Source organism: Anaerosporobacter mobilis DSM 15930 (genome assembly GCF_900142955.1).
GTDB lineage: Bacteria > Bacillota > Clostridia > Lachnospirales > Lachnospiraceae > Anaerosporobacter > Anaerosporobacter mobilis.
In genome coordinates this window covers 115,343-158,717 of record NZ_FRCP01000020.1, presented here as the reverse complement: position 1 = coordinate 158,717, position 43,375 = coordinate 115,343, and the positions used below count along the sequence as shown (strand labels likewise).

33 protein-coding genes and 1 rRNA gene (1 of these 34 only partly in view) are annotated in these 43,375 nt (G+C 34.4%); 6 read left to right on the top strand and 28 right to left on the bottom strand.

The window, feature by feature from the left end; translation table 11 throughout:
- The 4 genes from BUB90_RS18680 to BUB90_RS18665 form a co-directional block, all read right to left on the bottom strand.
- Positions 1 to 73, bottom strand: a 16S ribosomal RNA gene (locus BUB90_RS18680); the annotation flags it as partial.
- Positions 74 to 607: 534 nt separating this feature from the next.
- Positions 608 to 1,315 carry a CvpA family protein gene (locus BUB90_RS18675; RefSeq protein WP_139241809.1) on the bottom strand — a complete coding sequence of 236 codons (708 nt, stop codon included), beginning with the start codon at positions 1,313 to 1,315 and terminating at the stop codon, positions 608 to 610.
- Complete coding sequence (locus tag BUB90_RS18670) at positions 1,315 to 2,499, bottom strand: DUF5711 family protein (RefSeq protein WP_139241808.1); 1,185 nt, start codon at positions 2,497 to 2,499, stop codon at positions 1,315 to 1,317. Before BUB90_RS18670 ends, BUB90_RS18675 begins: the two co-directional genes overlap by 1 nt.
- A gap of 265 nt (positions 2,500 to 2,764) precedes the next feature.
- Positions 2,765 to 4,105, bottom strand: a complete 1,341-nt coding sequence (locus tag BUB90_RS18665; protein ID WP_073290214.1) for a LysM peptidoglycan-binding domain-containing protein — start codon at positions 4,103 to 4,105, stop codon at positions 2,765 to 2,767.
- A 390-nt stretch (positions 4,106 to 4,495) separates the two neighbouring features.
- On the opposite strand from BUB90_RS18665, the gene yyaC reads away from it, so the two are divergent.
- Entirely contained in the window at positions 4,496 to 5,065 is a 570-nt protein-coding gene (gene yyaC, locus BUB90_RS18660) for a spore protease YyaC (RefSeq protein ID WP_242952574.1), read from the top strand.
- A 58-nt stretch (positions 5,066 to 5,123) separates the two neighbouring features.
- Here the strand turns inward: yyaC and BUB90_RS18655 are convergent, their stop codons facing one another.
- Positions 5,124 to 6,341 (bottom strand): AAA family ATPase, encoded by a 1,218-nt coding sequence (locus BUB90_RS18655; protein WP_073290209.1) that lies wholly within the window; start codon positions 6,339 to 6,341, stop codon positions 5,124 to 5,126.
- A 219-nt stretch (positions 6,342 to 6,560) separates the two neighbouring features.
- On the opposite strand from BUB90_RS18655, the gene BUB90_RS18650 reads away from it, so the two are divergent.
- The 3 genes from BUB90_RS18650 to BUB90_RS18640 all read left to right on the top strand — a co-directional run bounded on the left by BUB90_RS18650 (position 6,561) and on the right by BUB90_RS18640 (position 10,692).
- A complete protein-coding gene (locus tag BUB90_RS18650) occupies positions 6,561 to 6,929 on the top strand; it encodes a zinc ribbon domain-containing protein (RefSeq protein WP_073290207.1) in 369 nt (122 codons plus the stop codon).
- 166 nt (positions 6,930 to 7,095) lie between these two features.
- Positions 7,096 to 8,565, top strand: a complete 1,470-nt coding sequence (gene gltX / locus BUB90_RS18645) for a glutamate--tRNA ligase (RefSeq protein WP_073290205.1) — start codon at positions 7,096 to 7,098, stop codon at positions 8,563 to 8,565.
- A 123-nt stretch (positions 8,566 to 8,688) separates the two neighbouring features.
- A complete protein-coding gene (locus tag BUB90_RS18640) occupies positions 8,689 to 10,692 on the top strand; it encodes an ATP-dependent helicase (RefSeq protein ID WP_073290203.1) in 2,004 nt (667 codons plus the stop codon).
- A 154-nt stretch (positions 10,693 to 10,846) separates the two neighbouring features.
- On the opposite strand, the gene BUB90_RS18635 is transcribed toward BUB90_RS18640, so the two are convergent.
- From BUB90_RS18635 to BUB90_RS18575, 13 genes are all read right to left on the bottom strand, one after another.
- Positions 10,847 to 11,545, bottom strand: a complete 699-nt coding sequence (locus tag BUB90_RS18635; RefSeq protein ID WP_073290200.1) for a PdaC/SigV domain-containing protein — start codon at positions 11,543 to 11,545, stop codon at positions 10,847 to 10,849.
- Between the two features lie 206 nt (positions 11,546 to 11,751).
- Complete coding sequence (locus BUB90_RS18630; RefSeq protein ID WP_170865532.1) at positions 11,752 to 13,485, bottom strand: DUF6382 domain-containing protein; 1,734 nt, start codon at positions 13,483 to 13,485, stop codon at positions 11,752 to 11,754.
- On the bottom strand, positions 13,485 to 14,096 hold the full coding sequence (locus tag BUB90_RS18625; protein WP_073290196.1) for a TadE/TadG family type IV pilus assembly protein: 612 nt from the start codon (positions 14,094 to 14,096) through the stop codon (positions 13,485 to 13,487). The genes BUB90_RS18630 and BUB90_RS18625 overlap by 1 nt, the downstream gene beginning before the upstream one ends.
- Positions 14,089 to 14,514 carry a prepilin peptidase gene (locus BUB90_RS18620; protein ID WP_073290194.1) on the bottom strand — a complete coding sequence of 142 codons (426 nt, stop codon included), beginning with the start codon at positions 14,512 to 14,514 and terminating at the stop codon, positions 14,089 to 14,091. The genes BUB90_RS18625 and BUB90_RS18620 overlap by 8 nt, the downstream gene beginning before the upstream one ends.
- Before the next feature lie 75 nt (positions 14,515 to 14,589).
- The gene (locus tag BUB90_RS18615; protein WP_073290192.1) at positions 14,590 to 15,462 is read right to left on the bottom strand and encodes a TadE family protein; all 873 of its coding nucleotides are present in this window, start codon (positions 15,460 to 15,462) and stop codon (positions 14,590 to 14,592) included.
- A gap of 376 nt (positions 15,463 to 15,838) precedes the next feature.
- A complete protein-coding gene (locus BUB90_RS18610; protein ID WP_139241806.1) occupies positions 15,839 to 18,421 on the bottom strand; it encodes a DUF5702 domain-containing protein in 2,583 nt (860 codons plus the stop codon).
- The gene (locus tag BUB90_RS18605; RefSeq protein ID WP_073290187.1) at positions 18,387 to 18,569 is read right to left on the bottom strand and encodes a Flp1 family type IVb pilin; all 183 of its coding nucleotides are present in this window, start codon (positions 18,567 to 18,569) and stop codon (positions 18,387 to 18,389) included. Before BUB90_RS18605 ends, BUB90_RS18610 begins: the two co-directional genes overlap by 35 nt.
- Positions 18,570 to 18,587: 18 nt before the next feature.
- Positions 18,588 to 20,084 (bottom strand): hypothetical protein, encoded by a 1,497-nt coding sequence (locus tag BUB90_RS18600; protein WP_073290184.1) that lies wholly within the window; start codon positions 20,082 to 20,084, stop codon positions 18,588 to 18,590.
- Positions 20,085 to 20,126: 42 nt separating this feature from the next.
- On the bottom strand, positions 20,127 to 20,891 hold the full coding sequence (locus BUB90_RS18595; RefSeq protein ID WP_084139370.1) for a type II secretion system F family protein: 765 nt from the start codon (positions 20,889 to 20,891) through the stop codon (positions 20,127 to 20,129).
- Positions 20,888 to 22,114: a CpaF family protein gene (locus tag BUB90_RS18590; protein WP_073290234.1), complete on the bottom strand. Its 1,227-nt coding sequence runs from the start codon at positions 22,112 to 22,114 to the stop codon at positions 20,888 to 20,890. The genes BUB90_RS18595 and BUB90_RS18590 overlap by 4 nt, the downstream gene beginning before the upstream one ends.
- 185 nt (positions 22,115 to 22,299) lie before the next feature.
- Entirely contained in the window at positions 22,300 to 23,175 is an 876-nt protein-coding gene (locus BUB90_RS18585) for a P-loop NTPase family protein (RefSeq protein ID WP_073290182.1), read from the bottom strand.
- Between the two features lie 92 nt (positions 23,176 to 23,267).
- The gene (locus tag BUB90_RS18580; RefSeq protein ID WP_073290181.1) at positions 23,268 to 23,837 is read right to left on the bottom strand and encodes an A24 family peptidase; all 570 of its coding nucleotides are present in this window, start codon (positions 23,835 to 23,837) and stop codon (positions 23,268 to 23,270) included.
- Positions 23,838 to 24,030: 193 nt separating this feature from the next.
- Positions 24,031 to 24,306, bottom strand: a complete 276-nt coding sequence (locus BUB90_RS18575) for a pro-sigmaK processing inhibitor BofA family protein (RefSeq protein WP_139241805.1) — start codon at positions 24,304 to 24,306, stop codon at positions 24,031 to 24,033.
- Between the two features lie 157 nt (positions 24,307 to 24,463).
- Here BUB90_RS18575 and BUB90_RS18570 point away from each other — a divergent pair, with 157 nt between their 5' ends.
- Entirely contained in the window at positions 24,464 to 24,694 is a 231-nt protein-coding gene (locus BUB90_RS18570) for a YaaL family protein (RefSeq protein WP_073290177.1), read from the top strand.
- A gap of 108 nt (positions 24,695 to 24,802) precedes the next feature.
- On the opposite strand, the gene BUB90_RS18565 is transcribed toward BUB90_RS18570, so the two are convergent.
- The 6 genes from BUB90_RS18565 to malQ all read right to left on the bottom strand — a co-directional run bounded on the left by BUB90_RS18565 (position 24,803) and on the right by malQ (position 34,531).
- Positions 24,803 to 26,566 (bottom strand): alpha-amylase family glycosyl hydrolase, encoded by a 1,764-nt coding sequence (locus tag BUB90_RS18565; RefSeq protein ID WP_073290175.1) that lies wholly within the window; start codon positions 26,564 to 26,566, stop codon positions 24,803 to 24,805.
- Between the two features lie 100 nt (positions 26,567 to 26,666).
- Entirely contained in the window at positions 26,667 to 27,530 is an 864-nt protein-coding gene (locus BUB90_RS18560) for a sugar ABC transporter permease (protein ID WP_073290173.1), read from the bottom strand.
- Complete coding sequence (locus BUB90_RS18555) at positions 27,530 to 28,906, bottom strand: carbohydrate ABC transporter permease (protein WP_073290171.1); 1,377 nt, start codon at positions 28,904 to 28,906, stop codon at positions 27,530 to 27,532. The genes BUB90_RS18560 and BUB90_RS18555 overlap by 1 nt, the downstream gene beginning before the upstream one ends.
- Before the next feature lie 166 nt (positions 28,907 to 29,072).
- The gene (locus BUB90_RS18550; protein ID WP_073290169.1) at positions 29,073 to 30,410 is read right to left on the bottom strand and encodes an extracellular solute-binding protein; all 1,338 of its coding nucleotides are present in this window, start codon (positions 30,408 to 30,410) and stop codon (positions 29,073 to 29,075) included.
- A gap of 205 nt (positions 30,411 to 30,615) precedes the next feature.
- On the bottom strand, positions 30,616 to 32,955 hold the full coding sequence (locus tag BUB90_RS18545; RefSeq protein WP_073290166.1) for a glycogen/starch/alpha-glucan phosphorylase: 2,340 nt from the start codon (positions 32,953 to 32,955) through the stop codon (positions 30,616 to 30,618).
- 76 nt (positions 32,956 to 33,031) lie between these two features.
- Positions 33,032 to 34,531: a 4-alpha-glucanotransferase gene (gene malQ / locus BUB90_RS18540; RefSeq protein WP_073290159.1), complete on the bottom strand. Its 1,500-nt coding sequence runs from the start codon at positions 34,529 to 34,531 to the stop codon at positions 33,032 to 33,034.
- A 676-nt stretch (positions 34,532 to 35,207) separates the two neighbouring features.
- Here malQ and BUB90_RS18535 point away from each other — a divergent pair.
- Positions 35,208 to 36,251 (top strand): LacI family DNA-binding transcriptional regulator, encoded by a 1,044-nt coding sequence (locus BUB90_RS18535; protein ID WP_073290157.1) that lies wholly within the window; start codon positions 35,208 to 35,210, stop codon positions 36,249 to 36,251.
- 151 nt (positions 36,252 to 36,402) lie between these two features.
- Here the strand turns inward: BUB90_RS18535 and BUB90_RS18530 are convergent, their stop codons facing one another.
- From BUB90_RS18530 to glgB, 4 genes are all read right to left on the bottom strand, one after another.
- Positions 36,403 to 36,882 (bottom strand): flagellar export chaperone FliS, encoded by a 480-nt coding sequence (locus BUB90_RS18530; protein ID WP_073290155.1) that lies wholly within the window; start codon positions 36,880 to 36,882, stop codon positions 36,403 to 36,405.
- Positions 36,883 to 37,127: 245 nt separating this feature from the next.
- The gene (locus BUB90_RS24150; RefSeq protein ID WP_073290153.1) at positions 37,128 to 38,729 is read right to left on the bottom strand and encodes a flagellin N-terminal helical domain-containing protein; all 1,602 of its coding nucleotides are present in this window, start codon (positions 38,727 to 38,729) and stop codon (positions 37,128 to 37,130) included.
- Between the two features lie 157 nt (positions 38,730 to 38,886).
- Complete coding sequence (locus tag BUB90_RS18520) at positions 38,887 to 42,267, bottom strand: DUF6240 domain-containing protein (protein WP_073290150.1); 3,381 nt, start codon at positions 42,265 to 42,267, stop codon at positions 38,887 to 38,889.
- Between the two features lie 463 nt (positions 42,268 to 42,730).
- Positions 42,731 to 43,375, bottom strand: the final stretch of a protein-coding gene (gene glgB, locus BUB90_RS18515; RefSeq protein ID WP_073290148.1) for a 1,4-alpha-glucan branching protein GlgB. 1,572 nt of this gene lie beyond the right edge of the window; 645 of the gene's 2,217 nt are visible here — the last part of the coding sequence; its start codon lies off the right edge, out of view; the stop codon is at positions 42,731 to 42,733.

Here is a 43,375-nt window from a genome sequence, read left to right as displayed (position 1 = left end):
TGCTTCGTTCGACTTGCATGTGTTAAGCACGCCGCCAGCGTTCATCCTGAGCCAGGATCAAACTCTCAAATTAAAATTTTGATCTCTTTGTTCAGAACTTACTAACCTAAAACTGGCTTTTAGTTTCCGTATGTCTTTCGACATAAATTTATAAAAGCGAATAAGTTCGCTTGGTGTATCAAATTTGATTTGTTATTGCTAACTAATCACAATGATACGGTTCGTTTATTTTTTGAAAATCTTTTTTCGCATTCTATCAAGTAAAACTTGTGAACACGTTTAGAATTTTCAGGGTTGTTTCACTGTTTAATTTTCAATGTTCATTGTGTAACATCTTTAACAAATTTTATGAATTGAAATTTGTTTTCTAATGTTATCTTGCTGTACAAGCGTTTTGGCGTGTCAGCAAAATTGATTATATCACTAGTCAAAGACTATGTCAACAACTTTTTTGATATTTTTTTCATTTTTTAAATAATTCTAATAATTCGATATATTTAAACGATAATAGTGGTGTTGATATATATAAAAGAGGCAATTTCAAAATTTAATTTTAAAATCACCTCTTTTACTATCTATTTAATTTTTGTAAAATATACATTCAATATTAAAATAAAACCTTAGCCATATTCGTAATCAAACGCATTAATAAATTATTATCATAAAGACAACTTAAAAATTGACTTTCTTTAATCAATTCAAATAATTTTTGAGCTGACTCTGTACTACTGAAAGCTGTTAATACAATACACAGCATCCAGATTACTAATAATCCTTCAAACAATCCCACTAATAATCCTGCAGTCTTATTAAGTCCATTAATAATTGGGAGTTTGCTAATTATATTCAATGCAATACATAGAACAAATAATAAGATCGTTACAATTAGGTAAGTAATAATGAATGCGATTGCATTAATTACTATTGTTGTTATATATCCATTCACATACTCTTTGAAAGTATCTACATGTAAAGCCTTATATACTTCAGAATTGTTTTTGTTCTCTAGTAAATTCTTCTTAATGGATTCAGGTAATGACAATTTATTAATAGCATCTGCCTGTTCCGAGACTGTTGCCGTATCCTTATCTTCTACCTTTAGATTAATAACGTCCTCTACACGCTCATTGATATAATTATAGAATTTTTCATTTGTCCGTAATGCCTTACTTACATATGGGCTTAATGCAGACGATACAACAATTGCAATAATAATTGAGAATATTGAAAATATTGTTTTAATAAAACCGACTTTTCTTCCCTTTAAAGCAAATGCTATTAGGACGGCTGCCACTGCAATCACTAACCAATTCACTATTTCTTATCCTCCACTAATTTAATATGAACAATGTTCTGATCATCTATCAATATATACTCATCCTTATCATTACTTGGCATAATACTTATTATTGGTGTTTCAAGTGTATATTTAAATTTCAAATTACCATTTGTATCTATGATTTGTATCTCTGCCTCAGTATTGAATATTATATCTTCACCTGACATTTGAACGGATTCATAATCAAATGTGATATCTTTCGTAAGAATTTTTTTACCCTTTAAGTTGTATAATAATAGTTTCTTAGATCCCTCATTCGCACTATCTTTACTAATAAACCCAAAATATTTGTCCGTATAAAACAAACTATCAATCTCACCATCAAATGTCTTTGTAATAATTTCACTTGGCTTCTCAAGCATCTCATATAAGGAAAATCCTTTATCTGAGCATAATAAAATCGTATTAGTATCTAAGAACACAACGTCATGTACAACAGTTTGTTGGTCCGGAATAATTCCTACTAATTTATCCTCATAATTATCACCAACTTCATTAAAGTTGTAGAATCCTACATCTGATTCTAATACACCATTTTTAATTCTAACATAGGAACATACTAGCTTCTTAGCGTCATTCGATATTGCTGAATCAACCGGATATCCATTATCTTGAATAGAGGTTTGCTTCGCAACCAATTCACTACCAGTAGCAGAATCATACAGCAAGATCTGATTATAATCTTCTCCTTCAACGGTAACACAAAGCACTCCCTGACGCGAGATACCTACATCAATAATTGGCAATGTAGTTGTTAATTCATATGTAGTACCCTTGCTATTAAACGTATAGGCTTGTTTACCACCAATGTCTGCCACCGCAACATATCCCTCACAAACAACTGCTTTTGGGTTTTTAACATCATAGGACGCATTCCACAACACTTTTCCATCAGCGGATAATGCAGATATACCATCGCGACTGTATTTGATAAGTTTATGATCATAGCTTATATACTGTACTGTATTATTATCTTCTCTTGCTTTTGAATTCAATATCTCATAGCCATTGTAGCTTTTTGTAAGAAATCTATTGACAAAATAAAAACAAACCGCCAATAATGCGATACTTGCAAGAGTGATAATAATTGCTCGTCGTTGTTTATGACGCTTCATTTTATTATCAAAAAGGGAGACGTCTTCTATATCTTTTTTCTTCACTCTAATACCCATGCATATCTAAAACTAACCTACGATATTGCCTACACACATATGTTGAAAGAACGGCATAGCATGGCTCCTTTCTTAAATTTCAACGTTAATTTGACTTTTCATTCCATAGTGAATTACAAGTAAACTTGTAATTCAACACTATCCATGTATTATACCTTATTTTAATTCTATAAGCAATATAAGGATATCCCATATAAAATACAAGGAGTTGTTGCAAATGTTCTATTACCAATTCACAACAGCTCCTCTATAATTATTTGTATTCTGGTATAACAATTTCTTGCCCTTCATAAATCAAATCTTGATTCTCAATGTTATTAAATTCTTTTATCAAATCGACACCCTTAATGGTTCCATACACTGTTGTACTAATAGAAACTAAAGTATCACCTTTTTTCACAGTATACTTAGTATTGCTTGCCATTGTTTGCTTGCTTGAATTCTCTGTCTCCTTAGATGAATTCCCTTTCTTTGAAGAATCTTTTGTTGTAGCGTCATCACTATCTTTCTTCGATTCATTCTTATCATCATTAGTTTCCGTATCTTCATTGGTTTTATCATCATCCTTTGTCTCATCCTCTTTCGTTGTAGTATCATCTTTCGATGTACTTCCTTCCTTAGCCGCTTCGTTTTCTTCAATCATAGCTTGTACGTCTGCATTATCTATACTCGAATTCTGTGTATCCGTATTTGTTTCTTTACTATCTCCCTCTATCGTAGAAGGAACGGTTTCCACCTGGGTTACCTCTGTGGATGCTTCTTTTTCTCCTGTGTTCGAAACTGCATCTGATAATACAGCTATGGAATCTCCCGTATCCTTCATCTTATCATAATTACTTACCATAGTCGCACCAATTACAAGCACAACAACAGCAAGCAAAGAACTTGCCGTGTAGACTAACGGCATCATGCTTTTTTGCTTATTTGCTTCATTCTTTGCTTCGAAAATCTTTCTTATTTTCTGTGTAGCAACATCCATATACCCTTCATCTGTGCTAACATTCTCTTTATTCTCTACCATATAGTTTTGCATCTCTTCATTTCGGTCATAGTAGATATAATAGCCACTTTGCTTTTTTAGCTTACCTTTATCATAGAAATAGAATGCCTCTTCCTTCTCTAGTGCATCATATACGAGAAGTGTCTTGTCCTGTCCGGCAAAGTTATCTAGATGCATCTTAGTTATATGCTCGTCCACATCAAAAGGCACATCTTTTTTGGTTATGTACCAGCCAACAATCTCAACGTTTGTATAGTATTTTTTAATACAATCATAAATCTCTGACCAAACTTCATTGGAAAACATAGTCTCTTTTTCATCGACTGTTTCTATGATTTCAACCGCTCCATTAATAAATATATGTCTACTTCCTTCTGATTTTATGTATTGGCCAAGTAATACTGCTTTTCGCTCACCGACCGTTGTTTTCTCAGCTAATTGCTTAATATAAGTCATAACATAATCTTCCGCATATATTTTCTTCGATAAATCAACTTGTCCTATTTGACGAATGTTTTTGGGCATCTTGAACGCCGAACTTTCTTTTCTTTCTTTTGAGTCCATTTCCTCATTACTATATATGCTCTGTATCATACCGAACTTCCTTTCCTGATCCATAACTAATCAATCTGATTGCTTGTCCATGTATACAAATCAACATGAATTCATACTATTCTTGTTTTGTAATCAGTTATCTATATTCTACTGTTAATTGAAAAGTTATTGTTGTTTTACGGTATCTTAGCATAGTATTCGAGATATTTTTGTCAAAATACTAAATGACTACTCCACAACTTTTTTCTATGTAATTACAAATAGTATTTATTTTCATGACTTTACTACCAAATCCATGCAGGATAACGTATGGAAGGAAAATTTTTTGTAGTTTTTTGCGTTCAAAAGTTCGTCTAGTTTGTCTAGTTTTTCTGTCAACTGGTAATACTTGCATTATATTAATAAATCGTATATGGTGGTGAAATTTTATTGTTGACACAACAAAGAAATAAAAGAAAAGTATATTACTTTAATTCAGCTGATGGATATTGTGCCTATCAGTTTAGCCAAACACTTGGTGAATTAATTCAATCTTTAGATAAAACAAGCGAAGAAATTGTTTTCCTATGTATTGGTTCTGACCGTGCAACTGGTGATTCTCTTGGTCCAATTATTGGATACAAATTATCAGAACTCAAATATAGAAACTATATGATCTACGGAACTCTTGATGAACCTGTTCATGCGAAGAACTTACGAGAAACCATTACAAAGATTAAAGAGATACACAAAGATTCTATCATAATAGCTATTGATGCCTCTTTAGGTAACAGCAATCATGTAGGTTTCATTACACTAGGAGAAGGCCCTTTGAAACCTGGTGCTGGTGTTTCAAAAGACCTTCCTGCTGTTGGTGATTTGTTCATCACCGGTATTGTTAACTTCTCGGGGTTATTAGATAATATGTTACTTCAAACAACACGTCTAAACATCGTTATGAAATTAGCAGATTGCATCTGCTTAGGTATTCGGTTCTGCCTTCCTTTTCGTGCTAACTAGACGTATGGAGGCCCAATTGGTAACAATCAAACTGAGTTCTTTAACTCAGTTTGGTTTACTATCCATTTAACATCTGAGCTTTATATAACTTCATGGCTTCCGAGATCACCATTCCTTCTCTCGCTTCCATGATTTTAATCAGTTTCTCAAGTTTTTCTAAATTCATAAATTCCTTGCCTAGATATGCCTCATACGTGGCTGCTAACTGCATCTCTAATTCTTTTACTTTTTGGGAATACTCTTTGCTTAGCTCATGCACTTCATCATGCTTTTGTTGAAGATTTAATAATTCAGGCTTGTTTTTCTCACGAATTTCATTCGCTATTACTGTTTTTTGCGTACTTTCGAATTCAATAATTGCCTCTTTCTTCTTACTTGTTATTAAGTCCATGGTATCTTCTAACTCTTTTATCTCTTTATTGTATTTTTCAAGTCCATAATTGCTCTCATCTTTATCTTTTTGAATAGATTTCTTAATTCTTTTAATGTCCTTGTTGTTTATTAATATCTTCGCACGAATCTCTTTTACCTTCTTAAATGTTTCATGGTACCGATTCTTAAGTTTTGCGTTAATTGCAAGATATATGGCCCCGAATACAAGGATGACACCAAAATAAATCAGTCCCATAACAATTGGCTCGTCCGTCTTAACAACATAACGGAATATAATATTGGGCAATAACAAAAATAGTAACACAATACAAACCATATCAATTCCGATATCTGCAAATCCTTTTGGATAATATAAGGCATGAAATAATCTTGTGTTAAATATTTTAGGTACTCCATCGTTCTTCATTGTATGTTTAATGTCTTCTTGTAGCGTCTCGTTCGCACTTCTTAAATCAGCTGTCTCTTCTTTAATTCTCTCTGAAACCTTCTTACTCTTTTTCTTTTCTCGTTTGGCCTTTACTTTTTTTATTTCTGCTTTCGTATTCTCAAGTTGTGAATCGAAAGTGGCACTTACCTCTGTTTTGCGTTTCTTAATTACACCATCAATTTCATCGTCAATGGTTCTTTCTTTTGCTATAATTATTCTATCGAGATCCTCATCTTCGGCCTCTAACTGCTTGACATTATCTTTATATACCTTCAAATCATTAAGATGACTTTGCAAATCAATAAGTTTGTCAATGCCTGATGACAATATATTCATATCCTCATATGACCATCTTACATCTTGTATTTGCAAGTTTTGTTCCTGTAATCTCTCAATAGTCGTTCCTTCTGGCTTAACTGAATCAAACGATTTATCTTGTATTTTTTTATCTTCCACCTATGTCGCCACCCCGCTTTTATCATAATAGAATTTATTATAATCTTCTACTATATTGTTTGCAAGTATATCCCTTGTATTCATTCATCTTCTTATTAATTAACATATTAAACAATCGTAACATGTTTCACTTTCTTTTTTAATATGCTATAATTATTAGATATTAGTCACAAAATAATAAAAAGTAACAATACTATCGTAAAGATAAGGAGCTAAATTATGAATTGTAAGATTTGTGGACGCCATATCGAGAACGAACATGCTAATTTCTGTGAAAACTGTGGTGAGTCATTAAGAGAAAATAAAGGAGCCGAATATCGTGAACCTATTAATCCTACGCCTGCCGCGCCTACTCAAACAAATGCTGTAGAATCTAGTGAGATTTCATTCAAAACTTTTCTAAGCGTAATGTTATTGCAGATTATTCCGGGTTTTGGTTGGCTAATCTACGTAGTAGTTTTGCTAACATGGGTTTTCGGTAATAAGCACAGCCAAACACATAAGAATTTTGCTAAAGCCGCATTGATCATTGCAGTAATATCGTTATTAGCAAGTGTTTACCTTGCTACAACACTACTAACCCTTTAACAGGTATCCATTTGACTGAATATTTCAATTTTTCACTGCAAACACCATAAATTATAGAAGACAACCCTTGTAAATTATACCTGTACTAGAGTATAATAAGGCTATTGTAAGAATGTCAAACACAGGTAACCCGAGGGTTACAATACATTAAATTAGGAGTGAAACTATGAGCAAAGTAAGAACTCGATTTGCACCAAGCCCCACTGGTAGAATGCATGTCGGTAATTTAAGAACAGCATTATATGCGTATTTGATTACAAAACATGAAGATGGAGATTTCCTTCTTAGAATTGAAGATACAGACCAAGAACGTTTTGTTGAAGGTGCTCTAGATATTATCTATAGAACACTTCAAAAGACAGGTTTAATCCATGATGAAGGTCCTGATAAAGATGGTGGATGTGGACCATACGTTCAAAGTGAACGTCAAGCACAAGGTCTTTACCTTGAATACGCGAAACAATTAGTAGAAAAAGGTGAGGCTTATTATTGTTTCTGTACAAAAGAACGTCTTGAAAGCCTTAAGAGTATAGTTTCAGATGATGCTAGTAAAGAGATCGTTCACTATGACAAACATTGTCTTAGCCTATCAAAAGAGGAAATAGCAGCTAACTTAGCAGCTGGTATGCCTTATGTTATCCGTCAAAACAATCCAACAGAAGGTACTACATCATTCAATGATGTTATCTTTGGAGAAATTACAGTTGATAATTCAGAACTTGATGATATGATCTTAATTAAATCGGACGGATATCCAACATATAACTTCGCTAACGTTGTAGATGATCATTTAATGAACATCACTCACGTTGTACGTGGTAATGAATATTTATCTTCTACACCAAAGTACAACCGTTTATATGAAGCATTTGGCTGGGAGATTCCTGTATATATTCACTGTCCAATTATTACGAATGAAGAACACAAGAAATTAAGTAAACGTAGCGGTCACTCTTCCTTCGAAGATTTAATTGAACAAGGTTTCGTAACAGAAGCAATTGTAAACTACGTTGCATTACTTGGCTGGAGTCCTTCCTCTAACGAGGAAATCTTCTCCTTAGATGAACTTGTGAAAGAATTCGATTATCATCACATCAACAAATCACCAGCTGTGTTCGACATTAATAAATTAAAATGGATGAATGGTGAATATATTAAGAAAATGGACTTTGATGCTTATTATGAATTAGCACTTCCATATATCAAAGAAGTGATTAAGAAGGATCTTGACCTTAGATATATTGCGGAATTGGTTAAAACAAGAATCGAAACCTTCCTAGATATCAAAGATCATATTGATTTCTTAGAAGATTTTCCTGATTATGATATCGCTATGTATTCACATAAGAAGATGAAAACGAATTCCGAGAACTCAAAAGAAGTTCTTGAAGAAATCTTACCATCGTTAGAAACACTTGATGATTATTCCGTAGCTTCTCTTGAATCGGTAATTATGAATTACATCCAAAGCAAAGGTATTAAAAATGGACAAGGTTTATGGCCTATTCGAACTGCTGTCTCTGGTAAGCAATCAACTCCTGGAGGAGCATATGAAATTATGCAAATCCTTGGTAAAGAAGAATCTTTAAGACGTATCCGTATCGGTATTGAAAAACTTACTGCTGCATTACAATAATCTAACACCTGTCACATGGTACGAATGGGAGGCACCTTCCATTCCTCCTATGTGGCAGTTATTTTACTTATCCATTGTTTTGCTAATCCGTTATTAATGAATTAGAAAGGACTTATATTACGTATGAAGTTTAATACTTCTCAGTTAAAAGCTATTCAACATAAAAATGGTCCTATGCTTGTACTTGCTGGACCTGGTTCCGGTAAAACAGCCGTTATTACTCATCGAACCAAATATCTAATTGAAGAATGCGGTATTAACCCTCTTAATATTCTTGTTATCACCTTCACAAAGGCTGCTGCTACTGAGATGAAACAACGCTTTTTGCGTATAATGAATCAATCCCATGCTCCTGTTAGTTTCGGTACCTTTCATTCCATCTTCTTTACTATATTAAAATATGCCTATAACTATTCATCTGCTAATATCATCTCCGAGGAAGCTCGTCTTACCTTTTTCCGATCTATTATTGCACATCTGAATATTGAAATAGATGATGAGAAAGAATTTATCGCAAGTATATCCAATGAAATCAGTCTGGTTAAAGGTGACATGCTCTCTCTAGACCATTATTATTCAATTAACTGTTCTGAAGATATCTTCAAAGAAATCTATACCGCTTACGAGAACAAACTACGCAAGGAGAATTTAATTGATTTTGATGATATGTTAGTATTCTGCTACGAGCTCTTAAAAGAGCGTCCTGACATTCTTTCCTTATGGCAAAAGAAGTTTCAGTATATCTTAATTGATGAGTTTCAAGATATTAACCGTGTTCAATATGAGATTGTAAAACTCCTTAGTCTACCAGAGAACAACCTGTTTATCGTAGGTGATGATGACCAGTCTATCTATCGTTTTCGAGGTGCAAAGCCTGAAATAATGCTAAACTTCCAAAAGGATTATCCAGATGCAAAGAGGGTACTTCTGAATATAAATTACCGTTCATCAGAGAATATAGTAAAATATGCTGGCCGTGTTATTAAGAATAATAAAAGTAGATTTGAAAAAGATATTGAGGCAAACCGAAGCGTAGGGCCAGAACCTATGATCAAAACCTTCAAAGAACTTCAAGAAGAGAATACCGAGGTAATAACAGCAATACGCCACTATCACGACCAAGGAATTCCTTATAATGAGATGGCTGTCTTGTTTCGTACAAGTACTGGACCTCGCGCGCTTGTCAATAAACTAATGGAATTTAATATTCCCTTTCGAATGAAAGATGCCTTACCGAATATCTATGAACACTGGATTGCAAAGAATCTACTTGCATATATCAAAATCGCCTTAGGTAGTAGGGACCGAAATCTATTCTTACAAGTAGCCAATAGACCAAAACGTTACTTAGCTAGAGATATCTTCGATTCTCCTACTGTTGACTTTGAAGATCTGAAGGGTAAATTCAGTGATAAGGAATGGATGTTAGATCGTATCCTTAAATTCGAGTATGATCTAACAATGTTACAAAAGATGAGTCCTCATGCAGCGATTCATTATATTCGTAAAGGTATTGGCTATGAAGAGTACCTTTCGGAATATGCAACATTTCGTAGAATTAAAGTAGAGGAGCTTCTTGATATCCTTGATGAACTTCAAGAGTCAGCAAAACCGTTCACGACTTATGAAGAATGGTTTGAGCATATAACCTCTTACACGGTGGAACTACAAGAACAACTTCGTGATCGTAAGCAAGTAAATTATAATAGTGTTTCCTTATCTACCATGCATAGTTCCAAGGGGCTAGAATATACTATTGTATTCATAATTGATGCGAATGAGGGTATCACCCCGCATAACAAAGCCCTATCCGATGCTGACATAGAAGAAGAACGACGTATGTTTTATGTCGCTATGACCCGTGCCAAACAGTATCTTCACATCTACTCGGTTAAAGAACGCTATAACAAAGAGCTCTCTGTTTCACGCTTTGTCGGTGAGTTATTAATTGATTGTGCAGATTTAAAAGAACAAGCACGTATTGAACACAAATCCTACGGAAAGGGAACCATCGTTAAGAACACCGATGGAAAGTTAATTATCTACTTTGATAAGCTTCATAAAGAACGTGTCTTAGATATTAATTTCTGTATTGGAAATCATTTGATTAGGGTAATTGAGGAATAGATATGGCAAAAGTCAAGGATATCATATCCAAATATTTATTAGATATACTATCCTTGACTTTTCCTCTATCTCTACTTCTATTATATTCCTTAGCTATATTATTTCTTGATCTTAGCTATAGATCATAATATATCCTTCCAACAACATTAGTAGGCTATTTATATTTTCCCGTAACAGAGAATATATCCCAGCCTGCCCCGCGCCCTAACTCATAACTATCATAGCAAATATATACTTGCCCTTTACTAAAATAGAATTTATAATCTTCTACTTTTGTATTCTTAATGATATTATAGGCGTTTGTATCAGTTTCGCAGTATTTCTTTGCAGCATTCAATATCTTTTCCTTGGCATTCCCCACTATCACATCATTAATCCCTAGTTTTTTACCTGTCTTCAGATTATAATTGAATCCATAGTTTGCCTGATTATAAACACCACCTGCATACCACTTTTCATTCATAGAGATACTGACTATATCGTTTTTGTTATATGTAAGTGTACTAGAAGTTTGGAAAAAATACTGCTCCTCTTTATCATAAAAATTATTATCTGCGATTGCAATTTGTACATATTCATCGAAATTTTTCGCACTTTCACTTTGAAAGTATATAGTACATTCTTTTCTTAACTTGCTATTAATTGTCTTGATTGATTTAGATGTTCCCTTAAACTCCGGATATTGATAAGATATAACTCCTCTTACTTTTCCATCATCATCTGTATATTCTATCTTCCTCTCCTTCATGGTGTACTCTGCTTTTGTGTTCTTGGCTGATACGAATATGCTCTGACTCATGACTATGAAACAGAATAAAATAGCCACCATGCTCTTTACAATAAGTTTTTTCATATAACTCCCCTTTTCTCTTATTAATAATTAAACCATGATCTCTTCATTCTAATTATCTACTGCTTCAATAAAAAAGTCAACTCGCCTGTTTTTTGTCTTCCCAGATTCGGTGTCGTTGTCAGCGATTGGATAGAACTCACGGTATCCGACTGCTGATAATTTCTTCGGTTCAAGCTTAGAGTATACGGTAACTATTGATTCAATTTTTATTCATTAAGAACAAGACTATATGTTATATTTGCAAATCGTAATATATCTCCAGGCTTTATACGTACCTTTGAATGAGGTTGTATATTTTCTTCGTTAACGAATGTGCCATTAGTCGACCCCATATCTGTAATATACAAGTTCTCATCTTCCTGTGTGATCTTTGCATGTACACGGCTAATCGTTGACTCCGTAATAACAGCATCCATACCATCCGTAATTTTACCAATATAGAATGGAAATTCTTTTAGCTTAAGTTGTTTATATTTATCACCTTCCGGTAGTAAAACGTATTGTATTTCTAAATTTGTACTATTAGAGGAATTATCATTTTCTAAAGTATCATCTGTATCACTATACTCCGCTACAATGGAAAGTAATTGCGTACATTCACTTAAATCATCTTCCATCACTTCCTGTGTTTTCTCTTTTATATAAAATTCATTATTATTATCCATATTTATTCTGTCTTCTGGTTGATTGGGAGTATTTATCACTGGTTGCCTGAGTGCATTCACCACTGGTTGCTTAATATATTCTACAACAGGTACCATCTTATCTACCTTTTTCTTCGGATCAAACATCTTACTTCCAATGTACGCAGTAATTGAAGCCACTATTAATATAACTGCAATTAATTTTTTAGCTTCTAGTCCTTGAACTATAGAATACATAATAACAATTAACATAACCAACAAAGTTACGAAAACAACTGAATAGCTTAGTACAGGATACTTACTTACTAATCTCTCACTTTCAAGACGACTCTCCATAATTGGCCTCCTAACTAGTTGCTTCCTTGTTAATTCAACTATTTTTTCTTTTTTAGTGTTCTCATAATCACTCAGTTGTTCTACTTGCGTAACTTCCTTTATATTCTTTTTATTCTCTTTATCCCATTTATCCTCATCTACCATTTCACAGGCCTCTGACCTTCGAATTTCATGTGCTAGCTTATCCTTATCTAGCTTTTGAGCCTCATCTACCTTTTGATTCTCATCTAACTTCTGACTCTCATCTAGCTTTTGACTCTTCTCCAGAATTTTATTTTCATTTGATTTCTTTTTTTCCTGAAATACTGCTATAAGCGTATCAATTGAAGCCTCTTTTCTCTTACTCTCATGATACATGGCATAAACTAACAAAACCGCTCTTTCATCCTCATAATCTATATGATCCATTAAGTATTCCGATATTTCATTAATTTGTTGAAGAATATCCCTCTGATAATACATATAGTATATAAAACGATAATTATTCTTACCTATATCATAATAGATATACTCTGGTAGAAGTACAAGATTCCTTTCGTCTAATAAATACTCCGAACAAGCATCTATTACACCAAACACCGAACTATATAGATGCTCACAATCCTTGTTTTTTATTTTTCTTCTTTCAATCCAATCAAAAATAGCTTGGTTACTAGTTATATCATAGGCATGCCTTGCCCTTTCATTTAGATAAGTTATCTGAACTTGTAACAAATAGGGTATCTTATTATTCAGAAGCATTGGTATCTTATAAATCTCTTCTCTTTTGTTCTTTGTAGTAAGAACATCTTGCATCACTTCATTCTCTTGGTTTTCTCGATGATCTTGCTTCTTCCGCTCCTCTTGCTCCTCTTGCTCCTCTTGCTCCTCTTGCTCCTCTTGCTCCTCTTGCTCCTCTTGCTCCTCAAATATAACATAATTACGATATGTCTCTCTCCTATACTCCGCTTTAATCTCCATTACTCGCCTCCTCTAATGATGTCTCTTAATTTTCTAATACTCTCGTCACCAATCTCTGTTCCTTCCGCCAGACTTGATAGGACCGTAAATTTCCTTACGAAATCAGTTGGATAAAAGACCTCTGCTTTCGATGTCTGCTTATAATTTAGCCTATCCTCACCTAACAATATACGAACTGGCGCTATAGGAATCACTACATTACACTCTATGCTAACTGTTATCTGTGTACAAGTTATATCAACTTTAGGCTGTGTAACCTTCGTTATCAACAATTGGTCCGCCAAAGTATCTATTAGACGATTGCTATATATATTATTTTCATTAGAATAGTCACTATCTATAAAAAAGAATATCCCGCGATCATTAATATGAGCATAACTGATATGCTCTCCATCAAATTCCATTGGATACTTCACAGCTATATTGCATTCAAGTGCGATTTCGTCCATAGTCTGATGTATAACAAGGTAATCATGCAGATACATACCTGCATATATAATAGAGAAAGTAACAAACATAACAATTGGAAAGACCATAGACATCTCTACCGTTATACTTCCCCTCTGAACATTCCTACATATGCCCCTTATAGCATACCGTATTCTATCCATGTATCAACACTCCTACATAGCCAGCAAAGATGAAGGGTATGAAAGCTATGGTGTAATGCTTATTTACCTTTTTTATCATTAATAATAATCCTGACCATATAGCACTTAGTGTTAATGCATATAAGAGTAAGAAACCAATTACTTCAAATCCTAGATAAGCACCAAGTATCATAACTAATAATCCATCTCCAACGCCTATTTTTTGTCTAGTGACATAACTAATACCCAATAAGACAACTCCTACTATGACTCCCCCTATTAGGTTAATTATAGTAATTGGCCTAAAGATTACATAGTTAACAAATACTATGGCTGATACTATGAGTAAAAAAACATTTGATACTTGCTTTTTCTTAAAATCAACAACTGCTAATAGGCCTAAGATACAAGTAATTACTAACTTAATAATCCATTCCATACTTTAACCTCATTTCCTCGCTCTTTTTATACCTCTCAAATTGGGTTGTAACGTAGACTCAAACTTGCAATCCTTCTATTGTTTTCCACACCGTGCGCACGCCCTGCGATTACCAACTTCTGATCGTTTGATCACGTTTATTGTCCTCTTTAATCCACTACAATTTGTGTTACTATGATAACGATTTCCTTGTTTTGTTATATAATAATACTCTTGTTGCTTATGTTCTGGTTTGCAAATCTCACATGCATAATACTTAGCACCAGACGAATTTCTTTGATTATCTAATCTATTTCCTGTAATTTTAGTTATTGATAACTTAAGGTATGTACAGTCTTTACTTTCATGATAAACAGTCCCTGTCTCCGCAATATAGACACAATCTTCATCCGTATCCTCTTCCTCTGAATATGTGTTGCTTAATCCGACAAATACCCTCACCTTTGATTTTTGTATAACATAAAAGTCATCTATAATAGATAAACCAATAGGAATATGCACCTTATACTGTACTATAATATCTGCAATATTGGTTTCAACATCATAAGAGGAAAGTAAAAAGTTCAAACCTTGCATTCCACCTACAACGCAGGACTTATTAATTATATGTTGATCTATTACTTCTCCAAACTTCGCCTGCATTAATCCACTAGTAATTAGATAAGTTGCAATTTCTCTAGGATCTATACTGCTATCCTCATTCTCATGTTGTTGGTTTTGATCCGTTTGTTTACTCTTTTCCTCAGCCTCATAATCCATAACATAGTCATATACATACCCGATTTTCTCACAGTATCTTGCAGTCCTTAAAAGGCCTTGTTGTATCTCTTCTTGTACATTTAACACTTGTAAAAAGAATATAAAGGCATACATCGCAAATATGAAAATTGGTAAGACCAAAGATGCTTCAACTGTGATGGAAGCTTTAGATAATTTATTATTATTCATATATTATAAAGGTAGAGAGGGATATTCTTTCTTCTGACACGCGATTTTTCAACCATATCTTATTGGATTTTGCTTGAAGAGAGTTTCCTTTATTTTGCTAGATAGGGATTTCTAGCTTATGGTTCATATTAGAATTGGTTAATAATAATGATTAAATTGAATTTAGAAATGAGGACTTGCCTTATAGAAATTTAATTAAGATTTGTCAGAAGAAAGAACATCACACTCTACCTTTGTTTACCTCCTTACTAATATATTCTTTAGTCAATTGCGAATGTCTTTGTAATGGCGATCAACATATCAATGTGTTTTATGTCTGCCGTTATAATTTACCAATTCGTGTTCACGTCACATACAATTTCCTAAAGTGCTATTGTTAATAGGCATCTATAGCTCTTACCCGAAACGAATAATATCCCTCTGTTTCTCCTAAGATTCGTTTCATAAACGGGAATGTTATAAATTGTTCTGGTAACTTCATATATGCTTGTACCTCCATTCCGAAGATACAGTTTGATAGATAGAATCCATCTCCCAATACCTTTTGCATATTCATCTGTATAATATCCATAGAACGATAACAGTTTTTCCTAGTTCCATTCATGATCAAAAATAAACGCAAATAATTGCTATATGTAAACTCACCAATCTTACCTTGGTCTTTTGGATACTTACTTGCCAAACCAGCAATATTTTTTTTGCTCATAGAGATCAAATCATTATAAGTCACTTTAAAGGTTGATTTGGACTTAAACAACGGCACACTTCTACCATCTAATAAGGCATAGGTATCTACAAGTGCCTCTACCATCGCCCATACAAACAGAATAACAGTCTTAATTAATGTTACGAGTGGAGCTAGACATGTAAACCCTACAAGAGCTGCTGCCGTTGCATATGCTGTAGCATTCTTCTCTTTATCTGTATAAACATATACAAAATTCATTAAAGTACGTAATAAAATAAGCTTAGTTGCTACACTTCCCAAGTTTTCTTTATCTGTTTTATGCCCCGATATAATATATTCCAGTTCGTACTGTAACGTCTTAGCTTGTACGTCACCAGCCTTTGTCTCACTTGACGTTTCCTTACTGTTAGCAGCATTCTCTTCATTCAATTTGCTATTATTATCTGCCTTCTGCGTATCACACTGTGTAAACTCATTGAAGAAGTCCATCTGATATTGATTTAGCAACAGTTGTTCTACCAAATCATTAACAAAGCTATTATCTAAGGCAAACGAATTCGTAATATCTGAATTGTACTGATTATCTTTACAACCTTCTAAAATACTTTCACAATCCGCTCCAGACTCTTCTGGCTCAACACTCGCTAATAAAGAAGGTAGGTTTTCTCCTTTTATGCTTCCATCAGAAATGGAATTTATATCATCTACAACTAAACTTAAAATTCCATCTGTAAAAAGACTATATATATGATCAACAGGACTATCAATCTCTGGTTCAATCACAAGAGTTGAATAATCAAATCTGAGAGTAGATACTTGATATCCCACCAGTAGATCCTTATTGGATTGCAATACTTTTTTCCATCCCTCAAGAGATTCTGATTCCTTGGTAATTGAATACGAACTTTTCGTATATATTTCACCTAATATTTTTTCATTTTCAATTAAAGTAGGTCGCATAGATATTACACTTGATGTAGATAATGAATCACTATTATCTTGCATTCCTATATACTCTTTCATATCAACAATATCTTCTTGGAATTCCTTATATAATTCTTCTCCGATTTTGTCCTTTTTTCCTTCGACTACTTCTTCGTATCCATCGACTTCTTTGGCTATCTCTTTGCTCTTACCTTCTATGCGAGAAATTGTATTTAGCGCATCTTCAATACGCAACCCAGTATTAATGCTTGCATCGCAAATATCTTCTCTTATATCCTTTAACAATGTTATATACTTATCACGACTCTTGTTCTCCTCCTGTATGGACGCAGAAACTGTAGTGAGTACTGCTTCGACCTCCTTTAATTGTTTCTCCTCCGCTGTTTCGCTACTTGAAGCCCCTTCCTCATCTTTCGTATTACCATCTTCTGGATCTCCCTTCTTTGACTGTTTTGATTGATTAGCGATTGTTTCTTCTAATTCGGATTTTTCTTTCTCAAGTTTCTCCTTTTGTTTTTTTAACCTTTCAATTTCTTTATTACTAGCAACCGCCTTGTCACAATACTCGATACTATTTTGTAATGCTAATGATATATTAAAATACTTATTGGATAATGAGTTGTATATGATTTCTTTATTAATCCCAAGTGCCTGCATTGATGGGGCTTTTGCAACAATTCTTTTTGCAAATGTATTCTTTACTTTTATGGTCCCTGCCTTAGTGACACGAACACCATTCTCATCTGTATCAACACCTTCTACTTGAGACATCAGCTTAAGCATATCCTTACTTAACTCTCCTAATGACTCTTGCGTTGCTAGTTTCTTCTCCATTACCTCAGATGTATCTTCAGAAGATTCATATAGATTCAATTTCTCTAGAACCTCTTTAATAACTTCTCCCAGAGCACTATATTTCATAAAAGAAAGAACCTGATTCAAAAAGATCTCGCCTTCATAATCGGTAAGCATCGCTATATTGCTTACCTCCATAGTATCCAGTTCTATTCCCTTAAGATTGTCTTCCATATATGTACTTATTTCTTCAATAATCTGTTCTTGTGCTGTCTTGCCCGATTCACCATTTAAGTTATAGCCAAATATGCGATACGTATCATACAATTCCCTTTGATAGAGAGAATAAAAGGAATCAACACTTGCAGTTAGCGCAGATTTTCCTATCCCTCTTGCCCCATTAATTCTAGCTGATTCAACAACAGTACATAGTATTGCTACTACAAGTAACAATATTAGGGTAAGATAAACGGTGATACTTGCTTGCTTTTCTTTATTATAGGTCATCAGTTTTAGTTGCTGCTTTCTCAAATAATCCTCTTATGAAATCTTCTACCTGATCTTTAAACAAAAGAACTAAGGCAATTAATATAATAATTATTAATACCAGTTCAACAACCCCAAGTCCATCTTCCTCTTTTATAAATCCTTTTATTACGTTTGTAATTTCATTCTTCATATTAAATCCACCTTTCTTCTACATCTGCATAAACGCAGGAATCATAATAATTGCTAGTACAATGAATAGCATCAAGACCATTGGTCCTAATAATTTAGTTCCAGCTTCTTCTCCAAGCCTCTTTGCTATTTCCTTTCTTTCTTCAAAAGCTTGTATTGCCTCATATTCTAATAACTGCAACAAATCTGCGGTACCCTTTTTCGTATTCTGTACAAGTAGAGAACTTAATTTCATGTATGGCACTAACTGTACTCTTCTTCCGAAATGATCATACGCCTCTATCTCCGTAACACCGTTTTGAATTTCATTATAAGTAGCCACCATCTCTTCATATACATAACGTTTCCCGTCAGAAGCTTTATTAAGTGATTTATTAGCACATTTGCTCTCATATTCTAGGCATATCTTTCCCCACGCATTCTTAATGGTCAAACCTGCCCCCACAAGTAATACTAACTTATTAATAACATCTGGATAGTCAATAACCATCTGTCTATCTCTCTTCTTTTTTTCTTTCCCAAGTTGTGAGTAGCCGTTAACTAAAATACATATAACAGCTGCAATTCCAAGTACATTCATAATATATTTATCCTGGTCATCGTTGTCCGAATACGTTAACTTCTGGTCTCCAATTTCTTTAGGAAGTTCGATATATTCGCTTTCTGGATCTTCTACTTGTCTGTTATGTATCTCTTCTTCTAATTGCAAGAAAAACTTCTGCTCAAAAGTCTTTTCTTTTGGATAAACTACCACATTAATTGGATATAGAATCTTTGTATCATAATAATTTAGTGTCGCCGTAATCATTACTAAGGTTCCCTCAACAGACTCCTCACTAATTGTTATCCTACCATCACCGCTCACAATTCCTTTCTGGTCAAAATCCCAGGTAACACCGACCTGTAAACCAGGGACCTCGCTAACCAAAGATAACCGCTCCGTAACATGTTCATAGGAAACATTATCTCCTATAACAACCTTATCAAGATATTCCATTGCCTTTTCCATAACTTGATCTATCTTTTCGCTTTGCGTGTAGTGCCTCTCTTGTAGCTTAACTTCAACATCCTGCCACACAGTATTCACACCACCTACATCTAATGTAATTGTTGTTTCACCCTCCCCATAATAGGGCCTCTTAACATAATAGGAGTCTTGTAATAGACTTGTCCCAGATAAACTCGCTAGAATTGATACCACATTGATAGATAGTATTAAGAATAATACTGAAGAAAATAGTTTACATACATGTAGCGTTGTTCTTACTTTTGGATCTTCTCTTACATAGATCCGCTGCATAGATTCATATACTTTGTGATAGATTTTCTTTCCTATACTTAGCCGGCATATCAAGTGTAGTATGAATAAACTAGACGGATACAGATATACCAAACTCTTCGAGCTCTCTGACTTCTTTGTTAGTTTATGAATCTCCTCTTTATGGTATCTTGAAGTTACTAGGATAAATACCATAAGAATAATTATAATACTAGAGTTTATTAAAAGAATAAGCAAACCTCCTTTCCTATCTTAATTACTAGCGCTAGCGACCTAAATCTAAACTTCAATGGCTAGTATACGGTTCATTAGACTAAAACTTATCACATATATAACTAAAGCTATTGTCATTACAAGCCATCCTACTATGTTATGATACAATGGATCTAGAAAACCAGGGGAAGAGATTTTCATATAAAGAATGATTCCTATTGGTATTATACCCATAATGTTTGCTTCAAACTTTTTGGCGGACATCATTGTAATAATCTCTCTCGTTACTTCGATCTTGTCTCCAATCATTCTACTGGTGGAACGCAGAATCTTAATTAAATCACCACCTGTCCTTTTAGCACTAGCAAATACTTCGGATAAACTCTTAATATCATCCACTGTGCTTCTTTGTGCAAAGTCCTCCAGCGCATTCTCTACTGGCATGTTCATCTGTATCTGATACACGATATACTCAAACTCTGGAATAATCATAGTTTCATTCATATACAGTAACTTAAGATCTTTTATAGCCTGCACAAAAGCATTCTCGACGGAATATCCCGTGCTTAGTGCTGCAACTAACGCTTGAACGCCTTCTCGAAATTGTAAGGTTAACTCCCACTTTCTCTCTCTACATTTCTTCTTACATTGTTGCTTAACGTATATGTAGCTTAATGGGCTACATAGTAGGATAATTATTATGCTCTGGTAGAAAATCCATAAAACAACACCAATTACAATTATTCCTTGGATATAGCATTGAATCTTCTCCTCAATACTCATAACATATACATTATAGTCAACCGGGCTCCACCCTTTCTCCTTTATCATATACTAACCAACTCCCCGTTATCATTCTTATCACACTTTTGTTCAAATACCTGTAACCCCGCTCGCTGTAATTTTTCTGTATTCATTAATGGATTATTCAATCTTTCCAGCTTCCCAATTTCTTTCGCATCTCTATCCTCATTCATAATAAACTGATATAACGGATTAACTATAATCTCATCATCTGAAACTTCTAATACTTCACTAATCTCTAAAACCTTCCTTGATTTATCTCTTAACCTTCCAAGATGAACGATTATATCAATTGCTGAACTAATCTGCTTCCTAATTGCTTGAACTGGCATATCCACACCTTGAAGAACAAGGGCTTCCAATCGGTTAAGCATATCCTTCACAGAATTGGCATGTCCGGTAGATAAACTACCATCATGTCCTGTGTTGTAAGCTGCTAATAAATCAATTGCCGCAGAGTCTCGAATCTCTCCTACTACAATTCTGTCAGGACGCATTCGAAGACTAGACTTAATTAAATCTCTAATTGTAATCGCATTCTTACCTTCCACATTAGCATTCCTACATTCTAGTCGTACAAGATTGGCGATACTTCTAATCTGTAATTCCGCAGAATCCTCTATTGTAATTATTCGTTCATCCTCTGGTATGTAATTGGACAGCGCATTAAGGAATGTGGTTTTTCCGGATCCAGTTCCTCCTGATATAAATATATTGTACTTTGCTTCTACCAACGTACGAAGGAAGTTTGCAACCTCTGGTGTTAGTGCTCCAAATCCAATCAATCCCTCCATTGTAATAGGCTGATCCGGGAATTTACGAATAGTAAGAATCGGTCCATCTAACGCAATTGGCGGTAAAACTACATTGACTCTGGACCCATCTTCTAATCTAGCATCAACGATAGGCGAGGATTCATTAACAATACGATTTGTTCCTGAGACTATCGTTTGTATGACATCTTGGAGACGACTATCAGACTCGAATTCCTGATCACACTTTGTGATTCTTCCTCTTCTCTCAATAAATATATTCTTAGCACCATTAATCATAATTTCTGTAACAGTAGAATCCTCTACTAATTCTTGTAACACATCTAACCTTCGTAAGGTATTGTAGAGTTCCTTTCTTAATCTTACCTTTTGCTCAATGGTGATAAATTCAACTTCTCCAAAACTTAATATCTCTTGATCAATCAATTTCACTAGCTGCTCATCTGCAAGCTCTCTTTGAGAAGTAATTTGCTTCATAATATTTTGCTTTATTTTTGTTTTTATCTCTACTAAGGTACTAACTTCATCAAGTTCGCTTTTTTCCACTTTTACTTTCAGCCTTTCTCTTTCCTATCACAAACAAACTTGCGATACTTCATCAATAATGAGTTGGATAAACCTATGCACAGGTCTTACGAAAATCCATGCACTTATCCACATGGTTAGTTATTTATTAACGGTTCTATGTACATATTCAGTTGGTTTTCTCTAAAAATAATATCTTGAAAGTCCTTAGGATTGAATTGATTGGTATCTATAAACGGCAATTCCTTAACTTCCTCTTTTTTAATAACACCTTTTGCCGTAAGCATATCAAGTAACATTGTATTCTCAGTATTATAACGCTCTACATTAGCCTGCTCTATATAAATGGCATTTGACTTAATTAATATCTCCTCCTCTACCGAAGTAATCTGTTTCATGCATATAACCACTTTCGTACAATTAAACTTATCTTTTGCCTCATCAATTATTTGATTGATGTCCTTAGTCTCCATAGAGAATACATCCGAGTAATGATCAACTTGCGGAATATATAGTATATTTCCTACCATTCTATAGGTCTGTTGTGTATCAAGAACTAGAATTTCTCCTTGTCGATAATAATATAGAATATCACTTAATCCCTTTTTGTGCTCTGTCCATAGAATCTTTTCTAAACAACAAAATGGATTGAGATTCATATATAAAGTTCTCTCTTCTTTACTTATATACCTAGCAATTGCCAAAGTGATAGTAGCTGTACTAATAGAACCTGTAGGTGATAATATACTTATAATCTGGTTATCTAATTCTGACTTTCTTTTCTCCTGTTGATTCTGACCACCTGCTATTAATCTACTATTAATGCTATGGAGTATATTCTTTGCAGACTGATATCTATAAATCATATCTAGCCCATTCGCATTATCTATCTCTTCAACAAGCTCAATAGTAGGGATCTCCACCTTAATAAGATCTTCTTTCACCAAGGAACTGACTGATTGACCTACAATAGCAAGGCTAATCCTGTTTTTACGAATATATACAAGGAACATCTGAACATCCGTAAAGACTTGAATTGTGCTGATATCTGCCCTATTAGTTCTTATATACGTAGATAATGCCGTTGCATAATTGACATCATTATCTAGAATAACAAAACATTTAATGATATAAAATCACCTCCAATTAATAGAATTGTGCTTAATAAAATAGGAAATGAAAAATGAATTACATTTTTCTTCTTACTTGAGATACTGCTATAGGGAACAATTTTTTTTAGGTAATACGTTTGGGTAATATACTCTGCAAGAGACTGCAATTGAGAACGAAAGATATGATAATAGAATAATTTAACTATAGAAAAAACACCACCTATTATGAATGCCACGATAATTACTTGTATCCCTTGTTTCATACCAACAAAACAACTAATCATAGCAAAAAGCTTAATATCACCTGCACCAATAGCGCGAATATAATAGATTGGTAAAAAAACTATACAGATTAATAACAAAATACCTAAACTATATAATACGGATAAAAAAGATCCTTCAAGAAATTGGAAGTAAAAACTGATAACCAAACCACTTAGAATTAGTTTGTTTGGGATTCGATATGTCTTAAAATCAGACACGGTAGCAAGTACTAATAGAATAATAAGAACTGTAGATTTAATGATACGATGACCACCTCCATGGTAGTCCCCTATACGCATCTCTATGTTCCATATATTACCTTTTATTTCTTGGTTTGTCAACTATTATTTGTAATTTTTTTCTTGTTGTAATTCTAACATTTTAATAACAAAATATTCGCATACTCCTATCAATAAACCACCTATACATAGACGTTCGTAGGTCGACGTATCCAATCTGAACGATTCGTCGACCTACCTCTATGCCCTTTGCCTAGCCCCTAACATTATAATAAATCATGATAGCATATAACATTAGTACACCTGGCATACCTAGCAAACCTATAGATGCTATATTGATCTCGTTGATTCCTGGTACTTGCTTTACTCCAAAGTTCACTAGCACACTATTAATACAGTATAACAAAACTACACCTAACAAAGCACGAAATGCAAAGTTAACAAGCCACTCCATCTTTTTAAAGATAATGGCTAATACTACAACTACTAAACAGACGCCTATTATAATTATATATGTAATTCCTCCCATATCTACCTCCAATATTCAAAACAAGTCCTCCTAACTAAATATATTGATTTTTTCCAAATTTATTCAAATAATTAGTATAAAATTACAATTAAAATACTATACTATATAGAGTAGTAATTTACTCATTTATCATGTCCCTTAAAGGTAGGTGTAAAAGTTGAAAAAGAAATCGAAATTCAGACGAAAAGAAGAAGAGTTGCTGCTTCTTGAGATTAGTAAAGCAAAATTAGCATTAGAATCCGCCTATTCTAATTTTGAGAATGTTGTTGACCCTGATTTGATAGATTGCTACATCTATGAAGTAAATGCCGTACAAAAGAGGTACAAGTATTTGCTTAAACAAGCAAAGCTATTATCAGACGAAGACATGACAGAACAAATTATATAAATAAACTCGAAAGAACCTTGGACATGTGCCCAAGGTTCTTTCTTAGCATACATATTTTATTCAAAGAGACAATTTTGCCCCAAGAATAGCGACTTATAAAAATATCAATTATTTCAATACAACTATGGAATAAGGCGGCATTGTTAATACATCGCCTTTAAGCGTAACAGCAGCTCCATTGGTAGATAAGTATCCACGAATGGCTTCTATATTCATGTCTGTATCTGTCAACTTTACTTGCACTTCTTCTTCCGAAATGTTATATACAATTGCAACACTACTATCTTCATAGGTTCTTGTAATCGCAGCAATCTCTCCTTGATTCAGAGTATCAATAACCTTCGTTGTTCCCCTTGCTATCTCAGGGTTTTCATTTCTAAGACGTACCGCACGTTTATAATAATTATAGATTGACATAGGATCATTAACCTGATCCTCATACGTACCAAAATTATGCGTTACTGCTTCCATCTCCTGTGGTCCTAATGTCATTCCTGTCTGTTCTGTAGTTGACCAGTACATCGGTGCACGTTTATTCTCATCTCGTCCACTGCCGCTCATTCCAAGCTCTTCTCCATAATAGATAAAGCTATTACCAGCCATCATCAGGTTCATTCCTGCTGCCATTTTAATCTTGTCTTCGTCATAATTAAAGTACCCTGCTGCTCTAGCTGTATCATGATTGGTAAAAAAGGAAGCATCAATTGCATTCTCATTGAATGATTTGAATTTATCTTGTACCGTTACCATTGCTCTACCAAAACTACTACCAGAGTTGTTATCACCTGTGTAATTTAATGTTGTAACGATTTTACCTTGCTCTTGAGCAAATGGGAAGTCAAAAAGACTATCAATCCCACTTTCATAGTATTGAGACATAGTTCCGAAAGAATCCCAAACTTCTGCTACTAAGTAGTTATCTGGATTTACGCCTTTTACATAGTCAGTAACCCACTTTAATATCTCAACATTCTTTTCTGTGTTACCAGAATAGAATTCTTTTGCTGCATCAAGACGGAATCCGCCTACTCCCATATCAAGCCAATACTTCATAATATCCTCAAGGTTCGATCTTAAGTTTGTATCGGCCAGATTTAAGTCTGGCATCTGATCCCAGAAAACTGCTTCATAATACCAATCCCCTTGTCCCGTGGAATAATACTTTCCCGAAGAAGGTAGTCCTTCAACAAAATTATAGTACTTACAATATGGATTATGTTCTCTACAAAGATCCTTATGCGTACAAGTTTCTTGTCCACACGGCTCTATTCCTAAGCTTTTTACAGCAGAGCTAAACCATTCATTCTGCGTAGAAGTATGATTGATTACGAAGTCAATGATAACCTTTATTCCACGTTTATCACACTCCGCTATCAAGTTCTTAAAGTCATCTACGGTTCCATACTCTGGATCAACATCATAGTAATCAACTACATCATACTTATGATATGTTGTTGATGGCATAATTGGCATTAACCATATGCCATTAACGCCTAGATCCGTATCCGTTGTATCATCACCATCATTAAGGTAATCTAGCTTAGATATCAATCCATTAATATCTCCTGTTCCATCTCCATTACTATCATAATAGGAATAAAGAAATACCTCATAATAGGTTCTATAGATGTCATCAATTACATTAAGCTCTTGATTATATGTATATTCTACGTACTTACTTTGTTCCTCTGAAGTATCGTCGTTTGCTGTCTTATCACCCTGGGCTTTTGAATCGTCATCGTTATCTGTATTATCTACTGTACTATTTGCATTTCCTACAGTAGTCACATTCTCCTTAGACTTTAAGGAGCAGCTACTAGATACTAACATACAGATTATAAGCACCACTGACAATATTTTTTTGCTTTTCATAAATACTTATGCCCCTTCTCCTTGCATTTTGTGTTAAATATATAAGGCTGGCAAAAGACTTTCATCTCTGCCAGCCTTAAAGCATCTTATCTTATCAAGCTTAACCTTTTACAGCACCACCTGTAGCTCCTTCTACATAATACTTCTGCATACAAATAAACAATGCTGCGATTGGAATTGATACAAGAACAGAACCAGCCGCATATCTTGTAAACCATTGAGTTATAAACTCTCTCTCTAACATCTTGAATAATCCAAGTGCTACTGTGTACTTATCATAGTTATCACCCATGATAACACTTACGAAGATATAATCTAACCATGGTCCCATGAAACTTGTTAATACAGTATATACAATGATAGATTTTGATAGTGGTATTGTTAACTTCGTAAATACCTGCCATTTTGTTGCTCCGTCAATCCAAGCAGCCTCATCAATTGCTTTTGGTACGGTATCAAAGAATCCCTTAGCGACATAGAATCCAAGGCCCGCACCACCGGAATATACTAGTACCAATGCCACTAATGATTGAGTTAATCCTATACCCTTTAAGATATAGTATACAGCGATCATTGACATGAATCCTGGGAACATACCGAGAATTAATGCAACATTCATTAATGGTTTTCTCATCTTAAATCTTAATCGTGACATTACATATGAAGTAGCTAATACATAGAATGTCGAGATTAAGCAAGAGCACACTGCAACAATGAAAGTGTTCGCAAACCATTTTGCAAAGTAAAATTGGTTTGTATCTGTAAACAATTTTTTATAATTATCAAGTGTATACCCTTTAGGGAAAAAATAAGGTGTATATGTACCTGTCTCAGCACGGAATGAAGTTAATATAACCCATACAATGGGTACTAACCATATAACCGATAAAACGATGAGGACAAGATACGAGAAAAAATTAGCTGTCTTTTTTGCTTGTGACATTGATCTGGTTTTTTTACTCATTATTGGAAATCCTCCTCACTCTTATATGCTGATGTTCTTCTATATGCAATTAATGAAACAACTGCCGAAAGAACAAATACTAATATACCAATTGTTGCAGCAAAGGAATAATCCTTGCGGTTAACGGTTAACTTATACAACCATGTAACTAGCAAATCGGTCTTACCCGCTTGATAATAATCAAGGGATGATGGCCCTCCTCCCGATAACAAGAATATAACGTTGAAGTTATTGATGTTACCTATAAACTGCTGGATTAGATATGGACCTGTAACAAATAGTACATATGGTAATGTAATCTTAACAAACATAGCAATTGGTGATGCACCATCAATCTTAGCTGATTCGTAGATATCTTCTGGAATGTTCATAAGTACACCAGTAGTTATCAACATAGTATACGGTACACCAATCCATAAGTTAACAACTAAAACTGTTACTCTCGCCCACATTGTCTGTGTTAAGAATGGAATATATGATGATATTAAGCCTGCACTTTCCAACATACCATTAATAGGGCCTTTGTCTGCAAGCATATTTTTCATAATTAATAGTGATACGAATTGTGGTACTGCGATTGATAATACAAAAATTGTTCTCCACAGTCCTTTGAATTTAACACCTTTGCGGTTAATAAGCATTGCTAATAACATACCAAATATATAGTTAAGTCCTGTAGCAAATATAGCCCATACAATTGTCCAACCAAATACTGGCCAGAAAGTTTTAGAAATTGTTTGTCCTGAAAATAATACAGTTTTAAAATTAGCAAGCCCAACCCAAGTAAAAAGATTTCCTGGTGGTTGATGAGCATTGTCAAAATTGGTAAATGCAATTAAGATCATGAATACCAATGGTAATACTGTAAATAATAAAACACCCGTCATAGGGAAAAATAATAATGATTTGTGTAACTTTGCATCAAAGTGAGCTTTGATATCATCAATAAAAGAAGGTAATTTCCCACCTTTTTCTTTAATTTTTTGTGCTTCAAATGCAGCTTTTACATTTGCTTTCCACGCAATAAAAAATGCTACTATGATAAATAGTGCAACAACTCCGTAAAGTAACATTAACATAGAGTTATCACCTGGAACTATCTTCATGTAAGGTGGTTCAGATAAAACAACCTGCTCTTGTGTCTTTGTTCCAAGGTTTTGGAGTCCTGATAAACCCGCTACACCTGCCATAACCATGTAAAAAATAAATCCAAGTTCCATTGAAAGGAATATTAAACCTTTGATAATCTGGCCTCTAACAAGATTAGATAATCCCATGATGAAGAACGATAACTTAGTAAGAATATCGCCTTCCTTAAACGCGCGTCCAATGAACTTAAATACATTTTCAGACTTAATTTTGCTATTCTTGTTCACAACTTTGCCTCCCTTATCTCTTGATAAATATGCTATGCTAAATAGACTCTTCAATTCTAATCAAGTACCCGCTAAAGATTAACGGGTACTTGAAATAGAATACTTATTAAACTTAACTGCTTGAATCCCCCGTCTAATCTGGGAATATTCTTCGTTACAATTAAAATTAGTTTAATGTAGCAAGTACATTGTTAACGAAATCATTTAACTTAGTTTGTAAGTTATCTGCTGTAATAGAACCATCCATTAAACCAGTACCAAATGCTTCTGCTGGTGACCAGTAGTTTCCTGATTGAGGAATTGAAGTTTGAAGTGTAGCAAATTCAATTTGTTGTGTCATTGCTGCAAGTGCTTGGTTAGAAGACATTGCTGCTGTATCATTTGCTAAGTTTAAGTTAGTTGGACCATAACTAAATTGTTCAAAACGAGTCTTTTGGCTAGCTTCGTTTGTTAAGTATTCTGCTAATGCCATAGCTGCTTGTGGATTTTTAGTTTGTGAGTTAACACCATATAATTTGAAGTTAGCCATACCACCTAATTGAATTGTTTCACCGTTTGATAATGTTACTGTTGGAAGTGGAGCTGTTCCGAAGTTATCACCTAATGATTCTTTAATAGCTGCTGCATTCCAAGTACCAGTAACATTGGCACCAAGAGTACCTGCTTCAAAAGCTGCTAATAACAATCCATCATCATGGTTAGCGAATTTAGGGTTTTTAGCAAGATTCATTAAGTATTCACCAACTAATAAACCTCTATCGTTGTTGAAATCACATTGTGTAGCATCTGTTCCATCTGGTCCGAATAATGTACAGCCAGCACCAAAGAAGAATGCTGATAAGTACCAACCATTGTCGATATCATAAGAGAAGTTTGTTACACCACTTCCTAAATCTTTTGCCATCATAGTGTCAAGAGATTTAATTTCGTCTTCTGTGTATTTGCTCTTATCATAGTACATGAAATATGTATCTGAAGATGATGGATAAGCGTATAATTCTCCACCTACTGTACTAGCAGCAATTGAGTTTTCTGTATTGTTAGCTATAATTTGATCCGTGTTCATTTTAATTGGGAACAAAGTACCAGCTTGAACTAATTCAGCAATTTGGTCAGATGCGAATGTAAATACATCTGCTGCTACTGAAGGGTCTTTTAAAACTTCATTCTTAGCATCTGCTTCAGAAACTACACCAAATTCAATTGTGATATTGTCATTAGGATAAAGTGCTTTAAACTCTTCACACATTGCCTGAATTGAGTCTTGTTGTTCTTGTGGTCCCCATACTTTTAATGTAGCATCACCAAGTGAAACTGTTTCTTCCGCTGCTGTATCATCTGTTGCAGCCGCGTCATCTGTTGCAGTTGTATCATCTGGTGTTGCTGTGTCATCAGTAGTTACTTCTTTGTTATTATCTTTGTTTTTTTTGCCGCAAGCAGTCAAACTTGATAATGCTAATACAGTAACTAATGCTAAAGCGATAATTTTTTTCCCTTTTCTCATAATTTCTACCTCTTTCTCCTTTTTTTAACCTACTGGTTAATGATTCGCAGCGTATTATTGCGCCAACGTAATTTATATGTGATAGAAAAGCCTAACTCCCCTCTATCACATGACCCCAGGAAAAACAAATCCTGTTCTCCCTGTTGTCATGAATAAAATATGCTTTGCATATTCATTCCGATAGTAATGTAACACTTGATACTTCTTATTTTACCTTCCAGATATCAACCGCATAATCATGGATTGTTCTATCACTAGAGAATTTACCTGCATTAGCAGTGTTGATGAAACATTTTCTTCTAAATGCATACGTATCAGAGAAATCTTTGTTTGCTTGTAATTTAGCATCAACATATGATAGTAAATCTTCTAATAAATAATAGTTGTCTGGTTTGTGCCAGCTTGCACCCTTTAATAAAGAATCATATAATTCTTTGAACATTCCAGTACCGTTATCATCAAAGGTTCCATCGATTAATGTGTCAACAACTCTCTTAATTCTTGGATTTGAGTTGTAGATTACATTTGGATCATAGCTATCTTTAATCTTTTCTATGTCTTCAACTCTTGCACCAAAGATGTAGTTATTCTCTTCTCCAGCTTGTTGTACAATTTCAACGTTAGCACCATCATAAGTTCCAAGTGTAACTGCACCGTTTAACATGAATTTCATATTACCAGTACCAGATGCTTCTGTACCTGCAGTTGAGATTTGTTCTGATACATCTGCTGCTGGAGTAATCTTCTCCGCATAAGATACATTGTAGTTATGAACAAATACTACTTGAAGTTTATCGTTAACATCTTTATCTTCTGAAATCATCTTACCAATTTCGTTGATAAATTTGATAATACCCTTTGCTCTGAAGTATCCAGGTGCTGCCTTTGCACCAAAGATAAATGCTGTTGGATTAAAGTCTTTAATTCTTCCTTCTTTTAATCCGTAGTAGATATCTAGGATAGAGAATGCATTAAGTAACTGTCTCTTATACTCATGTAATCTCTTAACTTGGATATCAAAGATGAACTCTGGATTGATTTCAATTCCTTCTTGCTTCTTGATGTAATCAGCAAGTTGACGTTTTTTGATATTCTTGATATCTCCAAATTGTTTGATTACTGCTTTATCATCTTTGAATTTCTCTAAGTCTTTTAATTTATCAAGATCAGTAATCCATGAATTGCCGATCTTATCACTTATGAATCCTGATAATTCCATATTCGCAAGTGCTAACCAACGACGTTGCGTAATACCATTTGTTTTGTTATTGAAACGTTCTGGGTAGATTTCGTACCATTCATGCAATGCATCATTCTTAAGAATCTCTGTATGGATCCAAGCAACACCGTTTGTAGAATGACTAGCATAGATTGCTAAACGAGCCATATGAATCAAATCATTTTCATCAATAATATAATATTTCTTTTGATCTTCTTCTGAGATACCAAGTGATTTTAATTCCTTTAATAAAGCTTTATGAATCATAACAACGTATTTGTATACGTTAGGAATAACTGTTTTGAATAATTTAACCCACCATTTTTCAAGTGCTTCAGCCATAACTGTATGGTTTGTATAAGCAAAAGTTTCTTTTGCAATCTTAAATGCTTTTGCAAATGTCATACCTTCTTGTTCCATGAATAAACGAATTAATTCAGGAATTGCTACTACTGGGTGAGTATCATTTAATTGGATTGCATATTCACTTGAGAATTGACTGAAATCGTTACCGAAAACCACCTTATAATTCTTAATGATGTCTTGTAACGAAGCACTTGAGAAGAAATATTGTTGTTTTAATCTTAATTTCTTACCAGCATCTGTATTATCGTTTGGATATAATACGCTTGTAATTGCTTCTGCATCAATTCTTTCTTTAACTGATTTTTCATACTTCGAATCATTGAATGCTTCGAAGTCAAAGTTTTCTAATGGTTCCGCTTGCCATAGACGAAGCGTATTTACTGTCTTTGCCCCGTAACCAATTACAGGTGTATCATATGGTACTGCGTATACGGATTGATTTTTGAATTCGATAAGAATTTTTTCTTCTTCTCTTCTTACCGACCATGGATCTCCGCATTTTAACCAATCATCGGCTGTTTCCATTTGGAAACCATCTTCAAAATATTGTTTGAATAAACCGTATTTGTAACGTAATCCATAACCATTAAGTCTTACATTGATTGTAGCGCCTGAATCAAGGAAACATGCTGCAAGACGTCCAAGACCACCATTACCAAGTGCTGCATCCTCGATATCTTCAAATATACGAATATCGATATTGTTTTCACTCATTAACTCTGAGAATTGATTCAACAATCCAAGATTTAATAAGTTGTTATATACTAATCTTCCGATTAAGAATTCAGCTGATAAATAGCATACTTTTTTACCTTTAGCCTGAATTCCTTCTTCTGGATTAACTGTCTGCATAGCCGCTTTTGATACCGCATTATATAATTGAATTGTAGTTGCTTCTTTGATTGTAGTTGAATAATCAAGTTCAAGTATTGTTTTCACGTTTGTTTTAAAATTACTCACGAGTTATTCCTCCTTAACGTTCGCTTTATTAGTGTGGTTTCGTGATATTTATTATCACTGTTACTATCCATAATGATTATCTTCCGTAAGTACCTGCTAATTTGTTCAGCCACTTAATACATTCCTCAGTTAGCTGGCCTTCTGTCATTCTCCATTGCCAGTTTCCACCTAAGGAAGATGGAAGATTCATTCTTGCACTATCATCTAGTTTAAGAATATCTTGTACCTGGAAAACTGCTACCGCTGCATTACTTGCATAAGCGACTTTTATAACAGCATCCGGAATATCTTTCTTTCTTTTAACACCAAGATACTCTAGCGCATACTCTTCTTCACCTTTACCTATCGTTTTAAGATAACCCACCATAGTTTGGTTGTCATGTGTGCCTCCATATACAACTGTGTTACTAGAACTATAATTATGAGGCAAGTATTCATTATCAGAACCGCTATTAAAAGCGAATTGTAGAATCTTCATCCCTGGGAATCCAGTACTATCCATAAGTTTTCTAACAGATGGAATAATTACTCCAAGGTCTTCTGCAATAATTTTTGCATCTCCAATGGATTCCACAATTACTTTTGTTAGTTTACTACCTGGACCATTTTTATATTTACCATACTCCGCTGTTTCACACTCAGCAGGAATTCTGAAATATCTAACTATACCGATGAAATGATCAATACGGACAACATCATAAAGTTTTGCCGACGCCTGCATTCTCTTTCTCCACCAGTCAAAATCATCTTGTTCCATCTTATCCCAGTCGTATAATGGATTTCCCCATCTTTGTCCTGTTGCCGAGAAACAATCCGGTGGTACACCTGCAATATTAATTGGTTTCTTTCTTTCATCTAACTCGAATAAATCTCCGTATACCCACACATCAGAACTATCCATTGCAACGTATAAAGGAATATCTCCAATGATTTGAATTCCTTTTTCGTTTGCATAAGCTTTTAACTTAAACCATTGTTGATAGAATTTAAATTGACAGAACTTCCAAAAGTTCACGTCTTCACTTAATTCTTTTTCGTACTTCTTAACCGTATTAGGTTCTCTAAATCGAATATCCTCATCCCAAAGAAGCCATTCCTTGTTATCAAAATGATTTTTTATCGCCATATAGAGACTATAATCATCAATCCAATAACTATTCTCTTTACAAAACTGTATGTACTCCTCTGTCGTTTGATGATTACTTCGTTCAAATGCTTTCTTTAAAATAACGAACCTGCTGTTGTATATTGCTTCGTAATCAACTTTGTCTTCCTCATCTCCCCAGAAGTGTTCATCTACTTCTGATTGTTCTAACAAACCTTCGCTTATTAGTGTATCAATATCTATAAAATAAGGATTCCCTGCAAATGCGGAAAATGATTGATATGGACTGTCTCCATAACTTGTTGGTCCTAACGGAAGAACCTGCCAGTATTTTTGTTTTGCTTTGACTAATAAATCCACAAAGTCAAAACCGGCTTTACCAAATGCACCTATACCGTATGGTGAAGGTAAACTGCTAACTGGTAATAATAACCCAGCACCTCTTGTTAATTCTGTATTTTTCTTTGTCATGCTGTTCTACACTCTCTTATATTTTCGATAAGTTTCGAAATCTTGTATTTAGAATAACACTTTAACTATAGTTTGTCAATAGAGCATTCAAGTTTTATAGTTAATTTTTATATTATTTTTTGCATAATATAGTATTTGTTTGTTTACAATTACTTTCCAATTCTATATTAAATACATAATCAACTATAAACCTAGTACATTTGTATAAAAAATAATAATTTATATTTTTTACACTATGAATTATCAAAAAATATATTTAGAGATGTAATACTCTCCTTTCTAAAGTATTTTCGGAAATTTTCGAAACCCTTACGCTAATTATAGCATTTACTGGTATGGTTGTCAATTGTATTAATTGAAACCCTCTCATAATAATTTCATTGTTTAAACTATCTTAATCAACAATTTTTTTCATTAATTTTTAGCATATTCACGAATTAATTTTAACTTATTGAAAATAGCTTTTATAGGTAGTATACTTTGTACATTAAGTATAACTATCCGAACCACTATTTTAGAGGTGGCATATGCGTTATTGCATAAAATTCCGAGTTGTACAGGCGCCAAATTACGTGTTTTGTAATTTATGCGCATTATTTGTGACTGTTCAGAACGTAGTTTGAATAGTCACTATTATGTATTATATATTCATCATATAATACAAAAGGAGGACAAAATGGCTACTATTAAAGATATTGCCAATAAATTAGGCATAGCTGTTAGTACCGTTTCAAAAGGACTTAATGGAGCTAGTGATATCAGCGACGAAATGCGTCAGTTAGTACTTGATACTGCTGTTGAGATGGGATATGCATCCAAGAAAATGCGTAGCCAAGGAAAACGCAAAGTGTGCATCTTGATTGAAAATATGGATTATGAGAATATCGATCAGTTTGGTTATGAGATTATTGTTGGTTTTAAACTTTCTGCAGCCAGACGGCACTGGGATGTAAGTGTTATTCCTACCAATCTTAATATGCAGACACAAGAAAAGTTTGATACTTATATGTTGAAGAATGGGTATAGCGGTGCATTTTTACTTGGTTTTGCTCTTCATGATGACTGGGTAAAACAACTCCATAAAACAACAGTTCCAACCGTATTATTCGATAACTACATAGATAACAACAATCATGTAGGGTATGTTGGAACCGACAGTTTTGAAGGTATTAATACTGCAGTTACACATCTAAACGATCTTGGGCATACGAAAATCGCTTTCTTAAATGGTTCGAAAAACTCAATGGTATCCGAACAACGTTATCAAGCATTTGTACAAAGCATGGAATCATGTGGTTTAACCCCTCATGAAGAACTAATTGAGTATGGTTATTACGTTCCCGATTGTGCAAAATATCACGTTCCAACTTTCCTAAAGAACGGAGCTACGGCAATTATCTGCGCAAGTGATTTAATTGCTTCTGGTGTTATATCAGAAGTAACGAAGATGGGACTTCGTGTCCCAGAAGACATCAGTGTTATTGGTTTTGATGATCTTCCTATTGCCTCTCAACTTAACCCACCACTTACTACAGTAAGACAGGACCGAATTGATTTAGGTAAGAGTGCTTTCTTGTTATTAGATGGTTTGGTACATAACGTTACTATTAGTAAGATGTTATTACGTGCCAAATTCATTAATAGAAGCTCAACTGCTATCTGCTCAAGTACTGCAATCTCCAAAAAGACTGCTGAAAAAACTATAATTGATGAGGTATAGACCATAAAAAGAAAAGGAAGTTTACCAAAGCAAACTTCCTTTTCTTTTGTATCTATATATAGGTGTGTTTTTGAAACCCATCTCCATGTCTGCAAATATATATGTTACGACATGGAGATGAGTTTTGTAATTATCTATGTTATCTATTCGACTATGCGCGAAATCCTCGAGATGCTTGATTCGGATCTATATACATCTCATTCAAGGAACCCTTCCCATAAGTTAATCCAGCATACACTTGTTGCGTATTGCTCATAAGGGGTCCTCCCTCATCTTGTCCTGCAACGTCAATAAATCCCTTAAGTAAACTTGTAAGGACTTTAGATGCACTTTCAAGAGGTTCCAACTCATTCTTTAAGGTTGTTTGGATAAGTTGTTTGTTACAATATAGGTATAACTGCATTAAATCGTAAGAAATTGAATACCCAAAATCTAATGTATTAATTAGTTCATTCACAAATTTTATTGCATGGTTCACATCGCGTGTAAACGTAGCATGATCCTGAGCGCCAAACGCTTCTTTGGCATTCTCTATATCTTTCAATATAATCTCATAGACAATTACCACAAGTTCGCTCCCATTAGCCTGGGTTATTCTTGTTGTAAATGCCTTTAAATCTTCATTATTCATATTATACACGCGTTCCTTTCATATGACTATTAACCTTAGCGACAATTGTGAAACTCTTTGTAATGACGACAAGCATATCGGTGTGTTTTATGTCTGTCGTTACAATTTCCTGAATTGTGATTACGTCACATACAATGTTTTTCTTGTATGGGTAAGTAACACAATTTTAAGGTAATTGTAGTAGGCAGCCTTAAAACACAGATATGTTGTCGTCATGGAGAAGTGTTTTACTATTGACTAGACTATTAACCTTGAAGTAATGAAAGTATTGTTTGTGGACGTTGATTCGCTTGTGCAAGCATAGAAGTACCCGCCTGTGATAACACTTGCATCTGTGTATATTGAGCCATCTCTTCAGCCATATCTGTATCTTCAACTCTTGATAATGCTTCTGTCATGTTTTCACCAGTTGTATCAAGGTTTGCAATTGAATGCTCTAAACGATTTTGGTAAGCACCTAATTTGGCACGAATAGCAGATACTTCTGTAATAGCGCTATCTAGTTGTGTAATTGCTTTCTCCGCACCCTCTTGTGTAGTCATATTTACATTATCGATACCTAATGTTTTTGGTGTAACTTGTGGTATTCTTACTTCCATTGTTTGTCCTTCATTAGCACCAATTTGTAGCATCATAGGACCAGATGATAAAACATCGATTCTGATGTCTGCTCCAATAGTTGCTACTTTATCTACTTCAATCTTCATACTAAAACCACTTTGGTCTGTAATTGTTATATCTTTGCCTGATGATGACATAGTAGCAGTTGTACTAAATTGACTTTCTACCTTTGCATAAGAAATATCCGTTGGTGCTAGTGTGGCATCTGCAATTGTTACATAACTACCATCAGAAGCTTTTACATGAGTAGCAGTAGCACCTACTGGAGCTTCAATATAGGTTCCAGGATTAGTCGGATCATCCATGTATTTTGTACTGTTAACACTCGCATATATCCCTACACTAGTTTCTTTATACGTACCATTAACATCGGCTGTATAGGTTGTACCCGCTCCATAAGATATCTTTGCATCTTCACCTCTAGTAGCCTTTACTGCTGTCGTGTTAAATCCAAGTTTTGTTGCTAAATCATTATTACCACATTGAATCTCAATCTTATGATCAGAGCCAAATTCTTTGCTAGTAAATTTTAGATTGCCAGCATCTCTTGTCACTTCAATATTCATGGAATCACCAAGATTACGTATCTTTTCAAAGATCCCATCTGATGTATCTGTAGCTAAAATCTCAATTTCCTCACCATTCAGACAGAGACTTCCAGCTCCACCATTTGTTAAAGCATTTGTCGCGGTTGTAGTTGTTTGCGTTGGTAATTGTGCAACCTTTACTACATAAGATCCTACACCTACGGAATCCGATAAGGACACAAGATTTACCTTTGAATCACTACTATATGATTTTCTATCGATATCACCGTTTAATAACTTCTTCGTATTAAATTCTGTGGTATCGGATATTCTTTGGATTTCTTCATTCAACTGATCAATTTCCTTTTGAACGGCTTTCCTATCTGATTCTGTATTCGTACCATTGGAAGCTTGTACCGCTAGTTCTCTCATTCTTTGTAACATAGCACCAACTTCAGATAATGCACCTTCTGCAGTTTGAATAACAGAAATACCATCGGAAGCATTATTAGAGGCTTTCTCAAGACCTGCTATTTGTGTTCTCATCTTTTGTGAAATCGCCATGCCAGCAGCATCGTCTGCTGCACGGTTAATTTTAAAACCAGAAGATAACCTCTCTAAACTTTTATCCATCTTAGAATTAGTAGAATTAAGGTGCATATTTGCCTTAATTGCTGAAATGTTATGGTTAATTCTCATTTTACTACCATGTCCTCTCTTATTTCGTATTTATTTTGCATTGCGTATTTATTTCCTATTTATTATTTATTTTTGCTTGGTATTTATCTTTATTCTTAGTAACATCATTATTGTGCGTAATTCTTCATAGAAACAACTATGCATACAAAACGCATTCTTATCCTTGTTCCATTCTCTTTACTAATATAACAAAGGATTTTGCAACCTGATATAGTTCTTTTGTTGTAACGTTTTCTGTTTCAGCCTCAGCCTTAGCATCTTGATTTAACGTAAGTCCCTTTGATTTATAAGACTGGCTATTCAGTTTTTCAACTCCAAGATCCATCTGGCTAAGTGCTATGTTTTGTTTCTCCAAGCTGTCTGCAATAATTCCGATATTACTCTTAACCATCTCATTTGCTTCCTGGTTATCGCACAAGATAAGTCCTTTTGCTTCTCTATCACGTACTTTAAACTCTGCTTCTATTGTTCCATAGCGATCTGATTGTACTGACATCGTTACTTTACTATCTTGTTTTCCTGTATTATTTAATACCGTTAAGGATATATTCGTAATACTATCACCAACTTTAATTGGTATATCATAATACTCATTGCGGTTTAATGTAGCAGATAACTTAATTGCACCACGTAATAACAAAAGTGAATCAACTTGTTTTGCATTAACATCTGAAAGACCTATTTGGCTACTTAATACGGTATCCGCAACCCTAGCAAAATCAGATAATCCAGTTTGTAAACTTTCTCTATCTTCAAAGGTATCTGTAATAGCAGCAAATGCTTCTTCTACTCGTTCTTCACTCGTATAATCATCTGTATCTATAGTTGATTTATCCAAATCCTTCGCATTGTTTAAGATTTGCTTATACAAGCTAGCGCTAGGATTAAGTAGAATTTGTGCTTGCCTAATTGATTGAATACTTACCGGAACATTCTGATCGGTTAGAAACTTAATTGCCTCATTACTATTCTCCGCTAAATCGCGGATCTCTTGTACTTGCTCTTCGTAATATTCCTGTTTGATGTTTTCATCTTCTGGTTGCTCATTAAGCTTATCACGCAGTTTCTCTAATGAGAGGTTAGACCACTCCTCATTCTCTACTATACTCTTAACCTGTGACGGCGAAATACTAGCAAGAATATCTTGTAATACCATCTGATTATAATTGGTAGTAGCTTCAGCCCCCTTGCTATTACTTTCTTCGGACTCCTCAGTTCCAAATCCTTTGTCAATCTGTGTTGTAATAGAATCTGTTTTATAGTTTATGTCAGATAACATCCCAAAAGAGTCGTCTATTAGCTTATTCATATTGCCTGTTTTCTTCGTTCTAACCTCTGTAAGAAGATTCCCAAGTGTTATGTCCCGTCCACTTCTTACTAAAGAACCTATCGCAGCACCATCTGTTTTCTCAACATTATGTAACAAACGATAGATACCAATATACGCATCTCTTTCGCTACCTGTAATTCCATCTTGCTTTTCTAACTTCCGAAGATATCTAGCATATCCATCTTCCTCTGATATTCCGTTCTCAGCCTTTAACTGTTTAATCTCTTCATTTAAAGTATCCAGTGGTATATCAATTGGGTTTTTATTCTCACGAATGAAATCCATCGTTACAGAAGGGGTAAGATTTTTAAGTAAGTAATTTACTTTTTCATCATATTCCTTCATGGTCGTTATGTTTTCTTTCGTTATCTCCATACCACTGTAACCAAGCATTCTAATGGCTCTTTGATTAGCTACTGTATCTTCCATAGCTAACGAATCTAAGATATCTGTCATACTATTCTTGAATGCTTTTTGTATCGAATCACCCATATCCTGTCTAGGTGCCGTCATTAACGTCTCATAAGATTCATTCGCGGTGGCAAGTCTAGTCTGGCAGTTTAGTCCTGCTTCATGTAAAGAATCAATTGTAGCACTTGCTCTACTGGTAAAGGTATCCGCTAGTAGATTACTTGGCATCCACTTTAATTCATTTACCTTTTGTGTTGTATCACGAAGAATGGCTATATTCTCAGACGTCTGCCGTGTTCCACTTTCTCTTAATAAGTTCTTATAATACTCATCTTCTATGTTACGAAGCTCTTCGACTACTTTTTCAAGCTCCGTTGTATTAATATCAATTCCTTTGGCCGCCATCTTTTGTCCAGATTCTACTGTCATCTTCAATCGAATCTCTTCCAATTGACGTTTTGCCTCAACTGCCTTAATATCAATCTCACCCACCACTGCTGCACCAGTTTCAATAATCACAGGATTACTACTCTTATCTGTATCCTTGTTAGCCTCTGTTGCAACAAAAGCTTGGTTAATCTGTTCTTGCTCCATCTTAAGAAGTTCTACGGTTATCTCTTTACCCTCATACTTCTTTGTAGTTTGAACAATGGCCTGATCCGTTATTGACTTAATATCCTCTATTAACTTCTTCATATCATCAGTACTTTCTTTCGTAAGCACTGTATCTTCTATCGCATTACCTTGTTCCATCGTATGAATTATCTGGTCCAGAACAAAAGACGAACTATACGTATCTTTTAATGTCGTAAGATCATTTAATTTATTAAGGGTCTCTTTAGTTAGTGGTAATTTATTATCAAGAATCCATTTTGCTTGATTTCTAGTTTCGTCTGTAACTTCATAGCCAGCATCTGCAATAACCCCATCTACCTGACCTTTCAATGCTTCGAAATCTTGATCTGATAATTCCTCATTATTCTTCCGATACGCACTATAACTTGCCTTATATACATTACCAATGGTAAGATCTAATTCATTGTCAATCATATACTCAAACGATTCACCTGATAGATTTGGAATTGTCTCAGCCAGATTCATACCACTTAATATCTTAGATATATTAGCTTCTGTAATTGGTAAATCACTATTCTCAAGTCTCTCAATAATTTGGTCTGCATAAGGGGTGGATTTCAATATATGTTTTGCAATCTTCTCTACATCTTCTTTAAACTCTTTGTTGTTTTCTATCTGTTTCTCAACATTGTGTTCCTTTTCCGTTCTCTGCTCTTTAATACGACTTAACGCACGTTCTAAACGCTCTAATTCAAATCGTTTGTAATCATAACCTTCTGTATCAAGGTCTTCACTATCATTACCAGTTATTCGATTTGCAGTATCTTCCAAATCCTCTTCTGGCTCTTCCTCTTTATTCTCAGCTGCTTCTTCTAATCTTTTATTAAAAGCAGTCTGATCTGCTTCTACCTTAGTACAATACACTTGTATATTCTTAGCAGCCTCTTTATTGATTCCCACTTCTTTAAGAACAACACTCGTAGCGGATATATCCATTATCTTAAACTTCTTAATTGCACCTTCCGTGGCACCTTGCACTGACGATTTGGGAACATTCACTTCTTTCCCATTAAAGCTTATGGAAATCTGATCCGAAACGCTTGTTATTACCCCTTCAATCTCATCTCCCTTTTTTCCTAATGACAAGAGAGTATCATTATCCGACTTTGAAGATACCGCCCCCGCACCAGATACCTGGGCATTAACATTTTGTACGTTCATTGATTTCACTCACCTCTTTATGTATATAATCTAATTTCACTATAATGTATTTCGACCATAGTAGATAAAAACTTAAGTAAAATTATAAAAATAACGATATAGACTCATTATTCCACAAGATGTTTTCTATGTATTTTTTCAATAAGATCTAAATTCAACGGATACTATCTTGTGTTTTTAATAGCACAAAAGAAATAGGACTTATTAAAAAGGTACACCCGCCACAAGCGTACGTTTTAATAAGTCCTATTCTAAAACAGTCTTTGCCCTCTTACGTTCCCCAACGTCAACAAATCCTTTAGTCATTTTACTGTTCAACGACCTTTTACATATTAGCATATTTTGTGATATTTGTCAATATATATGCTTTTTTTATTAATTATTTGTGATATTTTCAGATGCATTGCTATCATCCCTACTATTTGTCTTATATAACTGTACTATAATTTTGTAATTCTACCTTTTATTCATTATAGCGAAATGCCATAAATGATAGCCCTGGAACCTCTAATCGTATCTTATAAGGCTTTTTATTATATTCCTCCTGTACTGCCTTAACGGATGTAACAATTCCATTCCCTTTTCCTCCAAACTCAATTAAGTCGGAATTAAAAATCTGCGTATACGTTCCTGGTGCTAGAACACCGATTTCATAATCCTCTCGATCCACAGGAGTAAAGTTACACACTACTAGAAGATGATTTTTCTTCGTTGTACCTCTTCTAATAAAGGCTATTAAACTAAGTTCTGCATGGGTACAGTCTAGCCACTCAAATCCAATTGCTTCGCAATCGTTTGCATAGAATGCATTATATCTTCTATACAAATGATTTAAGCTTTTAACATATTGTTGCATCTGTGCGTGCCTCTCATACTCTAGTATTCCCCAATCAAGACCTCTTGCTTCACTCCACTCTTGCCACTGCGCAAACTCCTGCCCCATGAATAATAACTTCTTACCAGGATGGGCATACATAAAGCCATACGCTACACGAAGATTTGAGAATTTGTCATCATATTCGCCTGGCATCTTCTGAATCATTGAGCCCTTACCATGTACTACCTCATCATGAGATAATACTTGAATGAAATTCTCACTATAAGCATA

What these genes read in the sequence shown, in the direction of transcription:
- BUB90_RS18550 (WP_073290169.1), bottom strand. Translation starts at nt 30,410, where the DNA reads ATGAGAAAAGGGAAAAAAATTATCGCTTTAGCATTAGTTACTGTATTA.
- BUB90_RS18630 (WP_170865532.1), bottom strand. Translation starts at nt 13,485, where the DNA reads ATGGAGATTAAAGCGGAGTATAGGAGAGAGACATATCGTAATTATGTT.
- BUB90_RS18650 (WP_073290207.1), top strand. Translation starts at nt 6,561, where the DNA reads ATGAATTGTAAGATTTGTGGACGCCATATCGAGAACGAACATGCTAAT.
- BUB90_RS18605 (WP_073290187.1), bottom strand. Translation starts at nt 18,569, where the DNA reads ATGAAGAATGAAATTACAAACGTAATAAAAGGATTTATAAAAGAGGAA.
- BUB90_RS18625 (WP_073290196.1), bottom strand. Translation starts at nt 14,096, where the DNA reads ATGGATAGAATACGGTATGCTATAAGGGGCATATGTAGGAATGTTCAG.
- BUB90_RS18535 (WP_073290157.1), top strand. Translation starts at nt 35,208, where the DNA reads ATGGCTACTATTAAAGATATTGCCAATAAATTAGGCATAGCTGTTAGT.
- malQ (WP_073290159.1), bottom strand. Translation starts at nt 34,531, where the DNA reads ATGACAAAGAAAAATACAGAATTAACAAGAGGTGCTGGGTTATTATTA.
- BUB90_RS18580 (WP_073290181.1), bottom strand. Translation starts at nt 23,837, where the DNA reads ATGCGTATAGGGGACTACCATGGAGGTGGTCATCGTATCATTAAATCT.
- BUB90_RS18575 (WP_139241805.1), bottom strand. Translation starts at nt 24,306, where the DNA reads ATGGGAGGAATTACATATATAATTATAATAGGCGTCTGTTTAGTAGTT.
- BUB90_RS18520 (WP_073290150.1), bottom strand. Translation starts at nt 42,267, where the DNA reads ATGAACGTACAAAATGTTAATGCCCAGGTATCTGGTGCGGGGGCGGTA.
- BUB90_RS18665 (WP_073290214.1), bottom strand. Translation starts at nt 4,105, where the DNA reads ATGATACAGAGCATATATAGTAATGAGGAAATGGACTCAAAAGAAAGA.
- BUB90_RS18565 (WP_073290175.1), bottom strand. Translation starts at nt 26,566, where the DNA reads ATGAAAAGCAAAAAAATATTGTCAGTGGTGCTTATAATCTGTATGTTA.
- BUB90_RS18635 (WP_073290200.1), bottom strand. Translation starts at nt 11,545, where the DNA reads ATGAAAAAACTTATTGTAAAGAGCATGGTGGCTATTTTATTCTGTTTC.
- BUB90_RS18530 (WP_073290155.1), bottom strand. Translation starts at nt 36,882, where the DNA reads ATGAATAATGAAGATTTAAAGGCATTTACAACAAGAATAACCCAGGCT.
- BUB90_RS18560 (WP_073290173.1), bottom strand. Translation starts at nt 27,530, where the DNA reads ATGAGTAAAAAAACCAGATCAATGTCACAAGCAAAAAAGACAGCTAAT.
- BUB90_RS24150 (WP_073290153.1), bottom strand. Translation starts at nt 38,729, where the DNA reads ATGAGAATTAACCATAACATTTCAGCAATTAAGGCAAATATGCACCTT.
- BUB90_RS18620 (WP_073290194.1), bottom strand. Translation starts at nt 14,514, where the DNA reads ATGGAATGGATTATTAAGTTAGTAATTACTTGTATCTTAGGCCTATTA.
- BUB90_RS18590 (WP_073290234.1), bottom strand. Translation starts at nt 22,114, where the DNA reads ATGAAGCAAATTACTTCTCAAAGAGAGCTTGCAGATGAGCAGCTAGTG.
- BUB90_RS18615 (WP_073290192.1), bottom strand. Translation starts at nt 15,462, where the DNA reads ATGAATAATAATAAATTATCTAAAGCTTCCATCACAGTTGAAGCATCT.
- BUB90_RS18585 (WP_073290182.1), bottom strand. Translation starts at nt 23,175, where the DNA reads ATGTTCCTTGTATATATTCGTAAAAACAGGATTAGCCTTGCTATTGTA.
- BUB90_RS18595 (WP_084139370.1), bottom strand. Translation starts at nt 20,891, where the DNA reads ATGATAAAGGAGAAAGGGTGGAGCCCGGTTGACTATAATGTATATGTT.
- gltX (WP_073290205.1), top strand. Translation starts at nt 7,096, where the DNA reads ATGAGCAAAGTAAGAACTCGATTTGCACCAAGCCCCACTGGTAGAATG.
- BUB90_RS18640 (WP_073290203.1), top strand. Translation starts at nt 8,689, where the DNA reads ATGAAGTTTAATACTTCTCAGTTAAAAGCTATTCAACATAAAAATGGT.